Source organism: Pseudomonas sp. NPDC087342, from assembly GCF_044744265.1.
GTDB classification, from domain to species: domain Bacteria; phylum Pseudomonadota; class Gammaproteobacteria; order Pseudomonadales; family Pseudomonadaceae; genus Aquipseudomonas; species Aquipseudomonas nunensis.
On sequence record NZ_JBIUXZ010000001.1, the window covers coordinates 289,284 to 344,900 of the forward strand.

The 55,617-nt window shown below is 58.1% G+C and carries 57 protein-coding genes (2 of these 57 running past the window's edge); 25 read left to right on the plus strand and 32 right to left on the minus strand.

Features of this window, described 5'->3' with window-relative positions; translation table 11 throughout:
• The 3 genes in view from ACIOYV_RS01350 to ACIOYV_RS01360 are tightly spaced (at most 36 nt apart) and all read right to left on the minus strand, a layout consistent with a single transcriptional unit that may run on beyond the window.
• Positions 1–823, minus strand: partial view of an acetyl-CoA C-acetyltransferase gene (locus ACIOYV_RS01350; protein WP_401320171.1) — the 5' portion only. 359 nt of this gene lie to the left of the window's left edge; the window shows 823 of its 1,182 coding nt (coding positions 1–823); the start codon lies at positions 821–823; its stop codon lies beyond the left edge, outside the window.
• Positions 824–834: 11 nt separating this feature from the next.
• Positions 835–1,500, minus strand: coding sequence for a CoA transferase subunit B (locus ACIOYV_RS01355; RefSeq protein ID WP_054051104.1), 666 nt, complete (start codon positions 1,498–1,500; stop codon positions 835–837).
• 36 nt (positions 1,501–1,536) lie between these two features.
• Entirely contained in the window at positions 1,537–2,235 is a 699-nt protein-coding gene (locus tag ACIOYV_RS01360) for a CoA transferase subunit A (protein WP_054051106.1), read from the minus strand.
• Positions 2,236–2,515: 280 nt separating this feature from the next.
• Here ACIOYV_RS01360 and ACIOYV_RS01365 point away from each other — a divergent pair, with 280 nt between their 5' ends.
• A complete protein-coding gene (locus ACIOYV_RS01365; RefSeq protein ID WP_401320175.1) occupies positions 2,516–3,454 on the plus strand; it encodes a LysR substrate-binding domain-containing protein in 939 nt (312 codons plus the stop codon).
• 150 nt (positions 3,455–3,604) lie between these two features.
• Here ACIOYV_RS01365 and ACIOYV_RS01370 read toward each other — a convergent pair whose 3' ends face one another.
• Both ACIOYV_RS01370 and ACIOYV_RS01375 read right to left on the minus strand, forming a co-directional pair.
• Positions 3,605–4,447, minus strand: coding sequence for an NAD-dependent protein deacetylase (locus tag ACIOYV_RS01370; protein ID WP_401320178.1), 843 nt, complete (start codon positions 4,445–4,447; stop codon positions 3,605–3,607).
• A gap of 374 nt (positions 4,448–4,821) precedes the next feature.
• Complete coding sequence (locus ACIOYV_RS01375; RefSeq protein ID WP_401320179.1) at positions 4,822–5,868, minus strand: class I SAM-dependent methyltransferase; 1,047 nt, start codon at positions 5,866–5,868, stop codon at positions 4,822–4,824.
• A 333-nt stretch (positions 5,869–6,201) separates the two neighbouring features.
• On the opposite strand from ACIOYV_RS01375, the gene ACIOYV_RS01380 reads away from it, so the two are divergent.
• A complete protein-coding gene (locus ACIOYV_RS01380; RefSeq protein WP_239512083.1) occupies positions 6,202–6,444 on the plus strand; it encodes a hypothetical protein in 243 nt (80 codons plus the stop codon).
• 6 nt (positions 6,445–6,450) lie between these two features.
• On the opposite strand, the gene ACIOYV_RS01385 is transcribed toward ACIOYV_RS01380, so the two are convergent.
• On the minus strand, positions 6,451–6,711 hold the full coding sequence (locus ACIOYV_RS01385; protein WP_054051117.1) for a hypothetical protein: 261 nt from the start codon (positions 6,709–6,711) through the stop codon (positions 6,451–6,453).
• Positions 6,712–7,100: 389 nt separating this feature from the next.
• Between ACIOYV_RS01385 and ACIOYV_RS01390 the strand changes: the two genes are divergently transcribed.
• Positions 7,101–8,168, plus strand: coding sequence for a hypothetical protein (locus ACIOYV_RS01390; RefSeq protein ID WP_265039194.1), 1,068 nt, complete (start codon positions 7,101–7,103; stop codon positions 8,166–8,168).
• Positions 8,169–8,397: 229 nt separating this feature from the next.
• Positions 8,398–8,751, plus strand: coding sequence for a DUF1428 domain-containing protein (locus ACIOYV_RS01395; RefSeq protein WP_054051119.1), 354 nt, complete (start codon positions 8,398–8,400; stop codon positions 8,749–8,751).
• 15 nt (positions 8,752–8,766) lie between these two features.
• On the opposite strand, the gene ACIOYV_RS01400 is transcribed toward ACIOYV_RS01395, so the two are convergent.
• Positions 8,767–8,961: a hypothetical protein gene (locus tag ACIOYV_RS01400; RefSeq protein WP_054614291.1), complete on the minus strand. Its 195-nt coding sequence runs from the start codon at positions 8,959–8,961 to the stop codon at positions 8,767–8,769.
• A 60-nt stretch (positions 8,962–9,021) separates the two neighbouring features.
• Here ACIOYV_RS01400 and thpR point away from each other — a divergent pair, with 60 nt between their 5' ends.
• Positions 9,022–9,558, plus strand: coding sequence for an RNA 2',3'-cyclic phosphodiesterase (gene thpR / locus ACIOYV_RS01405; RefSeq protein WP_401320183.1), 537 nt, complete (start codon positions 9,022–9,024; stop codon positions 9,556–9,558).
• A 301-nt stretch (positions 9,559–9,859) separates the two neighbouring features.
• On the opposite strand, the gene ACIOYV_RS01410 is transcribed toward thpR, so the two are convergent.
• From ACIOYV_RS01410 to ACIOYV_RS01430, 5 genes are all read right to left on the minus strand, one after another.
• Entirely contained in the window at positions 9,860–10,957 is a 1,098-nt protein-coding gene (locus ACIOYV_RS01410; protein WP_265039190.1) for a polyamine ABC transporter substrate-binding protein, read from the minus strand.
• A gap of 217 nt (positions 10,958–11,174) precedes the next feature.
• A complete protein-coding gene (locus tag ACIOYV_RS01415; protein WP_401320186.1) occupies positions 11,175–12,059 on the minus strand; it encodes an ABC transporter permease subunit in 885 nt (294 codons plus the stop codon).
• Positions 12,056–12,970, minus strand: coding sequence for an ABC transporter permease subunit (locus tag ACIOYV_RS01420; RefSeq protein ID WP_054051129.1), 915 nt, complete (start codon positions 12,968–12,970; stop codon positions 12,056–12,058). Before ACIOYV_RS01420 ends, ACIOYV_RS01415 begins: the two co-directional genes overlap by 4 nt.
• Positions 12,967–14,109: an ABC transporter ATP-binding protein gene (locus ACIOYV_RS01425; RefSeq protein WP_054051131.1), complete on the minus strand. Its 1,143-nt coding sequence runs from the start codon at positions 14,107–14,109 to the stop codon at positions 12,967–12,969. Before ACIOYV_RS01425 ends, ACIOYV_RS01420 begins: the two co-directional genes overlap by 4 nt.
• A gap of 351 nt (positions 14,110–14,460) precedes the next feature.
• Positions 14,461–15,222, minus strand: coding sequence for a gamma-glutamyl-gamma-aminobutyrate hydrolase family protein (locus ACIOYV_RS01430; protein WP_401320189.1), 762 nt, complete (start codon positions 15,220–15,222; stop codon positions 14,461–14,463).
• Positions 15,223–15,502: 280 nt separating this feature from the next.
• Here ACIOYV_RS01430 and ACIOYV_RS01435 point away from each other — a divergent pair, with 280 nt between their 5' ends.
• From ACIOYV_RS01435 to ACIOYV_RS01470, 8 genes are all read left to right on the plus strand, one after another.
• A complete protein-coding gene (locus tag ACIOYV_RS01435) occupies positions 15,503–16,879 on the plus strand; it encodes a glutamine synthetase family protein (protein ID WP_401320191.1) in 1,377 nt (458 codons plus the stop codon).
• A gap of 193 nt (positions 16,880–17,072) precedes the next feature.
• A complete protein-coding gene (locus ACIOYV_RS01440) occupies positions 17,073–18,563 on the plus strand; it encodes an aldehyde dehydrogenase (RefSeq protein ID WP_401320194.1) in 1,491 nt (496 codons plus the stop codon).
• Between the two features lie 50 nt (positions 18,564–18,613).
• The gene (locus ACIOYV_RS01445) at positions 18,614–19,900 is read left to right on the plus strand and encodes an FAD-binding oxidoreductase (RefSeq protein ID WP_054051140.1); all 1,287 of its coding nucleotides are present in this window, start codon (positions 18,614–18,616) and stop codon (positions 19,898–19,900) included.
• 386 nt (positions 19,901–20,286) lie between these two features.
• A complete protein-coding gene (locus ACIOYV_RS01450; protein WP_028623608.1) occupies positions 20,287–20,835 on the plus strand; it encodes a cupin domain-containing protein in 549 nt (182 codons plus the stop codon).
• Between the two features lie 77 nt (positions 20,836–20,912).
• Positions 20,913–21,359, plus strand: a complete 447-nt coding sequence (locus ACIOYV_RS01455) for an NUDIX hydrolase (protein WP_401320196.1) — start codon at positions 20,913–20,915, stop codon at positions 21,357–21,359.
• Between the two features lie 240 nt (positions 21,360–21,599).
• A complete protein-coding gene (locus tag ACIOYV_RS01460) occupies positions 21,600–22,070 on the plus strand; it encodes a GNAT family N-acetyltransferase (RefSeq protein ID WP_401320199.1) in 471 nt (156 codons plus the stop codon).
• A gap of 450 nt (positions 22,071–22,520) precedes the next feature.
• Entirely contained in the window at positions 22,521–23,474 is a 954-nt protein-coding gene (locus ACIOYV_RS01465) for a beta-ribofuranosylaminobenzene 5'-phosphate synthase family protein (protein WP_401320201.1), read from the plus strand.
• Positions 23,474–24,736, plus strand: coding sequence for a caspase family protein (locus ACIOYV_RS01470; RefSeq protein WP_401320204.1), 1,263 nt, complete (start codon positions 23,474–23,476; stop codon positions 24,734–24,736). Before ACIOYV_RS01465 ends, ACIOYV_RS01470 begins: the two co-directional genes overlap by 1 nt.
• Before the next feature lie 179 nt (positions 24,737–24,915).
• On the opposite strand, the gene ACIOYV_RS01475 is transcribed toward ACIOYV_RS01470, so the two are convergent.
• The 4 genes from ACIOYV_RS01475 to ACIOYV_RS01490 all read right to left on the minus strand — a co-directional run bounded on the left by ACIOYV_RS01475 (position 24,916) and on the right by ACIOYV_RS01490 (position 27,825).
• Complete coding sequence (locus tag ACIOYV_RS01475) at positions 24,916–25,206, minus strand: fructose-bisphosphate aldolase (protein WP_401320205.1); 291 nt, start codon at positions 25,204–25,206, stop codon at positions 24,916–24,918.
• Positions 25,207–25,783: 577 nt separating this feature from the next.
• Positions 25,784–25,984 (minus strand): PLD nuclease N-terminal domain-containing protein, encoded by a 201-nt coding sequence (locus ACIOYV_RS01480; RefSeq protein WP_054051149.1) that lies wholly within the window; start codon positions 25,982–25,984, stop codon positions 25,784–25,786.
• Positions 25,985–26,085: 101 nt separating this feature from the next.
• Positions 26,086–26,955 (minus strand): alpha/beta fold hydrolase, encoded by an 870-nt coding sequence (locus ACIOYV_RS01485; protein WP_401320208.1) that lies wholly within the window; start codon positions 26,953–26,955, stop codon positions 26,086–26,088.
• Positions 26,956–27,195: 240 nt separating this feature from the next.
• Positions 27,196–27,825, minus strand: coding sequence for a CGNR zinc finger domain-containing protein (locus ACIOYV_RS01490; RefSeq protein ID WP_401320210.1), 630 nt, complete (start codon positions 27,823–27,825; stop codon positions 27,196–27,198).
• A 162-nt stretch (positions 27,826–27,987) separates the two neighbouring features.
• On the opposite strand from ACIOYV_RS01490, the gene ACIOYV_RS01495 reads away from it, so the two are divergent.
• On the plus strand, positions 27,988–28,956 hold the full coding sequence (locus ACIOYV_RS01495; RefSeq protein WP_401320212.1) for a zinc-binding alcohol dehydrogenase family protein: 969 nt from the start codon (positions 27,988–27,990) through the stop codon (positions 28,954–28,956).
• 20 nt (positions 28,957–28,976) lie between these two features.
• Positions 28,977–29,747 (plus strand): SDR family oxidoreductase, encoded by a 771-nt coding sequence (locus tag ACIOYV_RS01500; protein ID WP_401320213.1) that lies wholly within the window; start codon positions 28,977–28,979, stop codon positions 29,745–29,747.
• Positions 29,748–29,916: 169 nt separating this feature from the next.
• Here ACIOYV_RS01500 and ACIOYV_RS01505 read toward each other — a convergent pair whose 3' ends face one another.
• The 3 genes from ACIOYV_RS01505 to ACIOYV_RS01515 all read right to left on the minus strand — a co-directional run bounded on the left by ACIOYV_RS01505 (position 29,917) and on the right by ACIOYV_RS01515 (position 33,442).
• Positions 29,917–31,626 (minus strand): amidase, encoded by a 1,710-nt coding sequence (locus ACIOYV_RS01505; RefSeq protein WP_401320216.1) that lies wholly within the window; start codon positions 31,624–31,626, stop codon positions 29,917–29,919.
• A gap of 105 nt (positions 31,627–31,731) precedes the next feature.
• On the minus strand, positions 31,732–32,226 hold the full coding sequence (locus ACIOYV_RS01510; protein WP_401320218.1) for a PaaI family thioesterase: 495 nt from the start codon (positions 32,224–32,226) through the stop codon (positions 31,732–31,734).
• A 64-nt stretch (positions 32,227–32,290) separates the two neighbouring features.
• Positions 32,291–33,442: a GGDEF domain-containing protein gene (locus tag ACIOYV_RS01515; RefSeq protein ID WP_401320219.1), complete on the minus strand. Its 1,152-nt coding sequence runs from the start codon at positions 33,440–33,442 to the stop codon at positions 32,291–32,293.
• A gap of 134 nt (positions 33,443–33,576) precedes the next feature.
• Between ACIOYV_RS01515 and ACIOYV_RS01520 the strand changes: the two genes are divergently transcribed.
• The gene (locus ACIOYV_RS01520; protein WP_401320221.1) at positions 33,577–34,011 is read left to right on the plus strand and encodes a GNAT family N-acetyltransferase; all 435 of its coding nucleotides are present in this window, start codon (positions 33,577–33,579) and stop codon (positions 34,009–34,011) included.
• 8 nt (positions 34,012–34,019) lie between these two features.
• Here ACIOYV_RS01520 and dapF read toward each other — a convergent pair whose 3' ends face one another.
• From dapF to ACIOYV_RS01535, 3 genes are read right to left on the minus strand one after another with little or no spacing between them, the layout of a single operon-like run.
• Positions 34,020–34,838, minus strand: a complete 819-nt coding sequence (gene dapF / locus ACIOYV_RS01525; RefSeq protein ID WP_401320224.1) for a diaminopimelate epimerase — start codon at positions 34,836–34,838, stop codon at positions 34,020–34,022.
• Between the two features lie 38 nt (positions 34,839–34,876).
• Entirely contained in the window at positions 34,877–35,362 is a 486-nt protein-coding gene (locus ACIOYV_RS01530) for a GNAT family N-acetyltransferase (RefSeq protein WP_401320227.1), read from the minus strand.
• A 37-nt stretch (positions 35,363–35,399) separates the two neighbouring features.
• The gene (locus tag ACIOYV_RS01535; protein WP_401320229.1) at positions 35,400–35,780 is read right to left on the minus strand and encodes a hypothetical protein; all 381 of its coding nucleotides are present in this window, start codon (positions 35,778–35,780) and stop codon (positions 35,400–35,402) included.
• Between the two features lie 197 nt (positions 35,781–35,977).
• On the opposite strand from ACIOYV_RS01535, the gene ACIOYV_RS01540 reads away from it, so the two are divergent.
• Complete coding sequence (locus ACIOYV_RS01540) at positions 35,978–36,337, plus strand: hypothetical protein (protein WP_401320232.1); 360 nt, start codon at positions 35,978–35,980, stop codon at positions 36,335–36,337.
• Here ACIOYV_RS01540 and ACIOYV_RS01545 read toward each other — a convergent pair.
• Positions 36,332–37,267 carry a DMT family transporter gene (locus ACIOYV_RS01545; protein WP_401320233.1) on the minus strand — a complete coding sequence of 312 codons (936 nt, stop codon included), beginning with the start codon at positions 37,265–37,267 and terminating at the stop codon, positions 36,332–36,334. The two genes, ACIOYV_RS01540 and ACIOYV_RS01545, sit on opposite strands and share 6 nt — an antisense overlap.
• Before the next feature lie 74 nt (positions 37,268–37,341).
• Between ACIOYV_RS01545 and ACIOYV_RS01550 the strand changes: the two genes are divergently transcribed.
• Together ACIOYV_RS01550 and ACIOYV_RS01555 are read left to right on the plus strand one after the other, a co-directional pair.
• Entirely contained in the window at positions 37,342–38,190 is an 849-nt protein-coding gene (locus ACIOYV_RS01550; protein WP_401320235.1) for a LysR family transcriptional regulator, read from the plus strand.
• 140 nt (positions 38,191–38,330) lie between these two features.
• Complete coding sequence (locus tag ACIOYV_RS01555; protein WP_401320237.1) at positions 38,331–40,250, plus strand: tyrosine-protein phosphatase; 1,920 nt, start codon at positions 38,331–38,333, stop codon at positions 40,248–40,250.
• A gap of 557 nt (positions 40,251–40,807) precedes the next feature.
• Here ACIOYV_RS01555 and ACIOYV_RS01560 read toward each other — a convergent pair.
• Positions 40,808–41,782, minus strand: a complete 975-nt coding sequence (locus ACIOYV_RS01560) for a helix-turn-helix domain-containing protein (RefSeq protein ID WP_401320240.1) — start codon at positions 41,780–41,782, stop codon at positions 40,808–40,810.
• A gap of 94 nt (positions 41,783–41,876) precedes the next feature.
• Entirely contained in the window at positions 41,877–43,322 is a 1,446-nt protein-coding gene (locus ACIOYV_RS01565; RefSeq protein WP_401322549.1) for a transporter, read from the minus strand.
• Positions 43,323–43,453: 131 nt separating this feature from the next.
• Here ACIOYV_RS01565 and ACIOYV_RS01570 point away from each other — a divergent pair, with 131 nt between their 5' ends.
• Complete coding sequence (locus ACIOYV_RS01570) at positions 43,454–43,933, plus strand: Lrp/AsnC family transcriptional regulator (protein ID WP_054614317.1); 480 nt, start codon at positions 43,454–43,456, stop codon at positions 43,931–43,933.
• Here the strand turns inward: ACIOYV_RS01570 and ACIOYV_RS01575 are convergent.
• Both ACIOYV_RS01575 and ACIOYV_RS01580 read right to left on the minus strand, forming a co-directional pair.
• The gene (locus ACIOYV_RS01575) at positions 43,930–44,841 is read right to left on the minus strand and encodes a hypothetical protein (protein WP_401320241.1); all 912 of its coding nucleotides are present in this window, start codon (positions 44,839–44,841) and stop codon (positions 43,930–43,932) included. The two genes, ACIOYV_RS01570 and ACIOYV_RS01575, sit on opposite strands and share 4 nt — an antisense overlap.
• A 3-nt stretch (positions 44,842–44,844) precedes the next feature.
• Positions 44,845–45,006, minus strand: coding sequence for a DUF2986 domain-containing protein (locus tag ACIOYV_RS01580; protein WP_082356710.1), 162 nt, complete (start codon positions 45,004–45,006; stop codon positions 44,845–44,847).
• Between the two features lie 127 nt (positions 45,007–45,133).
• On the opposite strand from ACIOYV_RS01580, the gene ACIOYV_RS01585 reads away from it, so the two are divergent.
• On the plus strand, positions 45,134–45,520 hold the full coding sequence (locus ACIOYV_RS01585) for a hypothetical protein (protein ID WP_401320244.1): 387 nt from the start codon (positions 45,134–45,136) through the stop codon (positions 45,518–45,520).
• 339 nt (positions 45,521–45,859) lie between these two features.
• Here the strand turns inward: ACIOYV_RS01585 and ACIOYV_RS01590 are convergent, their stop codons facing one another.
• Positions 45,860–46,228, minus strand: a complete 369-nt coding sequence (locus tag ACIOYV_RS01590) for a DUF6124 family protein (RefSeq protein WP_401320247.1) — start codon at positions 46,226–46,228, stop codon at positions 45,860–45,862.
• Positions 46,229–46,834: 606 nt separating this feature from the next.
• Here ACIOYV_RS01590 and ACIOYV_RS01595 point away from each other — a divergent pair.
• The 4 genes from ACIOYV_RS01595 to ACIOYV_RS01610 all read left to right on the plus strand — a co-directional run bounded on the left by ACIOYV_RS01595 (position 46,835) and on the right by ACIOYV_RS01610 (position 48,955).
• Positions 46,835–47,272 (plus strand): DUF6130 family protein, encoded by a 438-nt coding sequence (locus ACIOYV_RS01595; RefSeq protein WP_401322551.1) that lies wholly within the window; start codon positions 46,835–46,837, stop codon positions 47,270–47,272.
• An 85-nt stretch (positions 47,273–47,357) separates the two neighbouring features.
• Positions 47,358–47,585, plus strand: a complete 228-nt coding sequence (locus tag ACIOYV_RS01600; protein ID WP_054051192.1) for a hypothetical protein — start codon at positions 47,358–47,360, stop codon at positions 47,583–47,585.
• 341 nt (positions 47,586–47,926) lie between these two features.
• Positions 47,927–48,289, plus strand: coding sequence for a DUF6463 family protein (locus ACIOYV_RS01605; RefSeq protein ID WP_401320249.1), 363 nt, complete (start codon positions 47,927–47,929; stop codon positions 48,287–48,289).
• Positions 48,290–48,472: 183 nt separating this feature from the next.
• Positions 48,473–48,955 carry a GNAT family N-acetyltransferase gene (locus tag ACIOYV_RS01610; RefSeq protein WP_401320250.1) on the plus strand — a complete coding sequence of 161 codons (483 nt, stop codon included), beginning with the start codon at positions 48,473–48,475 and terminating at the stop codon, positions 48,953–48,955.
• A gap of 849 nt (positions 48,956–49,804) precedes the next feature.
• Here the strand turns inward: ACIOYV_RS01610 and ACIOYV_RS01615 are convergent.
• The 4 genes in view from ACIOYV_RS01615 to tssI are tightly spaced (each overlapping or abutting the next) and all read right to left on the minus strand, a layout consistent with a single transcriptional unit that may run on beyond the window.
• Positions 49,805–52,126, minus strand: a complete 2,322-nt coding sequence (locus ACIOYV_RS01615) for a lipase family protein (RefSeq protein ID WP_401320251.1) — start codon at positions 52,124–52,126, stop codon at positions 49,805–49,807.
• Positions 52,123–52,917 carry a hypothetical protein gene (locus tag ACIOYV_RS01620; protein WP_401320253.1) on the minus strand — a complete coding sequence of 265 codons (795 nt, stop codon included), beginning with the start codon at positions 52,915–52,917 and terminating at the stop codon, positions 52,123–52,125. Before ACIOYV_RS01620 ends, ACIOYV_RS01615 begins: the two co-directional genes overlap by 4 nt.
• Complete coding sequence (locus tag ACIOYV_RS01625; protein ID WP_401320256.1) at positions 52,914–53,762, minus strand: DUF4123 domain-containing protein; 849 nt, start codon at positions 53,760–53,762, stop codon at positions 52,914–52,916. The genes ACIOYV_RS01620 and ACIOYV_RS01625 overlap by 4 nt, the downstream gene beginning before the upstream one ends.
• A protein-coding gene (tssI, locus tag ACIOYV_RS01630) for a type VI secretion system tip protein TssI/VgrG (RefSeq protein WP_401320258.1) crosses the window boundary here: on the minus strand, positions 53,759–55,617 show its 3' portion. 169 nt of this gene lie beyond the right edge of the window; 1,859 of the gene's 2,028 nt are visible here — the last part of the coding sequence; its start codon lies beyond the right edge, outside the window; the stop codon is at positions 53,759–53,761. The genes ACIOYV_RS01625 and tssI overlap by 4 nt, the downstream gene beginning before the upstream one ends.

Sequence of the window (55,617 nt, forward strand, 5' to 3'; positions counted from 1 at the left end):
TCGCCAGGACCGGCAGGCCCAGGGCTTTGGCTTTGTCGGCGCTCATCAGGATCACGGCGGCTGCACCGTCGTTCAAGGACGACGCGTTACCGGCGGTCACCGAACCGTCCTTCTTGAAGGCCGGTTTCAGTTTGCCCAAGGCTTCGGCGGTGGTGCCGGCCCGTGGTTGTTCGTCGGTGGCGAAGGACAGCGGATCGCCCTTGCGCTGCGGAATCAGGATCGGCGTGATCTCATCGACAAAACGCCCGGCTTCAATCGCTGCCGAAGCTTTTTGCTGGGAGGCTGCGGCGAAGGCGTCCTGTTGTTCGCGGGTCAGGCTGTACTTCTCCGCCAGGTTCTCGGCGGTAATGCCCATGTGGTAGTCGTTGAACGCATCCCACAGACCGTCGCTGATCATGGTGTCGACGATTTGCGCGTGACCCATGCGCAGACCGGTGCGCGCGCCCGGCATCACATAGTTGGACAGGCTCATGTTTTCCTGGCCGCCGGCAATGATCACGTCGGCATCGCCACAGCGAATCGCCTGGGTCGCCAGGTGCAGGGCTTTCAAGCCCGAACCGCAGACCTTGTTCAAAGTCATCGCCGGCACGCTGAACGGCAGGCCAGCCTTGATCGCCGACTGGCGCGCAGGGTTCTGCCCGGCGCCAGCGGTGAGCACCTGGCCCATGATCACTTCATCGACTTGCGCCGGGTCGAGCCCGGTTTGCGCCAGCAACTGACGGATCACCGCAGCGCCCAGGTCAACGGCGGACACACCGGCCAACGCACCCTGGAAACTGCCGATGGCGGTACGGGTGGCGGCAACAATAACGACGTCTTGCATGGAATGATTCCTCACTGAGCAGCGAATTGCATTTCCGGAACATGATCCGGCACGATCAGTTTACCGGCGGTCTTAGCGACGATCTCTTCAACACTGACACCCGGCGCGCGTTCCTTGAGAATGAACGCGCCGTTTTCGATTTCCAGGTAAGCCAGGTCGGTCAGCACACGCTTGATGCACCCGGCGCCGGTCAGCGGCAGGCTGCATTTGGACAGGAGCTTGGACTCACCGTCCTTGGACGCGTGGGTCATGATCACAATGATGTTGTCTGCGCCAGCCACCAGGTCCATCGCGCCGCCCATGCCCTTGACCAGTTTGCCCGGGATCATCCACGAAGCGATGTTGCCTTCAACGTCGACTTCGAAGGCGCCCAGCACGGTCAGGTCGACGTGGCCACCGCGAATCATCGCGAAGGACTCGGCCGAGGAAAAGATCGACGCGCCGATACGCGCGGTCACGGTTTGTTTGCCGGCGTTGATCATGTCGGCATCGATGGTTTCTTCAGTAGGAAAAGGACCCATGCCGAGCAGGCCGTTTTCCGACTGCAGCATGACTTCCATGCCTTCGGGAATGTAGTTGGCGACCAGGGTCGGGATGCCGATGCCCAGGTTCACGTAGAAGCCGTCCTGCATTTCGCGGGCGACGCGTTGAGCCATTTGTTCGCGGGAAAGTGCCATTGTTGTTATTCCTTCATTCGGTCCGGGGGCAGGGGATCACTTACGCACGGTGCGCTGTTCGATGCGCTTCTCGAACGTGCCGCAAATGACCCGGTCGACGTAGATCCCAGGGGTGTGGATCTGCGCCGGGTCCAGCTCGCCGGGCTCGACGATTTCTTCGACTTCGACCACGGTGATCTTGCCGGCAGTGGCGGCCAGCGGATTGAAGTTCTGGGCGGTGTGGCGATAGATGACGTTGCCGAAATGGTCGGCTTTCCAGCCTTTGACGATGGCGAAGTCACCGGTGATGGATTCTTCCATCAAGTACTTGCGACCGTGGAATTCACGCACTTCCTTGCCTTCGGCCACCGGGGTGCCGACGCCAGTCGCCGTGAAGAACGCCGGGATGCCGGCGCCGCCCGCGCGCATTTTTTCGGCGAGGGTGCCTTGAGGGGTCAAAACGACTTCGATTTCGCCTTTCAGCAGTTGGTCTTCGAACAGTTTGTTCTCGCCGACATAGGAGGCCACCACTTTGCGAATCTGCCGGTCTACCAGCAGCACGCCGAGGCCGAAACCGTCGACGCCGCAATTGTTGGAAACCACCGTGAGGTCGCGGGTGCCTTTGCGCTTGATCTCGGCGATGAGGTTTTCCGGGATCCCGCACAGGCCGAAGCCGCCGGCTATCACGGTCATGCCGTCTTCAAGACCTGCAAGGGCTTCCTCGTAGGAACTCACGCGCTTGTCGAAACCTGCCATATGCACCTCTTTTATTCTTTATGGGCGGCTGGCTAGCCGTAGTGGAAGTGAGTGTCGCGCTGGCGTATTCATTTGTTAAGTTGATTTTTAAGGTTGATTGATAGATAAAACTCACCAATCAATCTTGTGGGGACGGGCCTGCTCGCGAAGGCGAACTAAAGGGCTCACCCATCGCTCTGTAGGAGCAAAGCTTGCTCGCAATAGCGATTTCAAGGACGCCTTCGCGGGCAAGCCTCGCTCCTACAGATAGCACATACGCCAATTACAGGAGCCATTCGCCATGACCGTCAAGCAGATCCGCGCCTTCCTGGCCGTGGCCCAGAGCCTGAGTTTCGCGGTGGCCTGCGAGCGCTTGCACCTGTCGCAATCGGCGTTGAGCCTGACCATCAAGGCACTGGAAGAAGGCCTCGGCGGGCGTCTGTTCAGCCGCAACACGCGCAACGTCGCGCTGACCCCGGAGGGCGAATCCCTGGTGCCGCTGGCCCGTCGCCTGATCGCCGATTGGGACAATGCCGAAGACGAACTGCGCCAGCGCTTCACCTTGCAGCGTGGCCGCGTGACGGTGGCGGCGATGCCGTCGTTTGCCGGCAACCTGCTGCCGCCGATCCTCAAGACTTTCCGCGCGCGTTACCCAAAGGTCAACGTCACGGTGAACGACGTGATCAACGAGCAGGTGCTGGAAATGGTCCGCGACCGCCAGGTTGAACTCGGCGTGTCGTTCGAACCGGCCCACAGCACCTCGCTGGAGTTTACGCCGTTGTACATCGACCGCTTTGTCGCGGTGGTGCCGCATGATTCGGCGCTGGCGGCACTCGACGATATCGAATGGCAGACGTTATTGAAGGAACCGTTTATCACCTTGCAGCGACCCTCCACGGTACGGGTGATGCTCGAAGAACACTTGCAGGCCCGGGGTATGAAACTGCCGGTGGAGTTTGAAAGCCATCAACTGGCGACGGTCGGGCGCATGGTCGCCAGCGGGCTGGGCGTGAGCGCGGTGCCGGCGTTGTGTGTGCGGCAAATGCAGGAGCTGGGCGCGCACTGCATCACCTTGCGAGATCCGGTGGTGGAACGGGCGATTGGTGTGTTGACCAAACCTGGGCATGAACTGTCGGCGGCGGCGCAGGCGTTGTTTGATATTTTCAGGGAGGAGGATTTGGGGCGGCAGTTGGAACCACCCCTCACCCTAACCCTCTCCCCAGAGGGGCGAGGGGACTGACCGAGGGGTTCTTGGAGCTACATCGACCTGAAAAACCGAGTCGAACTCAGGTTTGAACAGCATGAAGATCTGCTCCCTTTCCCCCTCTCCCCACTGGGGAGAGGGCTGGGGTGAGGGGTGGATTTTGAGCCTGACACCATGCTGGTGGCATCAACGATTAAGGCGTTGTGTCAGCAGGGGCAATAATTGCTCGCAAGAACCCTCAATCTTCATATCCAGAATCTCATCCGCTCGGGTCTTGCCCAGATTGATCGCAATCAACGGTTTGCCCTGATCCACCACCGCCCGGCACAACCGAAATGCCGAATACGCCATCAACGACGACCCCACCACCAGCAATCCCGCCGCTTTCTCAACCGTCGCCATGGCCTTGGCCGCCGTCACCTGCGCGACGTTCTCGCCAAAAAACACCACGTCCGGCTTCATCCGTTGCTCGCCGCAATGGGGACAGTGCGGGACTTGAAAGCGCGCTTCAAACGCCGGATCGAGCAGGGTATCGCCATCCGGCGCCTGCACCGCATCGACTCCGGCCAGGTACGGGTTTTGCGCTTCCATCAGTTGCTGGATCGCATCGCGTTCGCTGCGCTGGCCGCAGTCCAGGCACAGCACCCGGTGCAGGCTGCCGTGGAGTTCGATCACGTCATGGCTGCCGGCCTGGTCGTGCAAGGTGTCGACGTTCTGGGTGATCAGCCCGCCGATCTGCTGCGAACTCTGCAAGCTGGCCAGCGCCTCATGGGCCGCGTTCGGACTGGCCAGGCGCACCCGCGGCCAACCCAGCATCGCCCGCGCCCAATAACGGCGTCGCGATTCGGGCGCGGCGAGGAATTCCTGATACATCATCGGTTGCCGGCCACGGCGTACGCCCTGGTTGTCGCGGTAGTCCGGAATGCCCGACGGTGTGCTGATCCCGGCGCCAGTCAGCACTGCGAACGGCTGATCGGCCATTAACTGCTGAAGTCGGTCGAGTTGTTCGCGGATGGGGCTGTCGAGCATGTTCAACACTCCGGGAGACCTTGAGTGTTTGCAGGGTAGCATTTGCCGATCACAACGCGGCTCTCACAAATAACGCAACCTGTAGCAGCTGGCGAAGCCTGCGTTCGGCTGCGCAGCAGTCGTAAAACCTGAGCATGCGGTCTTTCTGATAAACCGCGTCAGCTGATTTCACGACTGCTGCGCAGCCGAACGCAGGCTTCGCCAGCTGCTACAAAGGCTGTGTTCACCTTATTTACGCGCTTCAAGACGCAGTCGTAAAACCTGAGCATGCGGTCCTTCTGATAAACCGCGTCAGCTGATTTCACGACTGCTGCGCAGCCGAACGCAGGCTTCGCCAGCTGCTACAAGGGCTGTGTTCACCTCGTTACAGACCCTTATTTACGCGCTTCAAGAATCAGGTTGAACGGCGTTTCCGTGGCCCGGCGGAAATGCTTGAACCCGGCTTCGGTAAATACCTTGCGCAACCGCGCCTCGCCCGCTTGGGCACCGAGCCCGAGGCCGACCTCCTGGGACAGCGAGTTCGGCGTGCAGATGAACGTCGAAGCCGCGTAGAACAACCGTCCCACCGGGGTGATGTTGTCGTCGAGGGAGTCGTTGGCATAAGGCTCCACTAACAGCACCGAGCCGTCCGGTTTCAGTGAGTCGTAGGCGTGCCGCGCAGCGCCGACCGGGTCGCCCATGTCGTGAAGGCAATCGAAGTAGCAGACCAGGTCATAGTCGGTGCCCGGATAACTTTTCGCCGTACCCTGAAAGAACCGCGCACGGCCAGACACACCACCGGCTTCGGCGCGCTGGGTGGCGACGGTGACCGAGGGCGCGTGGTAGTCGAAGCCGACGAACCGCGAATCCGGAAACGCCTGCGCCATGATCACGGTCGAGGCGCCATGCCCACAGCCGATGTCCGCGACTTTGGCCCCGGCCTCGAGTTTGGCGACCACGCCTTCCAGGGCTGGCAGCCATTCGGCGATCAGGTGCGCCTTGTAGCCAGGGCGGAAAAACCGTTCGGTGCCACTGAACATGCATGGATGGTGCTCGCCCCAGGGCAGGGCGCCGTCGCCGCGAAAGGCTTTCACCAGTTTGTCCTTGTCATGGAAAAACGACGCGACCACGCCGATACCGCCGGCGATGTACACCGGCGAATCCTCGATCGCCAAGGCCAGGGCTTGTTCTTCGGGCAAACGGAACTGGCCGTCCTGATGTTCCATGTAACCGGACGCGGCATGGGCGCTGAGCCATTCGCGCACCAGGCGAGGGTGGCAACCGGTCTTGTCGGCGAGTGCTTCGGGAGTGACTGACTGGCTGTCGGCCATGGCCCGGTACAAGCCGAGTTCTTCGCCGAGAATGACATTGGCCAGCATCGCCGCGCCGCCCATGTCGTTGACCAGTTTGCCCATGAAATCGATAAGTCTGGCCTCGTCCATCACGTGTGCTCCTATTGCAGGATCACGGTCCAGAGGCCTTGTTTGTCGAGGCGTGCGCCCCTGGGCGGTGGTCGTGGGAATGATCAGGACGAGGACCCCGTCCTGCGTGCATTAAGTTTAGTCCGGGGGATAGGGGCTGCCGCGCGGAGCGACGAAAGCAACTCTCACTAACCCGTACAAATCCCCCTGTGGGAGCGGGCTTGCTCGCGAAGGCGTCGTCAGCCTTAAGAAAATGGCTCCATAAAATGCCCTGTAAGTGGCTCTTCTAGTAGAACCAATCAGGTCATAGCATTGGTTTTCCTCAATCGGAAACCAATAATCATGAAATCAAAAATGAGCTATCCGGCCGCCTGGAAATTGGCCGCCACGGTAATGTCTGCCGCACTGTTATCCGCCTGCGAACCACCGACCCGCGCGGACTTCATCAAGTACCCGTCGCTGCGACAAAAGTGGTCGATGACCTGCGACGCTCGCAGTCACCTGGCCGAAGTCAACGTGAAGGGCTGCGAGAACTTGCATCAGTGGCAAAGCGCCAATGAACAGCCCGGTTTGATGAATCAAAACCTGGGCAAGTGACGCCTGTCAGAAGGTGAATTGACGGGATGACGGCTGGGCCATTTCGGCATCGAGCAGATGCTCGACCAGCACATCATTCAGAAAGCGGAACTGGTCATTGATCCCGACCACTTCGTTGCTGAAGTGATTGGCGGCGGCGGGCATCAGCAGCGCTTCGAAGTTCTTGTCGAATACCAGCGCGATCTCTTTGCGCGAGACCACATGCTGCGAATAGTAGTTGGTGCCGAACACCGGGAAACTGACGGCCAAAGTGACGATGCGGATCATGATGGGTGCTCCTCGGTGTGGCCGATGTCCAGGAAGAAACGCGAAAACAGGGTCAGGGTGACGGCGGTCAGGGCCAGGCAAGTCAGGAGATGGATCAACATGATGTGCCCCTCCGATACGGGGTTTGCAGTGGGTATGGGCTGATCGTGCACCGGACGGTTTTTATGCGGAAGGCATTCGTTACGATGGTGGATATCGACGGGAATGATGGTGAAGGTTTTTTCATCGTTCTATCGCCGATCTTGTAGGAGCGAGGCTTGCCCGCGAAGGCTGCCTCAAGATCACATCACTCTCCAGACGAACGGCCAAAACCCTGAACCTATACTCAACTCAATAGCTTTATGAGCACCGGGCATTTCGCTCGGGAGCGACTCCAGGACACCGCGATCTTGAACCTGCGTTCGCTGATCGTCGCCGTGATAGTGGTGTTGGCCGGTTGCGCCACGTCTGCGCGTGCCCCGGCGCCAGCACCGGTCGTGGTGGTGGCGCCGAGCACCTGGCAGCAGGTCGACCGGGAGATTGTCGCCGCGTCGCAATCGGCCACTGAGCAGACCAAAATCTACGCGCGCGGGGCCATGGATTACTGGCGCACGCGGGTTTATCAACTGACCGAAGAGAACTTCATTCCCTGGTTCAGCAGTTACTGGACCCAGGAATGGCTGTCGATGAAGGTCAGTTGGTACACGATCAGCGCCACGGGCGAGCAGGATGCCTCGGCCAAGCGCCTGGCGGCTTATCTGCTCGATCAATACCAGAAGCGCGTGCTGGCGCCGGTCGCGGTGGAGATCGATCCCGATGCGATTCTCGGTCTGGCCACAGCGTTCTACGTGGACATTCTCCAGGAAGAACTGCAGAAAATTTCCCAGCGCCATGGCGTGCCGATGGCGCAGCTCAATGGGCGGATCCAGAAAATTCCGGCGATTGCTTTGGGGCCACCGCCGGCCCGGGATGCTTCGCTGTATCAAGTGGTGCATACCGAACCGCTGAATACGCTGCCGGCCTACGCCGCGCTGATCGACAAGATCCACAAGGCCGGTGGCGACAGAGGCGTGGATTCGACGGAAACCGCCATGGCGCCAGTGGCCAAGCGCGCCAGCCAACGGATGGAGGCCGAGATGCCCACCCGTGGCGCCGCCAGTGCTGTGGCGGCGGCGGCGGGCAAACTGGCCGGCGGCTTGATCACGGTGGGCGTGGCGGGGATCCGCGCGATCATCCAGGCCAACGACCGGCCGGACAGCGAAGCGCTGATCCGCAGCAGCCTGGGCAACACTTTCGACAAGGCCTGGGCGAAGCTACTGCAAAACCCGACCACCGGCGTCATGGCGGGCACGCTGTATTTGGCCGCGCAAATCGAGGGGAATCTGGCGGGGAGTGCTGAAGTACCGTCGGTCAGTTCGGGTAACGGTGCTGTCGATTGGAGCCCGGCGGAATCGACTACTCAGCAGATCGACCCCTGACCGATGCCGCTCAGGATGAACCCAGTCCTGTGGCGAGGGAGCTTGCTGTGGCGAGGGGGCTTGCCCCCGTTGGGCTGCGAAGCGGCCCTTTAGCCTTCCGCTGAGGTGTGTCAGACACGCCGACTTCGCGGATTTTACGACTGCTTCGCAGCCGAACGGCGGCAAGCCCCCTCGCCACAGGTTTTGTGTTCGCTTGGTATTGGTCTTTTACTCATGAAGGAGAACCACCATGTCTTACGTCGATGGCTTTATCGCTGCAGTCCCCACCGCGAATCGGGAAAAATTCAAGAAACACGCGGAGGACGCTGCGGTGATCTTCAAGGAGAACGGTGCTCTGAGCGTCGTCGAATGTTGGGGCGATGACGTGCCCGACGGCAAGGTGACCTCGTTCCCGATGGCGGTGAAGCTCAAGGAGGACGAAACGGTGATCTTTTCGTGGATCATCTGGCCGGACAAGGCCACCCGCGATGCCGGGATGCAGAAACTGATGGACGATCCGCGCATGCAACCGGACGCCAACCCGATGCCGTTCGATGGCCAGCGCCTGATCTTTGGTGGGTTCAACATTATCGTGCAGGCGTAAAAAACCAGCGCAGGATCACTCCGGCGACGGGGTAATCCTGCAACTCTTGCGATTGCGGATCTCGTTGTCCGTCGGCCGTTCCCGGACGAACTCGAAACGCGGCTCACCTTCGCTATAGTGAACCAGCCAGCCCCACTCCAGTTCGGACTCATTCTGGCCGGGTTGCGGCGGCATCGCCCACCATGGCTCTTTGCTGATGATCTCTCGCATGGCGCCCTCCGGTTGATTCGGTTGGTTCAACTATAACGTGCATGTCAGGAGGTGCCAGGCGTGAGCGACGAATCCCATGAACCGTTCAAGCGGCTGTTTTTTGCGTTGAGCTGCGCGCCGGAGCAGCGGCGGGCGATTGCTCAGTGGCGCAGCGCTTTGCAGCTACGCAGCGGACGGCCGGTGCCGGCGGAGAATTTTCACCTGACGTTGAAGTTTCTGGGCGCGGTGGGTGTGGCGCAGATTGCTGATATCTGCACAGCGGCGGCGAAGGTTCGGGTGCCGGGTGTGGCGTTGCGGGTGGTGCTGGATCGAGTGGATGTGTGGCGCAAGCATGGGGTTTTGGTGCTGGCGTCGGAGCAGGCACCGCCGGAGTTGTTGCGGCTGGTGTATGCGCTGGAACAAGCGATGTTGCCGTTTGGATTTGAGGATTCGCCGAAGGAATTTCGACCGCATTTGACCTTGATGCGGGATTACCGATTGCCGGTGCCTGAGTCCGAGACACCGCCCGAATTTATCCTGCGCGCCGAGCACTTCACGCTGTTCGAATCCCATAAGGGCCGCTATCGGGCGCTGGCCGAATGGCCGCTGATGCCCTAGGACAAAAAAAGGCGCCCGAGGGCGCCTGAAGTTCACCTTAACCGAGGAGCCAGGTGAGGCCGTTCGCAGGAAGTGCAGCGGTGGTAAGGCGCTGCGTGAACGGAAGAGGGGACATCACACACTTTCCTGTGGGAGCGAGCTTGCTCGCGATGAGGCCATCACATTCAACGCTGATGGTGACTGGTCCACCGCCATCGCGAGCAAGCTCGCTCCCACAGTGTTTTGTGATGTTCAGAGATTTTGTATCCAACACATCACCCCTGTGGGAGCGAGCCTGCTCGCGAAGGCGTCTTCAAGCGAATTACTTCCCGAGTTTTACGCGGGTCCAGCCTCGGGTCATCACACGTTGAACACCAATCGGCATATCCGGGATCGCATACAGCGTCGCCATCACAGCCTGCGACGGGTACGAGCCGGGATCATCACGAATCGCTTCATCCACCAACGGTGTCGCCGCGGCGTTGGCGTTGCTGTAGCCGATGTTGTTGGTGATCTCGGCGATGATGTCCGGGCGCATCAGGAAGTTCATGAACAGGTAGGCGTTATCGACGTTCGCCGCGTCCCGGGGAATGGCGACCATGTCGTAGAAACTGCCGGCGCCTTCTTTCGGGATGCTGTAGTCGATCTTCACCGTGTCGCCGGCTTCCTTGGCGCGGGCCTTGGCCTGCAACACATCGCCGGAGTAACCGACCGCTACGCAGATGTTGCCGTTGGCCAGGTCAGAGATGTACTTCGAGGAGTGGAAGTACGCCACCGACGGCCGAATCTTCATAAACAACGCTTCAGCTTCGGCAATCTGCGCCTTGTCCTGGGAGTTCACCGGGTAACCCAGATAGTGCAGGGCGGCCGGGAGCATCTCGGTGGGCGAATCAAGGAAACTGATGCCGCAGGCTTTGAGTTTTTCCGCGTTTTCCGGTTTGAACAACAAGTCCCAGGAATTGGTCGGCGCATTGGCCCCGAGCACTTCCTTGACCTTGGCCGGGTTGAAACCGATGCCGATCGAGCCCCACATGTACGGGAAGGCGTGAGCGTTATCCGGGTCGCTGGCCGAAGCGTTTTTCAGCAGCACCGGGTTGAGGTTTTTCCAGTTCGGCAGCTTCGATTTGTCCAGCGTCTGATACACGCCAGCCTTGATCTGCTTGGCCAGGAAGCTGTTGGACGGCACCACGATGTCGTAGCCGGATTTACCCGCGAGCAGGCGAGCCTCAAGGGTTTCATTGCTGTCGAAAACATCGTAGGTCACGCGGATCCCGGTCTCGTCTTCGAACTTCTTGACCGTGTCCGGGGCGATGTAATCCGACCAGTTATAAACGCGCAGAACCTTGTCGTTGGCCTGGGCAACCGTCGCCAGGGCGCCCACTAAGGACAGTGTCAGCAGAGTCCTGCCAAACATTTTCATCGGTACAACTCCATTTCTTTTTTATTCAAATACGCAAAACAATGCAGTGCTGGCGCACCCCTTGTAGCAGTTGGCGAAGCCTGCGTTCGGCTGCGAAGCAGTCGTAAAACCTGCGAATTCAATCTTCCTGAAAGAACCGCAGTGACTGAATTCACGACTGCTGCGCAGCCGAACGCAGGCTTCGCCAGCTGCTACAAAGTGTGCGTGTTGCAGGCCATTAGGCCGTCGCTTCGACTCGTTGGTTTTTCGGTTGTGTCCAGGACTCACTGGCCGTCTGGTCCATCGCTTCCTGGATCGCGCGTTTACGGGTGGCTTCGGCGCGGCGGCTGAAGTACCAGACCATGAACGTCACGATCGAAACCGCGAGCAGAATCAGGCTAGCCACCGCGTTGATCTCAGGTTTCACCCCCAGACGCACCGCCGAGAACACTTCCATCGGCAGCGTGGTGGAACCCGGCCCGGACACGAAACTCGCCAACACCAAATCATCCAGCGACAAGGCAAACGACATCATCCCGCCCGCCGCCAACGACGGCGCAATCATCGGAATGGTGATCAGGAAGAACACCTTCAACGGCCGCGCACCCAGGTCCATGGCCGCTTCTTCGATGGACAGATCCAGCTCGCGCAAACGCGCCGAGACCACCACCGCCACATACGCCGCACAGAACGTGGTGTGAGCAATCCAGATCGTCACCAGACCACGTTCTTGCGGCCAGCCGATCAACTGCGCCATCGCCACGAACAGCAGCAGCAACGACAGACCGGTGATCACTTCCGGCATCACCAACGGCGCCGTCACCAAACCACCGAACAACGTGCGGCCCTTGAAGCGGGTCACGCGAGTCAGCACGAACGCCGCCAAGGTTCCCAGCGCCACTGCCGCAATCGCGGTGTAGCAGGCGATTTCCAGCGAGCGCACCACCGAGCCCATCAGTTGCGTGTTGTCGAGCAAACCGACGTACCACTTCACCGACCAGCCGCCCCACACCGTCACCAGTTTCGAGGCGTTGAAGGAGTAGATCACCAGGATCAGCATCGGCAGGTAGATAAACGACAGGCCGAAAATCAGCATGAACTTTGAAAATCCGAAGCGTTTCATCCCCGTGCCTCCATCTCTTTGGCCTGGCTGCGGTTGAACAGCAGAATCGGCACAATCAGGATCAACAGCATCACCACCGCCAGGGCAGATGCCACCGGCCAGTCGCGGTTGTTGAAGAACTCTTGCCACAGCACGCGGCCGATCATCAGCGTCTCAGGGCCGCCCAGCAGTTCCGGAATCACGAACTCACCGACCACCGGAATGAACACCAGCATGCAACCGGCGATGATGCCGTTCTTGGCCAGCGGCACGGTGATTTTCCAGAAGTTGTTGAAGTTGCTCGAACCCAGGTCCGACGCGGCTTCCAGTAGGCTGCCGTCGTGTTTCACCAGGTTGGCGTACAGCGGCAACACCATGAATGGCAGATACGCATAGACCACGCCGATATAGACGGCCGTGTTGGTGTTGAGGATCTCGATCGGGTGATCGGTGATCCCGGTCCACATCAGGAATGCGTTGAGCAAACCGTTGTTGCTGAGGATGCCCATCCACGCATACACGCGGATCAGGATCGCGGTCCAGGTCGGCATCATGATCAACAACATCAGGACGTTTTGCGTTTCCTTTTTCGCCTTGGTGATCGCGTAGGCCATCGGGAAACCGATCACCAGGCACATCAGCGTGCTGAAAAACGCGACCTTCAACGAACCGAGGTACGCCGAGATGTACAGCTCATCCTGAGTCAGCAACGAGTAGTTGCCGAGGTTCAGCAGCAGCTGGAATTTCTGCTCGGCGAAGGTGTAAATCTCCGAGTACGGCGGAATCGCCAGCGCCGCTTCCGAGAAGCTGATTTTCATGACCAGAAAGAACGGCAGCATGAAGAACAGGAACAGCCAGATGAACGGAATGCCGATCACCAGTTTGCGCCCGCTGGGGACCAGTCTTAGAAATTGCTGATTGAAGGTTTTCATGAGCGCAGTACCACGCCGCTGTCGTCTTCCCACCACACGTAGACCTTGTCGTCCCAGGTCGGACGTGCGCCCCGGCGTTCGGCGTTGGCCATGAACGACTGCACGACTTTGCCGCCAGGCAATTCGACGTAGAACACCGAGTGTCCGCCGAGGTAGGCGATGTCATGCACCTTGCCTTGGGACCAGTTGTAACGCTGCTCCGGCTTGATAGTGCTGACCAGCATTTTTTCCGGGCGGATGGCGTAGGTGATCGACTTGTCCTGCACCGAAGTGCTGACGCCGTGGCCGACGTAAATCTTCTGTTCCAGGTCCGGGCTGTGGATGATCGCGTGACCTTCCAGGTCCTCGACAACGGTGCCGTCAAAGGCGTTCACGTTGCCGATGAATTCGCAGACCATGCGGCTGACCGGTGCTTCGTAAATGTCCACCGGGCTGCCGATCTGGGCGATCCAGCCGAGGTGCATGATCGCGATGCGTTCAGCCATGGTCATGGCTTCTTCCTGGTCGTGGGTCACCATCACGCAGGTCACGCCGACCCGCTCGATGATCTGCACCAGTTCCAGTTGCATCTGCGAACGCAGCTTTTTATCCAGCGCGCCCATGGGTTCGTCGAGCAACAGCAGCTTCGGACGCTTGGCCAGGGAGCGGGCGAGGGCGACGCGCTGACGCTGGCCGCCGGACAACTGATGGGGTTTGCGTTTGGCGTACTGGGTCATGTGCACCAGGCGCAGCATCTCTTCGACGCGGGCGTCGATTTCGCTGGCGGACAGCCGATCCTGCTTCAGGCCGAAGGCGATGTTCTGCGCCACCGTCATGTGCGGGAACAGCGCGTAGGACTGGAACATCATGTTGATCGGCCGCTCGTAGGGCGGCATGTCGGTGATGTCGACACCGTCGAGCAAGATCCGCCCTTCGGTCGGACGTTCGAAGCCGGCGAGCATGCGCAGCAGGGTCGATTTGCCCGAGCCGGAGCCACCGAGCAGGGCGAAGATTTCGCCTTGATGGATCTCCAGGGACACATCGTCCACGGCGGTGGTTTCGTCGAACTTCTTGGTCACGCGATCGATTTTCACCAAGACCTTTTTCGGGGCCTGGTGACCTTCAAGAGCCTTCCTGTAAGTGCTGGAGGCATTTGCCATGTGAAACTCCCAACAGGTTTCAGTCGTCGGGCCAACGCGGCCTGACTTAATAGTTGATTGCAAGCCCGGGATGCCGGTCGGCGCTGGCCCTTGTAGGAGCGAGGCTTGCCCGCGAAGACGGTGTGTCAGTCGACATAATCGTTGCCTGATACACCGCCTTCGCGAGCAAGCTTCGCTCCTACAGGAGATTGCGCTTGCTGACCGCTCGGGCTTATTCGGCGCCGCCGTCCTGGCTGCCTGGTGGTGCTTGTTGTTGTCTTGTTTCGTTTTTTACGCGTGAAGAAGCAGCGCGCGTCGGCGCAGCCGCCCGTTCACGAGGGCAGTTAAATCGTTGGATGAGGGTTTAAGTCGTCAGCGTTTTTTACGTAGCGCCGCCCGTTGCCGGCATGCGTCGCCAAACGCCTGGAAAATACTCAAATACTGAGGATTCGATAGCATCTGCCATTCCGGGTGCCATTGCACACCGACCGCAAAAGCCGGACTGTGGTCCACCGAGATCGCCTCGATCAAACCGTCCGGCGCAATCGCTTCGCAACGCAGCCCCGGCGCCAGTCGATCGATGCCCTGGCTGTGAATCGAATTGACCATGAACTCGGCAGGCAACTCCAGCGCTTCAAACACGCCGCCCGGTTGCACGGTGACCGCATGGGCCGGCGCGTACTGCACCGCCAACTCCGGACTGTCCGCTTCACGGTGATCGAGCATGCCGGGCAGCTCGTGGACCTTTTGATGCAGGCTGCCGCCGAACGCCACGTTCATTTCCTGGAAGCCACGGCAGATACCGAGCACCGGCACGCCGGCGGCAATCGCTGCACGCAATAAAGGAAGAGTCGTGGCGTCCCGCGCCGGATCGTGATCCGTGCCGGGAGCACTGGCCGGGCCTTGATAGTGGAAGGGCTCCACATTCGATGGCGAGCCGGTCAGCAACAGACCGTCGAGCTGCGCGAGCAGGTCCTCGATTTCGGTCAGTTCGCCCAGGGAAGGAATGACCACGGGCAGCCCCAGAGCCGCGACGCTGACAGCACGCAAGTACTTGTCGCCGCTGACGTGGTAGGGGTGCAGGCCAATCTGTTTGACGCACGCTGTAACGCCGATCAATGGCTTGAATGCCATTTTTATCACCTCGAAGTTTCACACTTGAACGAGCTTTTCCGGAGCTTAGCCTTGTTGATTTTAATTAACAACTCTCATGTAAAAAATTCTAAACGCCGATCGTCTAATCCCGAGGATTTACGCGGTGCGCGGGACGTATCTGGCACTCTCGTGCCCATAAAAGGCCCGAAAATAAAGGTTGAAAGGCCAAGTGTTCGCTATTGACTTCACTTTGCCTTTCGGATTGACTGGGCTCGCAACAAGGTAGTGAACATAATAATTAACAGCTAATAGGTGCATCATGTCGGTCCCTCTGCGTACCGTTCAACTCAACGAAGCAAACGCATTCCTTAAGAAATATCCTGAGGTTTTGTACGTCGACCTTCTGATTGCGGATATGAACGGTGTGGTGCGCGGCAAGCGCATCGAACGCACCAGTCTTCATAAGGTTTACGAAAAAGGCATCAACCTCCCGGCGTCTCTGTTTGCCCTCGACATCAACGGTTCTACGGTGGAAAGCACTGGCCTGGGTCTGGACATCGGCGACTCGGATCGAATCTGCTACCCCATCCCTGACACCCTGAGCATTGAGCCGTGGCAGAAACGCCCAACCGCGCAATTGCTGATGACCATGCACGAACTCGAAGGCCAGCCGTTCTTCGCCGACCCTCGGGAAGTGCTGGCGAATGTGGTGCGCAAATTCGACGAACTCGGCCTGACCATCTGCGCGGCGTTCGAGCTGGAGTTCTACCTGATCGATCAGGACAACGTGAACGGCCGTCCGCAGTCGCCGCGTTCGCCGGTATCGGGCAAGCGTCCGGTGTCGACTCAGGTGTACTTGATCGATGACCTCGACGAATACGTCGATTGCCTGCAAGACATCCTCGAAGGCGCGAAAGAGCAGGGCATTCCTGCGGACGCTATCGTCAAGGAAAGCGCCCCGGCGCAGTTCGAAGTCAACCTGCATCACGTCAACGACCCGATCAAGGCCTGCGACTACGCGGTGTTGCTCAAGCGTCTGGTGAAGAACATCGCCTACGACCACGAGATGGACACCACGTTTATGGCCAAGCCGTATCCGGGCCAGGCAGGCAATGGTTTGCACGTGCACATTTCGATTCTCGACAAAGAAGGCAACAACATCTTTGCCAGCGAGGATCCCGAGCAGAACGCCGCGCTGCGACACGCGATCGGCGGTGTGCTCGAGACCCTGCCGGCGCAGATGGCCTTCCTGTGCCCGAACGTCAACTCGTACCGCCGCTTCGGCGCGCAGTTCTACGTACCGAACTCGCCGAGCTGGGGCATCGATAACCGTACCGTTGCGGTGCGTGTGCCAACCGGTTCGCCGGACTCGGTGCGCATCGAGCATCGTGTTGCTGGCGCTGATGCCAACCCGTACCTGTTGATGGCCTCGGTTTTGGCCGGTATTCACCACGGCCTGACCAACGAAATCGAGCCGGGCCCACCGGTTGAAGGCAACAGCTACGAGCAAAACGAACAAAGCCTGCCGAACAACCTGCGCGACGCACTGCGCGAGCTGGACGACAGCGAAGTCATGGCCAAATACATCGACCCGCTCTACATCGACGTGTTCGTGGCGTGCAAGGAAAGCGAACTGGCCGAGTTCGAAAACTCCATCTCGGACCTTGAGTACAACTGGTATTTGCACACCGTTTAACGGGATGTGCGTGGGGCAATTGCTTTCGATGTGAATGTGATGGCCTCTTCGCGGGCAAGCCTCGCTCCTACAGGGATGCACGAAACCTGTAGGAGCGAGGCTTGCCCGCGAAGGCGGCCGCACAATCAACACTGCATTTGCCTGACACGCCACCGTTCAACGATCACTTATTCCTCTGCGTCGAGTCACAACAATGACAAACACTCGCAGCGACTGGGAACAACGCTTCCAGTCCTTATCCATCGAAGGCCGCGCATTCATCGACGGTCAATATCGCGCAGCACTCAGCGGCGATACCTTCGAATGCATCAGCCCGGTTGACGGCCGTTTCCTGGCCAACGTCGCCAGCACCGACGAAGCCGATGCCAACGCGGCAGTCGCCGTCGCGCGCCAGACCTTCGAGTCCGGCATCTGGGCCAAACAGGCGCCCGCCGAGCGCAAACGCATCCTCATCCGTTTCGCGGATCTGATCCTGGCGAACCAGGAAGAATTGGCCCTGCTCGAAACCCTCGACATGGGCAAGCCGATCAGCGATTCCATGAGCATCGACATCCCGGCGACCGCCAACGCGATCCGCTGGAGCGCCGAAGCCATTGACAAGATCTACGACGAAGTCGCCGCCACGCCCCACGATCAACTCGGCCTCATCACCCGTGAACCAACGGGCGTGGTCGCCGCCATCGTGCCGTGGAACTTCCCGTTGATCATGGCCAGCTGGAAGTTCGCCCCGGCCCTGGCTGCCGGCAACTCGTTCATCCTCAAGCCTTCGGAAAAATCGCCACTGACCGCGATCCGCATCGCGCAACTGGCGTTGGAGGCGGGCATCCCGAAAGGAGTGTTCAACGTGCTGCCGGGCTACGGTCACACCGTCGGCAAGGCGCTGGCGTTGCACATGGACGTCGACGTGCTGGCCTTCACCGGCTCCACCGCGATTGCCAAGCAACTGCTGATCTACGCCGGGCAAAGCAACATGAAACGCGTTTGGCTCGAAGCTGGGGGGAAGAGTCCAAACGTGGTGTTCGCCGACGCGCCGGATTTGCGCGCGGCAGCACAAGCGGCGGCGGGGGCGATTGCCTTCAATCAGGGCGAAGTCTGCACCGCCGGTTCGCGGTTGCTGGTGGAGCGCTCGATTCGCGAGCAGTTCATTCCGCTGCTGGTGGAAGCGCTGCACGCCTGGAAACCGGGGCACGCCCTCGATCCGGACACCACCGTCGGCGCGGTCGTCGATCAGCGTCAACTGGACAACGTGTTGCGCTATATCCAGGTCGGCAAAGACCAGGGCGCGCAATTGATCGCGGGCGGCAGCCGCACCCTCGAAAGCACCGGTGGCCTGTACGTGGAGCCAGCGGTTTTCGACGGCGTGACCAACGCCATGACCATCGCCCAGGAAGAAATCTTCGGCCCGGTGCTGTCGCTGATCACCTTCGACACTGAGGAAGAAGCGCTGGCCATCGCCAACGACAGCATCTTCGGCCTGGCCGCTGGCGTGTGGACCAGCAACCTGAGCAAGGCCCATACCTTCGCCCGTGGCTTGCGCGCCGGCAGCGTCTGGGTCAACCAGTACGACGGCGGCGACATGACCGCGCCGTTCGGCGGGTTCAAGCAGTCGGGTAATGGTCGGGACAAATCGCTGCATGCGTTCGACAAATACACCGAACTCAAAGCGACCTGGATCAAGCTCTAAGACCTTTACAGCGGCGGTCGCAGGCCAGCCTGCGGCCATCGGAGAAACCTATGAAACCAACAACACATGTAAACAGCTACTACGCCGCCACCCGCAATTTCACCGGCGAATTCCCGGTGCTGGAACAAGCGGTGGACTGCGACGTCTGCGTCATCGGCGCCGGCTACACCGGTTTGTCCTCGGCGTTGTTCCTCTGCGAAGCGGGCTACAGCGTGACCGTGCTCGAAGCTGCCAAAGTCGGGTTCGGCGCCAGCGGTCGCAACGGCGGCCAACTGGTCAACTCCTACAGCCGCGACGTCGATGTCATCGAAGAACGCTACGGCGACAAAACCGCTGAAGTCCTCGGCAGCATGATCTTCGAAGGCGCCGACATCATCCGTTCGCGCATCCAGCACTACGACATCCAGTGCGACTACAAGCCCGGCGGCATCTTCGCTGCGCTGAACAAAAAGCAACTCAAAGGCCTGGCCGAGCAGAAAAGCAGCTGGGAACGCTACGGCAACAAAAACCTGAAAATGCTCGACGCGGCGGACATCCGGCGCGAAGTCGGTTGCGACAACTACGTCGGCGGCCTGCTGGACATGCAGGGCGGCCACATCCACCCGCTGAACCTGGCTCTCGGCGAAGCCTCGGCGATCATCGGCCTGGGCGGCAAAATCTACGAACAATCGGCGGCGGTGGAAATCACCTACGGCGAACCGATCACCGTGCGCACCGCCAAAGGCGTGGTCCGCGCCAAATACCTGCTGATCGCCGGCAACGCCTACCTGCCGCAAGACCTCGACAACCGTGTTACGCGCAAAAGCATGCCCTGCGGCTCGCAAATCGTCGTCACCGAACCGTTGTCCGAACAGGTCGCGCGCAGCCTGATCAAAAACAACTACTGCGTCGAAGACTGCAACTACCTGCTCGACTACTACCGCCTCACTGCCGATAACCGCTTGCTGTACGGCGGCGGCGTGGTCTACGGCGCCCGTGAGCCGGACGACATCGAGCAACTGATCAAGCCGAAAATCCTCAAGACCTTCCCGCAACTGAAGGACGTGAAAATCGACTACCGCTGGACCGGCAACTTCCTGCTGACCATGTCCCGCATGCCGCAATTCGGCCGCATCGAGAAAAACGCCTACTACATGCAAGGCTACAGCGGCCACGGCGTCACCTGCTCACACCTGGCCGGCAAACTCATCTCCGAAATGATCCGCGGCGACGCCGAACGCTTCGACGCCTTCGCCTCGCTGCCGCACATGCCCATGCTCGGCGGCCGCACCTTCTCGGCGCCACTCACCGCCATGGGCGCCGCGTACTACTCGTTGCGCGACCGGTTCGGTATCTAAATCCCTGTGTGAACGGGCACCTGTGGCGAGGGGCTCGCCCCCGTTGGGCCGCGAAGCGACCCAAACCCGACCACCGCGGTGTAACAGTTACACCGGGGGCAATGGTTTACGACCGCTTCGCAGCCGAACGGGGGCAAGCCCCCTCGCCACAGCATCAAAACCAACACCATCCTTGTGGCGAGGGAGCTTGCTCCCGCAGGGTCGCGAAGCGTCCTCGTTTTGGGCTTTTTACCCACCACCCATCGAACCTGCTGAGCAACACGAACAAACGTGATTTAATACCCGCCTTTCACGTTTCTGGGACAGGGAAGCGGTGTTCCTCGCGGCCAAAAGTCGCCCGCCATCCACCCCCATAACCCCTTAAGTAGTTCACACATAAGGCTGTCATGGACACGGGCTCACGACTCAAATTAGTACGCGAAAGCTACAAACTGTCCCAGCGCGAGCTGGCCCGGCGTAGCGGCGTCACCAATGCCACCATCTCCCTGATCGAACAAAATCGCGTCAGCCCCTCCGTCAGCTCCCTCAAAAAACTGCTCGAAGGCATCCCCATGTCCCTGGCGGACTTCTTCACCTTCGACCAGCCACCGCGTGAGCATCAATACGTATTCCGCGCCAACGAACAGCCAGACCTCGGCCGTCATGGCCTGCGATTGCTGCTGATCGGCGCTTCCGTGCCGAGCCGGCAAATGCGCTTGCTGCGCGAGCAATACGCGCCTGGGGCGAGTTCGGGTGAAGAGCCTATCGTGCACTCGGAAGGCGAGGAGTGTGGGTTGGTGACGCGTGGGACGGTTGAACTCACCGTTGATGGGCAGATTAGTGTGCTGAACGCCGGGGATGGGTACTACTTCCCGACGACACTGCCGCATCGGTTTCGGAATATTGGCCAGGATGAGGCAGAAATCATCAGCGCCAACACCCCGGCTAACTTCTGATATCAAAAATGCACACTGACCTGTAGCAACGGTCGTTCGTTGCTGCAGGCATCCTTCAAAGTAAATGGATTTACCGCATGACTACCCAACGAATCCGCGCACTAGCGCTCTGTGTCTTTCATCACGATGGAAAGATCCTGGTCAACGAATTCACCGACCCCGTCACCCAACAAACCTTCTTCCGGCCGATCGGCGGAGGAATCGACTTTGGCGAAACCAGCGCCGAGGCCGTTGTGCGAGAGGTCCAGGAAGAACTCGGATTGCCGATCACCGATGTGCGTTTGATTGGTACGCTTGAAAGCCTCTTTACGTATGCCGGTAAGCCTGGGCACGAGATTGTGCGGGTTTACGATGCGAGGTTTGTGGATTCAGCGGTTTATGAATTGCCGTACTTGAATGCTCAAGAGAGCAATGGTGCTGCGTTTACTGCTGCGTGGCATTCGTCAGCGAGCTTTACGAACGAATCGCCGTTGGTGCCTGAAGGTCTTTACGATTTATTGAAGAAAATTGCATTGCTGGACTGAAGCTCATTAGGGAAAGGGAGCGCATTTATTTCGCCCCCAAAATTGACAACCCGGATCATCCCCAACACTATCGACCCATGACTTACACACGCCAAATGAACATGATGTGCTCCTCCATGACCGCTACCGGCGGGCCATGAGGTCACGCGTTCATAAGATTTGACGCAGTTACCCAAAGCCCCGCCAGAAATGGACGGGGCTTTTTAGTTCTTCGTCTATGGATGGTTTACGGAGAAAGAAATGTTTGAGATTAGACGTGCTAAACCGAGCGATGCCCAAACCGCGTTCGAGATACGCCTTCAAGCGATACGGCATCAATGCATTGGTGCCTATACCAAGGAGCAAATGCTCGCCTGGACGGCAGGGGCTGCTAAGGATGGGTATGACGTCCTGATGGAGAAGTACTTTTATCTGGGCTGTATTGAAGGTGAGCCGGTGGCTACGGGGATGCTGGATCTGGAGAACAGTGAAATTGGTGCGATCTTTGTGCTGCCGGGTTTCATGCAACGAGGTATCGGTTTGAAAATCGTCACTCACCTAGAAGGTCTGGCGAGGGGCTTGGGGCTGAAGGAAGTCAATCTGGACGCTACGTTGAACGCGTCTGACTTTTACCGGCGGTGCGGTTATGTCGGCGAGGAACCTGCTATTTACCATTCACCTTCCGGGCTTCAGTTGGCTTGTGTACCGATGGTGAAAGGGCTTTTGATTTGAAAAGTGGGAAAGGGAAGTACATCAATCCTATCTGCTAGTTCACAGAGTCATCGCTGCTGGTTCAACATATTTGGCGCTCCAATGACCCAAGCGACTGCTGCCATCCGGCGATCACATTTACCAATGCAGACCCAGACATTTACTCGCTTCAAAATGGAGGATGGATGCATTCTCGATAACGGGTGAAGCTCTGTTGGGTCCTGAGACCGCCGAGTGAAAGATCGGTCAACAATGATGGCATTTTGGGTTTGGATCAGCTTATGCTGTTCGAAATCACCTCATCAGGGACGAGATATGGGGAAAAACAACGCTGGGATCTATTCGAATAAATAATCTTCTGGCTTGTTTGTCTTTGGTTGCTCTAGCAAGTGTCGCAACTGACGAATAGCAGGGTGGTTTGTCTATGTCATAACATTTGCTTGTTTTATTTTGTTTTGGGGGGGGGACTTTATGAATAATATTACAATACAAACAAGGGCTAGAATTCATATAGCTTTGCTCAACGAAAGTGGTTACTTAGGGCGAATAGATGGCAGCATTGGTTTTGCTATTGACTCTCCAGGCTGGAAGGTTTGCGTATATAGGGAGTTATTAGAGAATTCGTCAGATAACCTCGAGCCGGAAATGTCATGTGCGCTTGAATCACTATATTTCCAGATGAAAAAAGCATTCGACTTGCCAGATTTTTTTTATAGTATTTCAGGGCGAATAGAAAACCACATTGGCCTCGGATCTAAGACGTCACTGTTAATGGGGTTTGGAAGTGCTGTAAATCAGCTTTTTGGATTGAACTTATCTTCTTGGGAAGTGGCGCAATTATCGGGTCGCGGTAGTACATCTGGAGTTGGTTACTGGGCGTCACAAAAAGGAGGATTTTTATGGGATGCTGGCCGGAAATATCCTGAACAAAAGGCTTCGTTTGCTCCATCTTCTTCCTCTAATGCGGTCCCTCCTGATTTGGTTTTAACTATCGATCTGCCACGGTTTTATGTTTGTCATTTTCGGTTTGAAGAAAAGGGGATTTATGGTAGTGAGGAAATTTCGTTATTTAATAAATATTGCCCTACCTCTCACGATGATACAAAAAAGTTGCTGGCAGTGGTCTCTGGGTTACTAGTCCCATCACTGATATCTAGTGATGAAGATGGTGTGCAAGTCGCTTTAAGAAGCATCCAGTCGCTTGGGTTGAAAGCAATTGAATGGGATCATCAGGGCGCTAAGACATTACACTTCAAAAAGTTTTGGGATTCCCGACAATTAGCAACTGCGCTCTGCTTAAGCAGTATGGGATCAACTATGTTTTGTTTGACGCAGAATCCTGACTTGGTGATGAAGATTATAGGTGAATACTCATTTGAACCTATGCACTGCCGCGTCTCAAAAATATTGGGAGATATAAAATAATGAAAAAAGTACATGTGCTGTCGATTGGTATAAATGAATATGATAATTTTCGAACTCTTGGAGGGTGCGTAAATGATTCCAAAAATATAAAGCAGTCGTTTTCTGCAAGATACTCTGGCATGACTGGCGTTCTAGTTAATGACGAAAATACCACTCCTACGGCATGGTTGATAAATAATGAGCTGACTAAAATTAAGGCTCTCGGTTATGACAGGGACGATGTTGTCATTTTCTTTTTTGCCGGGCATGGTTTTTCTTTAGATGGAAAAGATTATATAACTGCGAAAGATACCAATCTCGATAAGTTAGATACAGCAATTAGTACCGATAATATTATTGATTGCTTTAAGAAGTCTGGTGCGGGCAACGTAGTGCTGATTATTGATGCATGCCGTACAGATATTCACCGTGGAGTTGATATTTTCGGTGAGAGAACTGCTGAAATTTCCAGGCGCCACGGAGTAGTAACTTACTTTAGCTGTAGTCCTGGTGAAACAGCTAAAGAGCTTGCGATTCTTAATGGTGGAATTTTCACAACCGCGTTTTCTGAGCTTTTAAATAAAAAAGACGTTCCGTTTACCCCGTTTTCATTTAACAGGCTTTTAATACAAGCGTTGAGCGTTGTATGCGGGCAGCACAAACTTGGTAAGCAGACGCCTTATACTGCGGTTGCGCCACTGGAGAAGGCGATTTATGACGTGTTCTCAGGACTAAATCATGATGTAGATATTCAAAAAAAGGAGATGATACTTGTATTGGGGCCTAGTAACGCGGGCAAAACAACAATAGGTCAATTTCTTGCAAAAGAGCATGGTTATATTCATGCAGAGATGAGTTCTTACGCATGGAAAAGATTTAATGAGCATAAAGATTACAGGGGATCAATGCTTGACTTTATGGAGCATGAGGTTTGGAGCGGTGGGAATGAAGACGCCATTGCTAAAGATTTAATTCAGTCGAATATCGTTGGTGGGAAAATAGTTGTATGCGGCGCGCGTAGGGTCGAGGAAGTTAAGACTCTCATGGCGCAGGGGTGGGATGTCATTCCCATCTTTATTTTTGCAAATGCCGGAGTGAGATATAAAAGGATTCAACACTCCTCTGGGCGATATGGTCCAAATTACGAGGAGTTTATCAAGAAGGATTTGAAGGAGTTTTCTTGGGGGATCGCGGATATGGTTCAGCTGAAAAATATAGAGTTAATTATCAATGAGGGTGATATAGAGGCATGTTTCTCTAAGGTGCGAGCTCTGATCAAATAGATGTCTGAATATTTCATTCGCGCCGGAATAGAAAAAATTATGTTTTTGATGAAAACTAATTTTCGCTATTGAAGTTTAGCAACCGCTTACTGCCAGTCGCATTCACTTTTAAAGCTAGTTATGAACAAGTAGTAAAAGCCCGTACGAATACGGGCTTTTTTACAAGTAAAATTTTGTCACTATCCCTTAGGCGTATCAAACCCCCGCTGCTCAATTACCCGAAAAACATCATGCACATCCCGGATCAGGATCAAGGCGATGTTGGTGACGGTGTTGATGTCGTTTTCGGCGTAGTCCGGCAGGCTGGTGCAGGCCATGAGGTTGAGGTATTTGAGGACGGCGTTGAGGCGTTCGCTGACGCAGTTGTGGAGTTCGCGGATGGGGGCGTCGTTGTCGATGAGGAGGACGGGGTAGTCGGTGGCGAATTGGGACATGGGGGTGAAGCGGCGTGGCGGGTTTTGAGTAGTCATGGTGTAAATCCTAATAAAAGAAGATTTACCACCTCTTTGCTGCGAAACAAATGGGTGGCAGTTGTGCGTGGGTTCGCAGACCGGAGGATTTACACCAAGACCCGGCAGACCCGAAGGTCTCCCACGCACAACCGCCATGAAACATGACGCGGCCAGAGCCGGCTGCATCATGCCTGACGGTACTTTGGTGTCAACTTTAAGGGCTGCGAAACCCTATCGCCAATTGCTGTGGCGACGGGTCGAATATAGGTGTCGACTTTGGTGCTCGCAACCGGGGTGTAGGACGGCTTTTAGGTCATTGAGGCGAAGGGGATTTGCTACGTTCAGCCACGAAACCCTTACGGGCCGGGCCTTCGGAAATGTCTTAGGAAATAGGTGGCAGCAGATTAGGGCTGCTTCGCATCCCAGCGGGAGCAAGCTCCCTCGCCACAAAGGGTGTTTTCCTACGTGGTTTTCAGACCGGGAACGTCGAGTCTTTTGGGGTTTTTTGGGGCTGCTTCGCAGCCCAACGGGGGCAAGCCCCCTCGCCACAGGAAGCCCCCTCGCCACAGAAGTCGAGTTCGCTTTGGCCCGTTGGCTATTGCGCGCTATGGGTGCTGTGTTTCGGCCCGGCCAGTGCCCAGGCGATGAGGCCGATCAGCGGCACGAAGACGATGACGACGATCCACACGCCTTTGTTGTCGATCTTGCTGCCGCTCTTGATCACTTTGTTGATCGCCCACAATTCAATCACCACCAGTACTGCCGCGAGTGCGATCCAGACGTATTCGATTTGCATTAGCCACCTCCTGAAAGTCATTTCATTAGGCGGGCGGTGTTGGTGAGGGTTCATTTCTTTTTGTCAGGCGGATACAGCCTTGCATCCGCCTGCTGTCGTCATTACACGGCGCTGCGGATCACTTCAATGATTCGCTGGGCGATGTATTCCACGTGGGTTTCCATCGCGAAGTGCCCGGTATCCAACAATTCCACCACTGCATTCGGATTGTCACGCTTGAACGCTTCTGCGCCTGGCGGGATGAAGAATGGGTCGTGTTTGCCCCAGATCGCGAGGGTCGGCAGTTGGGTTTCGCGGAAGAAGCGTTGGAAGTCGGGGTAGCGTTTGAGGTTGTTGGCGTAGTCGAGGAACAGGTCGAGTTGGATGTCTTTGTTGCCGGGCCGTTCCAGCAGCAGGGCGTCGAGGGTGTAGGACTCGGGGGCGATGAGTTCAGGGTGGCTGACGCCATGTTCGTACTGCCAGCGGGTGCCTTCCAGGTGCAGGACGGCGTCGGCGATGGCTTGGCGGTTGGTGGCGTTCGGGTCGGCCCAGTAGGTTTTGATCGGGGCCCAGGCGTCGCCGAGGCCTTCGAGGTAGGCGTTGCCGTTTTGTGAGATGAGGGCGGTCATGCGTTCCGGGTGTTTGACCGCGAGGCGCAGACCGGTGGGGGCGCCGTAGTCGAAGACGAACATGGCGTAGCGTTTTAGGCCCAGGGTGTCGACGAAGTGTTCGAGGGTTTGGGCGAGGGCGTCGAAGCTGTAGACGTATTCGCGCGCGGCGGGCACTTCGGTAAAGCCGAAGCCGGGCAGGTCGGGGGCGATGATGTGGAAGTGTTGCGACAGCAGCGGGATGAGTTGACGGAACTGGTGGGATGAACTGGGGAAGCCGTGGAGCAGGAGCAGGGTTGGCTGGGTAGGGTCGCCGGCTTCACGGTAGAAGACGTTGATGCCGTCGGCGTTGGCGAATTGGTAGGTGATGGTTGGGATGTTCATGATGACGGACCTCGTAACCTGTTGGATGGGGTTTAGGCGGTTTCGAGAAAGACTGTTGCATGGGTTGTGTAACCTGTCAAAGTAATTTTTGCAGGTTACTGTTTTTTGTGGCGGGCACAAAAAACCTGTGGGAGCGAGCTTGCTCGCGATGAGGGCGTGTCAGGCGACATGGGTGTCGCCTGATATACCGCTATCGCGAGCAAGCTCGCTCCCACAGGGTTCTGTATAGGATCTTGAGATTTAGGCGTTCAGGTTTTTCTGGCGTTCGCGGTGGGCGGCGGCTTTGGCTCGGTTGCCGCACACGGCCATGCTGCACCAGCGGCGTTTTCGGCCTCGGGTGTGGTCGACGAACATCAGGGTGCAGGCGTGGCCTTCGCAGCATTTCACGTTGGAAAAATCTTCGGTGCTGACGAATTGCGCGAGCACGTCGCCCAGCGGCAGCAGCAGGGAATCCGGGCTGCGCCAGCGGCGTTGCAGTTGCGCGGCGAGGGTCGGTGTGTCGCCGGTTTGCAGGGTGATTTGCGTGTATTTCTCGTCGCGTTCGAGCAGGCGATTCAGGGCGTCCAGCTCGGTCAGCACCGAGGCGTCCAGCGGTTTGCCTTTGTATTTCAGGACGAAGCCGCGAAACCATTCCCGCAGCGAGCGTGCCTGGGCCGCGACGTTTTCCAGTTCGCCGGGCATCGCCTGGGCCTGGAGGCGTTCCAGCACGGCGTCTTCGACCCAGCCAGATTGTTTCAGCCAGTCCAGCCAACCCGCGCCATCGTCGATCCAGTCGACCGGTTCATCGATGGGTGTCGCGATCGAGTTCAGGAAGTCCAGGGCGGGGGCGTCGGCGACGAAGATGGCCGGACCGCGAGGTGTGCTGCTCATGAGGTGTCCACCAAAGCCGTGATTGATGTGGGTCAGCGTAACCACTCAAAATGTGTTTGACAAGTTACTGATCGCTACGTAACCTCTTAATCATCTTCAGTGCGGTTATGTAGATGCGCCGCCGAAGCGACCCCAAAAACAATCAACCCTGGGATAGACGTCATGAAAGCGATCGTTCTTGAGAAATTCGGCGGCCTCGACAGTTTGGTTTACAGAGACATTCCTGAGCCCGAAGCGATGCCGGGTCATGTGGTGATTGAGATCAAGGCCTTCGGCATCAACCACGCGGAGATGCACATGCGTCGTGGCGAGTGGGCCGAGGCGGCGCCGGTGTCGGGCATTGAGTGCGTGGGGCTGGTGAAGTCGTGCCCCGGTGGCGAGTTTGCGGTGGGGGCCAAAGTCGCGGCGCTGATGGGCGGGTTGGGCCGGACCATCAATGGCAGCTACGCGCAGTTCACCCGGGCGCCGGTGTCGAATGTGGCGCTGATCGAGGCGGATTTGCCTTGGGCTGAACTTGCGGCGATTCCGGAAACCTATGCCACGGCGTGGACTTGTCTGTTTCGCAATCTTGAGCTGGTCAAAGGGCAACGGTTGTTGATTCGCGGGGCTACGTCTTCGTTTGGTCAGGCTGCGGTGAAACTGGCGGTGAACGCCGGTGCGCAAGTTGTCGCGACATCTAGAAGCACCGAACGCTTCGCCATGCTTGAGGCACTGGGTGTTGCCGGTGTCGAGCAGGAAGGACCGGAGCTGTCCAAGCGAATCACCGGGCAATTCGACGCCGTGCTCGATCTGGTCGGCAACAGCACCATCCTGGATTCGCTGTCGATGGTGCGCCGGGGCGGCAAGGTCTGCCTGGCGGGTTGGTTGGGCGGACTCGCTCCTATCCCTGAGTTCAATCCCTTGCTGCAAATGGCCAGCGGCGTTTACCTGACTTTCTTCGGCAGTTTTGTGTTCGGGACGCCGGGTTTCCCACTGTCGGACGTGCCGTTGCAGGCCATCGCCGAAGACGTGGCGGCGGGGCGATTGGATGTCACGCCGTCGCGGATCTTCAGGTTTGACGAAATCCACGAAGCCCATCGCGTGATGGAAGCCAACGAGGCAGGCGGAAAAATGGTTGTGGTGCACGCATGAATCAGGCCCGGGAGAATACGATGATCAACTCAGTAGCGATTGTGACCGGTGCCAGCCAGGGCATCGGCCGCTCGACGGCGATTCGTCTGGCGCGGGATTTTGATGCGCTGGTGCTTGTCGCCAGAAATCGGCCGAACCTTGAAGCGACGGCGCAAGCAGTCCGTGAGGCTGGCGCGCAATGCCTGATCGTTGAAGGCGACGTCGCCGACCCTAAGATCCCCGCGCAAGTGGTGGATCAGACGCTGGCGGCGTTTGGCCGGATTGATGCCTTGCTCAATATTGCCGGCGCGGTGCCGCAGATCGATTTGTTCGACATGACCGACCAGCAATGGCATGACGGCACCGAGCTGAAATTGCACGGCGCGCGGCGGATGACGCTGGCGGCGTGGCCGGCGTTGAAGGCGACTAAGGGCGCGGTGGTGTTGATGTCCGGCAATTCGGCGGTGACGCCCAAGGCACCGTATGCGGCGGTGGCCACGATCAATTCAGCGATTGTGGCGCTGGCGAAGGCGTTCGCGGATCGTGGTACGCAGGATGAGGTGCAGGTGAACAGCGTGTTGCCGGGGCCGGTGATGACCGGGCGGCGGCGTTCGTATCTGGAGAAGTGGGCGCCAGCGCATGGGTTGTCGGTGGAGGAGGCTATGTTGAAATTTCCGCAAGAGGCGGGGATTGGCCGGTTTGGTGAGCCGGAGGAGATTGCCGAGTTGATGGCGTTTTTGGTGTCGCCGGGGGCGAGGTGGATGACGGGGTCGGCGTTGCGGATGGATGGTGGGGAGGTGAAAGCGGTTTAACTGCAATCTCCTCCATGAACACAAACCTGTGGCGAGGGGGCTTGCCCCCGTTCGGCTGCGAAGCAGTCGCAAAACTGAAACACCGCGGTTGCAGTTTTTGGGGCCGCTGCGCGACCCAACGGGGGCAAGCCCCCTCGCCACAAGGTGTCTGTGTTGCTTGAGATTTGCGTTAGCGGCTTGACAGTGCTGGCGTGCGCGGCGGAATAAGCCGTTTGCTGCCGGTCGCTTCAAACGCCGAAGCCAACCGCAGCAACGTCGAATCGTCATACGCGCGCCCGGCAAATGTCAGCCCGACTGGCATGCCAATATCTGCCATCACACCCATCGGCACCGTCACGGTCGGCACACCCAAATGTCGGATCGCGAGGTTGCCATTCGCCACCCAAATCCCGTTGCTCCACGCGATATCCGCCGACGCAGGATTCACATCCGCATCCGCCGGCCCAACATCCGCAACCGTCGGGAACAGCACCGCGTCCAGCCCGAGCCGATCCATCCAGTCTTCCAGATCGAGCTTGCGCGTCTGCTCAAGTCCGCGCAGTCCGTCCGGCACGGTCGAGATCTGATCCCACGGCGTAATCCCGCGCTCGGCCATCCGCACATATTCATCCATGCCGGCAGCCAGATCGCCCTCACGATTGGGCAACGTTCCCGGATCGTGGGGGAAGATCAGCGGCCCATCGACATCCACCAGACGATTCAATTTCGGATCGCCATTCGCCCGCAGGAAATCATCAAACGCCCACGCTGTGAGGTCCCATAACTCATGGTGCAGGAACTCTTTGGAAACGATCCCGCGATTGAACACCGTCGGCGCGCCAGGGCGATCGCCTTCGCAATTCGAAACCAGAGGGAAATCAACTTCGATCACTTCGGCACCGGCCGCTTCGAGCGCTTGGCGTGCCTGTTTCCAAAGCTCGATTACCGAATCACGCGTGTTGATGCGCTGCCCGGTCGGGCCACCAATCCCCGGCGCTTCCGACGTGCCCGCCTCAGGATCAGCATTGAAGTACATACGCGGAATGCCAAGACGTTTGCCAGCCAGTGCATCAGGCTGCGCAGCAAGTTCGGCATAGGATTCAGGACGCACCGAAGCCACACTCGGAATCGGCACCCACGGTTGCAAACGCCACAGATCGCCGCGCGTGTCGGTGTCTTCCGCGACCACTACATCAAGCACTTCGAGCAAGTCAGCCATGGTTCGGGCAAACGGCACCACCACGTCCATGGTCGGGGTCAGCGGCCAGTTGCCGCGCACCGAGATTACTCCGCGCGATGGCGTGTAGGCGCACAAGCCGTTGTTCGATGCCGGGCCGCGACCGCTGGACCAGGTTTCTTCCGCCAGACCGAACGCCGCGAAACTGGAAGCGGTGGCCGTGCCGGCGCCGTTCGACGAGCCGGAGGCGAATGGCGCGGTGAGGTAGTCAGCGTTGTACGGGCTCTCGGCCCGGCCATACACCCCGCGCTGCATCCCGCCGTTAGCCATCGGCGGCATGTTGGTCTTGCCCAGGCAAATCGCCCCGGCGCCGCGCAGGCGTTCGATGGTGAAGGCGTCGCGATACGCGATCAGGTTGGCAAACGCGGGACTGCCGGACGCGGCGGTCAGGCCTTTCACCAGGTAGCTGTCTTTGGCGGTGTAGGGAATGCCATCCAGCGGACCCAGCGTCTGGCGTTTGGCGCGGCGGGCATCGGACGCTTGCGCTTCGTTCAGCGCTTCGGGGTTGCGCACCACCACGGCGTTGAGGGCGGTAGGCGTGTCGGGGCCGTCGTAGGCGTCGATGCGCGCGAGGTAGGCCTGGACCAGCTCAACCGCGGTGGTCTGGCCCGATTCGAGCGCAGCACGCAGCTCGGCAATGGAAACCTCGGTGACCTCGATCATGCTGTTCTCTCAAAATGGCTGTTCATGATTGTTCTCGTTTTACGGTGTTGCGCGAATGGGCGCTATTTAACACCAAGCGGCGAGCCGAGGCATGGGTGAAATGCTTCACCGGCCGTGCGCCGCGTCCGCCAATTGCCCGGTGTCCACGCGCACGAAAGTCGAGTCGCCAATCGCGGTGAGCACTTCGCCGGCGAAGACCTCGCAGACCACCCGGGTTTTGCGTCCGACTTCGCCCTCGACTTTCGCCCGCAGGGTCAGCGTCACGCCCATGGGTGTCGGTTTGATGAACTTGATTCCGAGGTTGCCGGTGACGCAGTCGATGCGCGGCAGGCTGCCCGGCTCACGCTGTTCCGCCCGGTAGTGATAGGCCATCGCTGTCCAGTTGGAGTGGCAATCGACCAGCATCGCAATCAGGCCGCCGTAGACCAGGTCCGACCAGCCGCAGTATTTGGCCTCCGGGATGTGCTCGGCGATGACATGCACGCCGTCCTCGTGCCACACACTCTTGACGTGCAGCCCATGGGGATTGCGGCCGCCGCAGCCGTAGCACACGCCTTCGGGGGCGGCGAGGTCTTGCAGGGACGTTTCGATAGGGGACATGACGATCATCCTGAACAATGTAAGCCTGACGTTGGCGGATTCTAACGCTGAATCCGCTCGGGAATTAAAGCGTCCGATCAACCAGCCGAATGCTGTTGCGGCCGCCACGCTTGGAAGCGTAGAGCGCGGCGTCGCCTTGTTCGATCAGCGCCGCAAGGCTGGCGGGCGGCTGATCGAACAGGTCGGCACCGATGCTCAGCGTTACCGGTTCGGGTGTGGCGAAGGTCTGTGTGGCAGTTTGCTGAAACTGTTCGCGCAGTGTGTTGCCCAGGCTGACGACTTGTTCGTTCGAGGTGTTACCCAGCAGGATGACGAACTCGTCACCGCCAAGCCGCGCCGCCAGCGACGCTTCGGGCAGCACCGCGCGAATCATCTCGCTCAGCGCAATGAGCAGCCGGTCGCCAGCGATATGGCCGTACAAGTCGTTGACCAGTTTGAAGTTATCGATGTCGATCAGCAGTAAGGCGCCGGGGCGAGTCGACGAGACGTCTTCCAGCAGACGCGGCGCCCGCACTTCGAGGGCGCGGCGGTTGTACAGGGCGGTCAACGGGTCGCGGGCAGCCAGGTGCGCGATCTGTTTCTCCCGCCGATAACGCTCGGTGCCGGTCATCGACAAGGCGATCAACATGATCGCCATCACGCCTTCGACCAGGGAAATCTGAATGATCGCGCCACGCAGCGCGGCCAGGTCGATCAGCGTGCCCGGAATCACCGCCGTAAGTGCCTTGGCCACATAGAACACCCCGTGGGCCAGCAGCACATAACGCAGCTGCACCGCACCGACACTCAACGACTTGCCGTGGGGGCGCAAAAGGAAACTGGCCCTGAGCGTCGACAGCGCCACCAGCAACGAATTGACCAGCAGCATGACTTTCGACCAGATCGGCCCGTCTGGCACCAGCAGCATGGCCAGCCACGCGATAAAGATCAGCGCCCAGCCACGCGACAGACGCGTCTGCGTAAAGCGCGCGACACCGAGCAAAAACAGGAAATGCGCGGTCACCAGCAGGCCGTTGGCGAACCAGATACCGATCAGCAGAAAACCGCTGCTGCGCAACAGAGCGAGGGTCGAGCCCACGGTGATCGTGGCAAAACCCGCGCTCCAGAACAGCAACGAGGGCTCGCGAATGCTGCGCCATTCGATCGCCAGGTACAGCGCAGCGGCCGCCGCAAGGGCGACCGAGATTGTCAACATCGTGAGCGGGTCGAGCGGCATTTCCTTGGCGGGCCTGTGTTTTTGCGCTGTGGGACGGCGATTGTAAGCGTTTGGGGCTGTTTTTCGCAGAGGGCTTGTCGGCAAGCTTCTGCTAGTCTGCCAGACCCGCCGCCGACCAAAGCAAGGCTCGATCTATGTTCACTCTCCGCGTCATGACCCTGGACGATTACGAGGCCGTGATCGACCTGATGAAACGCACGCCGGGCGTCTCCTTCCGGGACGCCGATTCTCGAGAATCGACCGCGAAGTATCTGGAGCGCAATCCCGGGCTGAGCTTCGTTGCGGAAGTGGAGGGCGTTATCGGCGCTTGCGTCATGTGCGGGCACGATGGCCGCCGAGGGTATTTGCAGCATCTGGTTGTCCTGCCGCAGCATCGGCGGCAAGGCATCGCCAATGCTTTGGTGGCGCGCTGTCTATCGAGTCTTGAAGCGCTCGGAATCCTTAAATGTCATCTTGATGTTTTCAAGACCAACGAAGCAGCGGCCAAGTATTGGCATAGCCAGGGCTGGCAGCTCAGGACCGATATCGATCGGTATTCGTTTACCCGGTTGGGCGATGAAAACGCATGACCGGGTTGTTAAAAAGACCGCAACTGGCTGTCCGGAATGACGCCCGAAAAACTCGCCTCTACCGGTCCTGTGAGAATGACGGGGCCTGCACCATCCCATTGAACCGTTACGATTCCGCCGTCACATTCAACCGCAACAGTACTGTCCAGCAAACCACGACGAATGCCGTTCACTGCGGCGCCACAACAGCAAGAACCTGAGCCGAGGGGGATGCCACCTCCGCGTTCCCAGATGCGCAAGCGGATGTGCTTTCGATCAATGACCTGGACGAAATGCACGTTCGTTGCGAGGGGAAACAGAGGGTTGGTTTCAAGGGTGGGGCCGATGGTCGCGATGTCTAGGATTGTCAGGTCATCCACAAAATAAGTGCAGTGCGGATTACCCATGCTGCAGGCTGCCGGGTCACCGGCAAGTGGCAAAACAGCGGTATCCATTTCCCGCGCCAGGGGAATGTCCGGCCAGTCGAAAAGCGGCGCTCCCATGTTGACGGAAATGGTGCCGGCCGACGTTCGTTCGCATGTGAGCAAGCCACGATGGGTGCGCAACACGATTGAAGTCACACGGGACTCACGCATCAGCCGGTCGGCGGCGCCCCGGGTGGCGCTGCCACACGCGTCCAGCGCGGAGCCATCGGCATTCCAGAAGATCAGGCGCGCGTCCGCATCATCGCAATCGAGTATCACCGCCAGTTGATTGAAGCCGATGCCCCGGTTTCGGTCGCCCATTCGCCGAGCCAGGCTACTGGTGACTGGATTGGACGCGTTGCGCGCGTCGACGATAACGAAGTCATCGCCATTGGCGTGCATTTTGTGAAAGCTCAACGGCATTGATAAACCCTCGTGACGAGACCTGGGGTGAATAGAAGTCAGTCCGGCACAACCCAAAACATTGTCTGGACACTGATGTGCGGATGACTTTCCAGAGGTTCCCATTCATCCATGAACGTGAAGCCATGCCTCAGATAGAAGTTCGCGGCCCTGGCATTGTCGGGAGAAACGTCCAGGAAAACCCGATCATACCCTCTGCTCATCGCGCGGGTTTTCACCGCGTCCACCAGTCGATTGGCCACGGAGGAGCCCCGGGCGGCGGGTTCAACCCACATGCCGATCAGGTTATAGCGATTCGCCTGGCTGACTGCGGCACCGATCATGCCTACCGGTTTATTGTCTTCGAATGCCAACCAGAACTGCGTTCCGCTGCCTGACGAGGCGCGTTCTTTCCATTGTTCGTCAGTGTAATGGGCGGCGGTTTGGTAGCTCACACCAAACGCTGTTGGCGTGTCCAAAAGCGCGGCGAGGCGGACTTGCTTTAACAGCTTCCAGTCTTTTTCTTCCGTGAGTCGAATGTCCATGATTTTCCTGAGAGAGCCTGTTTACTGCGATAAGTAGTTAGCGACCAACCAACGGGTAATGCTTGATACGACACGCGTAATCATTGCCATCGCCTTTACAGATGCCATCCAGATAACGGTAATCAATGCGCACCGACTGGCCTTTTTTGGGCCACTGTCGGCGTGGCAATGTGGCTTGGTAGTCGGTCGTTTCCGGGGTGAAGGTGATCGTCGTCCCGACCTCCGGGCATTCGACCGAGGCCGAAGCGGGGGTGGCTTTGAGGATCTGCGCCTGTAGTTGTGGATACGGGCGTTTCACTACCTCGGTGACACGAACTTCCATCCTGCAGATTTGCCACGTGGATGCCTGTGCTGGTTCGCACAACACGGCGAGCGGCAAAACGAATAGCACGTAGCGTGTTGCGCCAATCTTCATCATTGCGCTGGCCTGGGGTACGGATGTCGAAGGCATGAATCGCCGTTCACTGTTTATGTTGGGCGGACGAGGTGTCAGGAGATTCTGGCAGCAACTTTGGAGTAAGTGCTTTTATTTTGTGCCCTGATGACCGTGCGCTCGGTCTCAACGTGGTTCGACAAGGTCTGTCGATTGTCATTGCCCAACGATTGGATTTACGGATGAACCCAACCAAGCGACTCCCGTTCCATGCAAAGAAAATCTTCGCTGTCGCCGTCACGTCTCTGTTGCTTAATGGTTGTGTCGGGGTAGTGGTTTCTTTACCCGACGAAGAGCAAAGAAGTCACGTTCCCTTGACCGAGCAGAAAACCGACAGCGACCTGACCACTCGGGCGTGGTGTGGTGTCACGCTTTGGGCGGTGGTTGTGCCGATTCCCTTGAAGTTGCCGGTGTGCCAGCTTCATGCGGGGCAGTCGTTGACCTCACCTTTTTATGCTTGCGGTCCGTTTATGTTCCTGGGAGGGATGTCTAACGGTTATGAGGGGCATTTCCTGTGCGGAAAGTTTCCCAAGGTGTCATGACGGGTTCTGCCGAGCCTCCGCCCGTACCACCAGCCAGATCCCGACCCCGGACACCAACATCCCGCACACCATCTGCCACGACAACGGTTCGTTGAACATCGCCCACGCCCAAACCATCGTCACCGGCGGGCTCAGGTACAAAACGCTGGCAACTCGGGTGGCGGTCGCGCGGCGCAGGCAGATCCAGTAAAGCCCATATCCGCCCACGGTCGACAATCCCACCGTCCACAGCACGCTCAGTGCAAACCCCGTGCTGGGGATCGGCGCCAGGCTGCCTTGGGTTCCCTCGACGATGGCGAATGCGATGCTCGACACGAAACATTGCAGCCACAGGTTGGGCAGCAAATCCAACGACTCCGAGGCGGGCAGATGCTTCTGCCAGAGTGTCGCGACAGCGAGGGACAGCATGCCGAGCAGCGGCAGGCCATACGCCCACAAAGGCGCGTTGCCCCAGGCCAGAGCGCCATGGGTCACCACGACCACGCCGACCAGGCCGATGACCAGTCCGGCCCAGACTTGCCAGGCCAATCGTTGCCCCAGTACCAGCGCGGCCAGCAGCGCCATGCCCATCGGCAACAGGTCGGCGAATAGCGCGGCCAGACCCGCCGGCACGCCGAGGGCGATGCCTTGTATGACGCCGGCCAAATAGCCCGCCATCGCCAGCAGGCCGATGCCGGCGTTTTTCAGCAGGACGGGCAGGGAGGTTTGCCGCAACGACTTGGCGACAAAGGGCAGCAGGATCAGCGTGACCACCACGCAGCGCCAAAACACCACCAACAGGGCAGGCGCGTAATCAATCGAGAATCGCGCACCGACGAACCCGGAACTCCAGGTGAGAATCAGCGCCGCCTCGAGTAACGGCAACGGGATCGCCTGGCGCCAGGTTGGCGTGGCTTGCGGATGAGCGGTAAGCGGAGTGTGCTGGTTCATCACCACAGGCTACGAAACCGGCGTAGTCTAATAAATCAAAATAAAGTGCAGAAGTCATTCACGAAGGCTGAACCATGACAGCGATCCTTGATATCGAGTTGGTCCGTACGTTTCACGCCGTGGCGCGGATCGGCAAATTCAGTGCGGCGGCCGAGCAGCTGCATAAAAGTCCGGCGGCGGTGAGCGTGCATATCCAGCGGCTTGAAGCGGTGGCCGGCGGGCGTTTGCTGAACCGCGATAATCAGTCCGTTTCCCTGACCGCACTGGGCAAGCGGCTGCTGCTGTCTACCACCGAACTGCTGAGCACCCATGACCGGGTGCTTGCCGACCTGCACGGCACTCATTTGGCGGGACGTATTACGCTGGGCGTCCCCGATGAATACGCGGTCCATGTGATCCGCGACATCCTGCCGACCTTCGCGGCGGCGTGGCCCAATGTGGTGCTTGAGTTGAAGACCGCGCCAAGCTTTGCGCTGCGTGACCTGGTTCAGCGCGGCAAGCTTCAGGCTGCGGTGATTGCCCAGCCCAAGGGCCAACCGAGTGCGCAAATGCTGGTCCTGACCACACCGGTCTGGGTCGGGCCGACTCACACCACGGTGGCCTCGATGGACCCGTTGCCACTGGCCGTGCATGCGGCGCAATGTCCTTATCGACAAGCCATGATCGAGTCGCTCAAGCACAGCGGCAGACGCTTGCGGGTGGTGCTGGAAAGTCCCTCCAATCAGGCGATCAAGGCGTGTGTGGAGGCGGGGCTGGCGATCAGTCTGATCGACCGCGCCATGGTCACGGACAACATGCAGATCCTCGACGGATTGCCCGTCATACCGGAGCATGAAATCGTGTTTGTACGATCGCCATCCTCACACGACGATGAAGCCGTGAACCTGCTCGCCCAAGCCGTGCAACAACACTTTCGGCTCTGACATCCCTCGGCGCTACGGACAGAAAACGCACCCGGTGGACCAATCGCGCACGGATTTTCATCCCACGGCAATTTGTCATATTCAGTCTTTTTTCATTGCAGATAGTGGGCAGCCCAACGCGATTTGAATGAGGCTGCACCGTGTTTCAACGTCTTCTGTGTTCGCTGTCCGTTTTGAGCCTGTCCATCGCCGCTGCCCAGGCCGCCGAAACCACCACCCTCGATACGCCGCACCTGCGCAGCATCGACAACTTCCGTGACCTCGCCGGCACCACCACCGCGTATTCCACCGCCAATGACGGCACGATGCGCACCGGCGTGTTCTACCGCTCCAATGCGCTGACGCCGTCGGCGGCGGATCTGGCGACGTTGAACGGCTTGGGGATCAAGGCTGTTTATGACCTTCGCACACCGACCGAAATTGCCGGCACCCCCGACACCATGCTCACGGGGGTGACCTACGAGAACATCGACATCATTGGCAGCACCACCTCCGGCGCGAACATCACCACGGTCTCGTTCAAGAGCGCCGCCGATGCCATCGCGATGATGCAGCAAACCAACCGCGCGTTCGTCAGCGACGCGGGGATGCGCGGCCAGTTCACCCGGCTGTTCAATGAACTCGCCAGTGTCGATGGCGCCGCGTTGTTCCATTGCACCGCCGGCAAGGACCGCACCGGCTGGACCGCCGCCGTGCTGCTGAGTATTGCCGGGGTCGACAACGCCACGATCATGAGCAACTACCTGGCGACCAACGATTACACCGCCGCGCGCATGAAAGCGACGCTGGCGGCGATGCCGGCGAGCATGGCCGCGATCTATGCACCGTTGCTCGGCGTCGAGGCCAGTTACTTGCAAGCGGGTCTGGATCAGGTCACCGCGCAGTACGGCAGCATGGACAACTACCTAAAGAAAGGGCTGGGTTTGTCCCAGGAAACCCTCTACGTGCTGCGCGGCAAAATGGTCGAGTACAACAGCCTGCCGGGCCAGGCAGGCCTGATCGGCAACGCCGCCGCTGGTGCGCAACTGTTGCAGCAATTGCAGAACAGCAATCTGTCCGGCACTTACAGCGCCTATAACTATTACCTGCAATCGGCCATCGACGCCGGCAGCCTTGGCGGTGTCGAATCCACCGTCGGCGGCCAGGTGCATGCGGACGCCGCGAGTTACTTGCTGCGTCAGGGCGCGATGATCGACCAGGCTGCGGCGCCGTTCAGCAGCGGCACGGACCTCAAAGTCGGCCAATACCGTTTGTGGAGCACTGCGCTGGCGGGGTATCTGGGCACCGACGGTTCGTCCAATGCCGCCAGCAGCAATGAGCACAGCCAAGGCTTGATGATCGGCCTGACCCAGCGCTTCTCCGAACAACTCAGCGCCCATGGCGGATTCGGCTACAGCCGTGGCAACGTTGGCGGGGCGGGTGGCGAGGCGGACACTGACCTGACGTTTTTCTCCGTGGGCGCACGCTACGCGCCGGGCGGTCTGGAGCGCGGGTTGTTTGTCGATGCCGATCTCAACGCCGGTTGGCTCGACTACGACAGCAAGCGCGACCTCGGCGGCGGACTCGGATCGGCCAAGGGCGACAGCCATGGCAACCTCTCCGGCGCGAGCCTGGCGCTGGGCTACCGTTTGCCGCTCAGCGTGATGACCCTCGAACCGAGCCTCGGGGTGCGCGTCAGCCATCTGGATTTGTCGGGTTTCACAGAGAAGGGCAGCGAACTGGCTCTTGATGTCGATGGTATCCAGGCTACCCGCCGCAGTGCCGTGGCGAATCTCAAGGCCTCGTTCGCGCCGATTGGCATGGGCGCGTGGAATCTGGTGCCGGGTGTCGAAGTGGGTTACGAGCATGTGCTGGGCGATCACACGGTCGACAGCGAAGGCCATTTGTTGGGTCTGGACATCGAACAGCGCGCCGCCTTCGACAACCGCGATCAGTTCACGGGCGGCGTCAACCTCATGGCCAATCTCGGTGCCCTGAGCGTGGGGGCTGAAGTCGGCGCCAGTGGCGGCGGCGACAGCCATGGTTTCAGCGGCGGCCTCAAAGCCAGCTACCTGTTCTGATGAGCCCTGCAAACACCACCCCCCTGTAGGAGCGAGGCTTGCCCGCGAAGGCGGACTGTCAGCCAGCATCAATGTCGACTGACACGACGCCTTCGCGAGCAAGCCCGCTCCCACATTGATCTCCAGTGGACGCAGCATTTGTGACCAACCCCAATCCCCTGTGGGAGCGAGCCTGCTCGCGAAGGCGATGGCACAGTCAAAAACAATATTGCCTGACACACCGCTTTCGCGAGCAGCCTCACTCCCACATGGATCTCCAGCGGACGGAGCATTTGTGACCAACCCAAATCCCCTGTAGGAGCGAGGCTTGCCCGCGAAGAGGCCGGCACATTCAAAATGGATGTCGGCTGACCCACCGCCTTCGCGAGCAAGCATCGCTCCTACAGGTATTAAGTGGACATAGTATCTGTGACCAACCCAAATCCCCTGTGGGAGCGAGCTTGCTCGCGATGGCGATGGCACAGCCAAAAACTAAATTGCCTGACACACCGCTTTCGCGAGCAAGCCCGCTCCCACAATGGTTTTGTGGTGTGGCTTGGATTTTGTTAGCGATCCAATCAGCGCCGTCGGCTTTTCACTTCCGCCGGGCTGACACCATAGGCATTCTGAAAGTACTGGCAAAACCTGCCGACATTGCTGAATCCATATCTCAAAGCCACATCAGTCACCGACATTGAGGCACCGCCCACCAACGCATCGTAGGCCCGCTCCAAACGCACCTGCCGCTGATAGTCCACAATCGACATCCCCACAAACCGCCGAAACCCATCCTGCAACGCTCGCTGGCTGACGTTGCTCAGCCGCGCCAACTCCGTGCCGCTGACCAGATTATCCGGATGCTCCTGAATGTACTCGACCGCCAGCCTCACATGCCGTGGCGCGATCTGCGGGGCAGGGCGGCGAAGGGCTTGGGTGAAGTTGTGTGGCCAGGCCTCCAGCACCGCATCCACCAGCATTTCCCGCAGGCGCGAAGGCATCAGCGTGCCGGCGTTGATCAGCAGGTCGAACTCGGTCCCGGTCGCCAGGTCGATCAACGCCTTGATGCCCTGGAAGGCGGCGGCATTCAAATCCACCTCCGGCTCGAAAACCAACTTGCTCAAGATCGGCTTGCCCAGCAGCGTCGACAGCCGCTCGGTAAGCAGCCCTCGCTTGATCGAAATCCCGTGCTGCGCATGATTGTCGATAAAACGCATCGAACGCACATCGGCCTTGTCGATGGCCAGCCCGACATGCGCAACACCCACGGACTCGACCGCGTGATTGAAGACGATCTTGCCGGCGGTAGGAATGACGAAAGTGATTTCATCCACTGGATCGGGAAACGCCACCGTGAAATCACCCCGATAGTGCATGCGCCGAAAGCTCACACCTTCGTGCCGACCGTAGACCCCGCCAATGATGATGTGCCCCGGCGGAGGCGGCGTGTCGGCATAGCGATTGCCGAACATTTTCGAGAACAGCGCACCGAAGTCATCGCAGCGCATGTCGTTGGATCTGAGGATGATTTGCTGGCGGGTCGGGGTTGAGAACACCTTCAGGGGCACCTTGGGTCGGGCAACGGGGCGGGGCGGATCGCGCGAGGAAGATAGCAGGTGGGCGTGACGAGTTTGTGACGCCCCCCGGTTTCTACCCTGCACTCAGCAACACGGCGCCCAAGGCGACCAACACCGTATTGAGACAGACCAGCACGAAGCCAAATCGAACCAGTTCGCTGTCTTCCGTGGCCGTGGTTTTAGCCAGCCCGAGGATCAGCATGACGATCGACAGCGAGCCCAGCGCCGCATGTCCGGCCGAGCTATTCTGCACCGCTGCCAGCAATAATCGAGAGCTCTCGGGGAGCATCGCGATGGCCGGCATGAAGATCGCGTTGCCGCCCACATTCGACCCGGTCATGTAGCCTGACAGCGCGCCGAGCAGGGTGACCAGCGACGTCGCGGCGGTGGGCGAAAGGCCCGTCAGCAACTGCATCAAACCTGCCAGAAAACCGGCCTTCACCATCATCTGCGACATCGCGAGAAAGAAGAAAATGGTCAACAGTGGCCGTTTCGCCCGCGCTGCCAACGCAGCAGGGACGCTGATGCCGGGCTCTGTCTGATGGCGTGCGTTGCGCGTGTGAAACCCCAACCCGATCAGCACCAGAATCAGCGCGATTCCCGGCGAGGCGAGTGGCTTCCAGCTGACCTGGGCACCTTGAACGATCCAGAGATCCGGCCAGGCAGTGATCGTCCACAACGTTTTCAACGCAACAATGCAGACAATCAACACCAGATACGGCCACGCCTGACGCGGCCATTGCACGCAACCGCGTTCACTGCGCCGACGCCACTGCCCGACAGACAGCACCGCAACTGCGGTCACCAGTCCCGCCGCAACCCCGGCTATTTCCGGCCCCAGCCACCGACTTGCGCTGTAGAGCACCGCCACAAACAGCAGCCAGAAAACGCCGAGCCCGCGCCATTCCCGCGACTCACGAACGCCGGCCAGGTACAGCGCCATCGCACTGAGGACCAGAAAAACCGGTGCGCTGATCAGTGCCGAGTTTGAAGCCAGCGCAGTGGCGTCCAGATGAGCCAGCGAGGCACCAATCACCGAGGCCAGACCTAGCGTTCCCCACGGCATGATCGCCATGCCGGTCAGCGCAATTCGCAGCGCGACCCGACGTTCGAACAGGCTCAGCAGCAGGGGCACCGTTGCGATCAACGACACACCGAAACCGGTCATCGCTTCCAGCAACGGCGCCAGTCCTAGGACGATGAATACCAACTGATCACCGCGACTCAGGCCCAGCGAGCGCACCCATTGACTCAGCGCCAGGTTGACGCCCAGGCGCTCGATAAAAATCACGAAGGCCAGACCCGGCACGATCACGAAAGCCGTACTGGCGAACAGCACCGCCGTATCTTGCGCGGCGGCCAACATACTGCCCGGGTGCCACGCATCAGCAGCGCCGGCGAACCAGAGTACAAAGACGAGGAGAGTGCCGGCGATTGCGGCGTGAACGGGCGGCCGGCGCAGCACCACGAGCATGGCTGTGACCAATAAGACCGGGGAAAGATGAAACAACGCGACCATGCCAATAATGTCCTTGTGAGTGCCCGATTCAGGCTGCGTGTGCAGACTGTGGGCAAGATAATATTTCGCATGACTGGATAAAGGGCCTCGGTTTTCTGGTAGTTTTCGAGAAAATTTCTCGCGGCCTACCGATGATAAAAAACGACGCAGCATCAGACTCGCTCGACAAATTCGACCGCGCCATCCTCGACCTCGTGCAGCGCGACAACACCACGCCGCTGCGCCTGATGGCCGAGCAGGTCAATCTCTCCACGGCTGCCGTTCAGCGCCGGATCAAGCGAATGGAAGAGCGGGGCGTCATCACCGGCAATGTCGCTATCGTTGACCCCACGGCGGTAGGACGGCCGATCACGATCATTGTGGAAGTCATGGCCGAGCGCACCAGCATCGAGGCGCTGGAGGCGATGAAGGCACACTTCGCGGTGCCCGAAGTTCAGCAGTGCTACTACGTCACCGGCGAGGTGGATTTCGTCTTGGTGCTGACGGTGGCCAGCATGCAGGAATACCAGGCGTTGGCGCGGCGACTGTTTGCTGAAAACGCCAACGTAACCTGGTTCAAGACCATCGTGGCGCTGGACCGGGTGAAAGTCGGGCTGGCGGTGCCGAGCTAAACCGCCGTCGAAGTTTGACGTTCAGGAAGGGGCCCGACGCTGGCGTGCGCCTTGTCCACCAGCCGTTGCAGCCATCCGGCGTCCTGCTGATTGACCATGGCGTAGCGATCAGGAGGGAAGAAGGTCCAGTGATGGGCGATCTCGACAAGGCGCTTGAGCTCATCGGCAGACAGCCAATAAGGCGTGTTCACCAAAGGCAGCGGCGCACCGCTGAAACGCCGACCGAGAGCGAGGTTGGTGCCGGGAGCGAAGGCGATTGCCAGTTCCTGGGCGGGTTGCAGGTGCTTGTCCGGCGCGGGCATTTCCCCCTCCCGCCCGTAGCTGAAGTTGCCCGGAAATTGTTCCTTCAACACCAGCCATTGGCCGGCAGCAGTCCTGGCCACAACCCATTGCGACACGCCGCTGTCTTGCACGGATTCAAGCTTGCCGTTTTTCCACAGCATGAGGGTGTTGCAGTCCGGGTCGTAATCGGAGGACCACAGGTTGATGCCCGATTCCAGGGTTTGGCGCTCCAGCTCGACCAGCCCTTGATCCGGCATGGACTGCCAGTAGCGCTTGGTCGCGTCGCGGGTATCGCGCAGATAGTTGCGTAACACCCAGGCCGCCATGAACAGCAGCGTCGCGAGTGCAAGCCAGCCGAAAGACGCGCCGATGATCTGGTCGATATCCAGGCGTGGTGCAAACAACGATTGATAGAGCAACAGTCCCAACAGAAACGCGAGACCCGGCAAAACCGGGCCAAAGCACAGCGGCGGCACCAACACCGTGATCCAACTGAAGCGATGCCCGCTAGCGTATACCCGCGTCCAGGCTTGTTCCTGGGCGAGCATCGGCACCTGTTCCCGTGGGGCAATGCCGGGATCGGGCGACTGAAAGCGTATGTACCGCTCGTAGGAATCGTCGCTCATGGATCAGCTTTCAGAGGAACTGATGGCGTCCTGATCGGCTTCTGCCTCCAGCTTCAACCGGTCGGCCTTGCTGATGTACTTATCCTTTTTTTGCGGTGCCAGTTTGGCACTGGCCTTCTTGGCTTTAGCCTTGAACAGCTGCTGTAATTTTTTCTGACGATTCATCTCTTTCTACCGGGCTTGAAAACGCTCGAATGATAGCCGAAATAGGGGCGGATTTATTTAATGGGGCCTTTGCCAGTACTCTGAGGTCGCAGAGGTCATTTGCTGATAATCAAATGGAAGGCCACGGATGAGCACGTTTGTACGATCCCTTACTGTAGAGATTTTCAATTCAAGCGGCGCTGACATAGCTGTCAACTATGCCCAACTGACGGGTAGAGAGTGGGCGATACCGCCGACGCCCGGCACGTTAATCTGTCCCAGCCAACAGCAAGCCTATGTGAACGGTGTGTCCAATACCCTATCGTCACTTGGAGGTCAGATTTCACTGATGCCCGCCTCTGGCGGCAGCATCACCTCTGCATGGAACTGGCCGTCGGGCTCCCCGGTTTCTGGCAGTGTGAACAGCATTGCAACGAATCTCGCCGTTACCCACCAGATTTCAAACACCCAAACCAATAACCCCACGATGCAGATAGTGATCGCTAATGCGAGCAGCATCGCCAAGATCGTGTAACTACGCCAATCAAAATGTGGGAGCGGGCTTGCCCGCGAAAGCGGTGTGTCAGGCGACATCGTCATCGACTGTGCCGACGCCTTCGCGAGCAAGCTTCGCTCCCACAGGGGATCTGTGTCGGCCATAAATTTTGCGAACGACACCCATCAAATGTAGGAGCGAGGCTTGCCCGCGAAGACGGTGTGTCAGCCAACATCAATTCAGCTGATACACCGCCTTCGCGAGCAAGCTTCGCTCCTACGGGGGATTGGGCAGGATTTTGTGTAGGAGCGAGGCTTGCCCGCGAAGAACGATAACGCGGTGTGTCAGGCCTGACGCCTTCGCGAGCAAGCTTCGCTCCTACAAAGGCTTGTGGTTATCCAGTACGCGATTGGCCGCCGCCTCTCCCATCAGGAGCGACCGATGCAACACCAACAATGTATGGCGTCGCGGGCCTTCCTCCAGCTCGACCATATCGTTGACCATCTTGCAGGCGGTTGACAGCGACTCATAGACCTCAACCAGCAACGCTTCGTCATCCACCGCTGCGTCGATGGTGAAAATGGTGCCGGATCTGCGGGGCGGTATCTGCGCTTTCGTCGCCCCGGGGTTGAGGTAGATCTTGAGTGCGCGGTCGGCCGCCGCTTTCATTTTATTGGGGTCAAGATCAAAAGAGGCGTCGTAGGGTACTGGATCAGTATTCGGGGGATTGGGTGTAATTTTGAACATAGATGAAACTCCCATTTTCGAAATTAAAATTGAGGAGCCATCACCTTCGCTACCAAACGAGGGGGTGGCGGCCATACGTGGGTTGGTAGACCGGTCGAAAACGGGAAACCCGGCGCTCACAAGGAGCCCCACGCATGACCACCATATAAATCGGAGTCCCCAAAAGAGACTACATAAGGTGTCGCCATGCGAATGTTTTCAAGCGGGCTACCAAACCCGATCACTGTTTTGCAGTGACCCGGAAACGATATAGCCCACCCCATAGCCGCACAAGCCGGCCGATTCTGGCGTACGCGTAGGCAACGGCGCAAGGCGATGTAGCCGTTTATGACGTAACACCGAGTGTCTTTAAACGCGCATCGTTAAACATGTTTATGTGGATCAAACGCTCCCCGTCGAATGGCTGAACCAAGCGCTGATTAATCAAGACGGGATTATTAACGGCACTTATTCCCTGACGAGCATCCACCACTGCAGCGAGTTGGCATGTGCGTCTTGGCGGTTTTGAATGACTGACTCTGCCTGTCGGTTCAACCGGTCGATGCGGCATAGACAATGGGTCGGTTTGATCTAGCCTTGAATAAGATCACGCTGGAGAAAAACTCCATGTCCCTCGCGCTCAGAAATCTGTTTGTCTTTGCCTTTGGAGGCTTCGTTTGCATAGCTGCATTCGGTCAAGGAGAAGCAGGTACCCATCACCCACCGGCAATACTCCCACTGGAATCCGAGGCGCTGCCAACACTCACTGCCTATCCACCGCTTGCCGAGCCGCTCGCCCGCGGTGTTGTCATCATCCAGTATCGAACAGAGCACGCCAGGATCATGCCGGTATTCGGCAAAGGGGCTGGTGACGTCTCTCCACGTCTCGGCCACCTCCATGTGACTGTCGATGACTGGAAAGGTACATGGGCGCATACCAGTGAAGACCCGATCATCCTGGTTGGGCTGACGCCCGGAACTCACAAAGTTCTTCTAGAAGTCGCCGACCCGACTCACAAAATCCTCACCAGTACGACAGTGAGTTTTATAGTGCCCGAGAAATAGCCACCAAAAGCCGAATAGTTGAACCAAGCGCTGATCAATCAAGTCGGGATGGTTAACGGCACTTCTTTCCTGACGAGAATCAACCATGCGCTACTACACCCTGAAATACCTGTTCGACGGCGAGCCCCGCACCCACGTGTTCGATCTCAAGCAGCCTCAACTGCCCATTCACGAGGCGGCGATGCACCTGCTACAGCTGCATTTCGGGGATGGCGAGAATAGCCTGATCATGCCCAGCGCAGATGCGACGCCGGCGGAGGTTTTAGAACAGGCCGAGCGGGTAGGGCTGACGCGGATTGTGGTGGTTGATTAATAGATCTGATGGCAGGTGCAGAGACCTGGCTTGCACCTTGTCAGCCAAGATTGTGGCGCTCCACGTTCCCACTCACGAAACGATCTATCGCGACTCTTAAGGTGTGCGGCTTTGCGAACGCTTGACGCTATCGTTGACCGTTCGTTACTGGCTGATTGCTGTCGTTCACTTCTGACTGTTTTCGGCCAAAAGTGGACGGTGGACACGATGACGGCAAATGGGTAGCTTCATTCGAGGGCAGCAGTCCTTACCGTCACCCATGTTGCGTTTTTCCCTGAGCAATGTCGCATTTGCCGTGACCACTTCTAAGCCAGACCTCACCGTTACGGAGCATGTAAGACATGTCAAACATCGTCGCATGGACCCTGTTCGCCTTGGGCGTCCTCCATATTCCATTCGGTATTATCAAATTCAAAACAGCATTCGCCGCCGCTGTAGACTCTGGCTTCGTTGACCAATTCAAAGCGCACGAAGATCGGCGTACTGCCCTCTGGTTTACCATGCTGGGGCCGCTTTTTATGCTCGCAGGGCAGACAGCGATTCACGCCGTAGCCGTTGGCGATCTCGCGCTACTTAAAATTGTTGGCATCTATGTGTTTATGATCTCGATCATTTGCATCATTGCTGTTCCAAAATCAGGGTTCTGGGCAACGCTGCTGGTTTCTCCGCTGATCATCGCGGCAGGGTATGGTTTGTACGCCTGACAAACGATTCAAGGCGTTCGCTTCGCTCACTCGCGAGGGCTTCAACGCCCGCTCGGGGTCGATGTCAGCCGGTCGCCACTGGCCAAAATAGTCCAGGAGAAGCGATTGGAATATCCTCTCTGCCATGAGACAAAGACCCGGAGCACTGCGAACCAGCCACACTATCAAGGAGAGTTGCACATCATGGACGAAGCCATTACTTACCGAGCTGCAATGGTAGAAGACGCATTGAGCATTTGTGAGTTGGGACAATTGCTTAACGCCGTGCACCACGCTGCCCGTCCCGATATTTACGCGGATTCCACCCAAGACTTCGCGCGCGACCTTCCTCACTGGTCAGGTCTTTTAGAGAAACCGGGTCAGGTTGTATTCATCGCGAATGTCGGTCACCAAGCCGCAGCCTTCATTACTGCCAGCCTGTCGACAAGCTCTGGGCCACTGTTGCAACCGCTGAATGTTGTTCGCATCGGATCGATATGTGTTGCCGAGAAATTTTGGGGGAAAGGTATTGGACGTAGACTTATTCAGCTCGTTAAAAACTGGGCAATCGAAAATGACGCTCAGGACTTGAGGTTGTCCGTCTGGCCGTTCAATGCACGTGCTGCTCGCATGTACACAGAGTTCGGGTTTGAGACTCGTGCTTTCGAGATGGGAATGCGTCTGTAAAGGCGACTCCCCTTAAATGTGAAAAGAGGTTCGAAGGAATTATGCTGGGAAAAAATCACTCCACAATGTCAATAGCCCGTGGAGAGTCCCGTCACGTACAAAATCACTCACCTCTTTGACTCGGCGACTATGGAGCCAGGTAATCCATTGGGCTAGATCGGTGTGCCCCTGCTGTTCAAGCATCTGCATGAAGCGCACCTGCCAAAGCTTGCACGCCGGCCCGCAAATCCCTGTACGTCGCTGCAAGTCAACCACGCTCTCGCCATTGATCAACCCTTGGGCAAAACCCATAGTGCTCCGGATGACCCAACCGGGACAGCAACGTGCCATGGAGTAAGCTCACCGTACTCCAACAGCTATGGCAGCAAAAATCAGGCCGTCGCTCATCGACACGATGCATTTGAGGCGAACCACACTTCGAACAGACCCCACGCTGAGTCGTCAACAACTGCTCTAACCCACTCAAAAACGCTTGGGCTTGAGCGGCAATATGCGCGGGAGGCTCCAGGTTGGTTCGATCTTGACGCGCAGACCACCAGTGAAACAACGCTGGAAACTCTTTGGCCATCACCGCACGACAAGGCTTAATCCAGCGCCAAGTGGTGCTGGGTGAAATGCCCATGGCGTTGGCTATATTGGGCATAGGCCAACCGGCTATCAGCGCGTTGATTTTTCGTAGCGCAGGCTTAAATTTGCTCTATTGTTCTGGTGGTTACGGCTGTGACCAGCTCCTCCACCCGATCTCGCCGGGTCTAAACCCTATCGGAGCCCGGCGTGTCGGAGGAGTATTGGGGGCGTTTCTTCTAGCCCACAGCAACATGAGAGACGCGCTGTCTGTGGGTATAAGAGCTAGGCAATCGAATCAATATCCAGGTAGCAAGGGGCTCCCACGGTGTGGCCACCCGTTATCGCCGCTATCGCCCGGTCATCGTCGTAGGCTGGTGGGGGGGACATTGCCAGCTGTTCCTGAGTTGTATTCTCCGGATGAGCTTTCCAACGAGGCAAATCGCCCTCAATCAATTCGGGCAGTCCAGCGAATAAACCATACACATGGGACTCGGTGACAGGCTCGCCACGTAAAATGTCCAGTCGCGTCCGCGTTGTGCCTATGTTCTCGATTTCTTGTTGAAGAGCGGCCTTCGCCGCTGCTTGACTATTCACATATCCGTCGGGGCTCGCCGCGAGGCGTCTCTCCAAAGTGAGCAATTGCCGCTGGACGTTCTTTAACGCCCCATCCACCAGTTCAAACTCATTGTCAGTAACTAATGTGCGATTGAATTCTTGAGCTTCCTGCCAGCGGCGTAGGCTGGCCCAGCAGTTTGGAATGTAGCTGAGGACCATTTTGTGGTCTGCATTATCAACAATTTGTCGTAGGAATGAACCGCGATCCGGCAGGCCGTCGGTTGCCTTCAGCGCTTTGGCACAGCCGTGGTCATTGATAGTGCTGCAACCTGGCATCCAGAGGATCGAGGATTTTTTGCCAGCTCCAAAGTTGACCGGCATAAAGTGTCGCAGAGTACCGTGGTGGGTATAAGGCTCACCGGTAATGTTGATCATGCCCAACGCAAACCATGACACCCCGACAGGCGGACTGATCACCGTAACGACACCCTGTGCGATGTACTCCCGCTTGGTGGACGTGTTCATCCATGTCGATGGAACGCTTGGCACCGGATCGTTGTGGTTGACGGTGCGGTGGTGAATCAGGGGCGAAGCCCCCTCAACGAAGACTTTGTCACCGGCCCGTGGGGCACCGTAGGTGTAAAGCACAATGTCAGCTGCATATCGTTTATTACGTCGCACCATTTCAGACACTATCAGGGCAATCGCCCCGCCCAGGCTGTGCCCGGTGATGACCAGCTTTTGCCCGTTGTAAAATTTATCCAGGTAACGGTCTACAAAATCATAAGCCACCTTGGCTGCACCATAAAATCCGCTATGCACTTTGCCAGGCCATTCGCCAAAGGGCACTTGAGTGGCATCCATGTCGCGCAGGGCATCCGCCCCACCGGCGGTGCCCCGGATCGAGATCAAAATCAGCGTATCGTGGTGGGTGATGAAGGCTTGGGTATCGGTGCCATCGTCAAATGAGCTGTCATCAAAGCAGTGAATGCTGGCCGGATTTTCCTGTTTTTCACCCAGGCTTGGGCTATTAACTTCCGAGTACAGCTCTGGGTCGAAGGGCACCATTTCCAGGCGTTTGGAGTACGGCACCTCTTCATACAGAGGGTAATAGGCTTTGCTCCCCGCCTGCGCTGCATCCACCTGCCAAAGCTCGTCAAATTTTGAAAGTGCGTCACCAAACCAGTTGCCAATGCTCGGTTGCAAGGGAAAGCTCACGCTGTCTTTTTCTACCGGGAGTGAGGTGGGTTGCTGTCCAAAGTCGCTGTAACTCAGAGTCGACATCAGCGCCAGTTGGTAGAGGTTGAGTGCGCAGAAATCGTTGCTTGCCGATAGCATTGGGCGCAAGGCGCGTAGCGGACGCACCTCGAGCACGGTGTGCCGGTTCGGCATCAGGGCGACGCCTAGTGGTGTGCGTGCAGGTGGTGCATTCCCCATCTCCGCCATAGCCGAATCATGCGGCGTGACGTCCACGTTCTTTCCACCATCAATGAAGCCAGTTTGCTGGGTCTTGGGGTTTTTGACCTGAGATTTTTGCCGAAACAACGAAAACACATGGGTATTGGGTGGAAAATGGCGCTGCACTTTGGGGGGCAGATGTGCCGAATGATCCACCAGCTCGCGCACTTCAACCTGGTAAAAGGTATTAGCTTCGCCCTGTGCCGGATTGGCTTCTGTGCGGGCGCCCGACTTATTAAAAAAACGGGTTTTTTCGGCACGTACTTGTAGTTCAGTGATAGGCAGCGGGTAGTGTGGTCTTTCTCGCAAAAACGTATAAGCCTTTTCGCTTCCCTGGTATGGCTGATTGAGTTTGAGCACAACCGGGCCGCAATAGTGGTTATCCACCTTGCCGGATCCGGACGCATCCAGTTTGCCGGTGTAGCTGACATTCTCGTAATCGGTGACCTCGTAGGCCAAACCGGCATAGGGTTTGCCGTCACCCAGTTCATCCACCAATTGAAAACTGGTCGAGTGCCCACGTAATGGGCAGGTATGAATACGACCGTCAAAGGACGGTTTGTCACCGTCTTTCAGGGGAACAACGCTCATGGAGTCACCTCCTTGCGTTCGGTGCAGCCGGGATAAATGGTGCAGATTCGTTCATCCACCATTTTAAAAGTGCTGAAGTCTTTGTAATTGCCATAGCAAAATGCATATTGGTCTTCAAAATTGTCGCCCATACATCTCTTCCAGCCACCGGGCACCTTGACCCAGGTGTCGCCGATAGCGGGCTTTTCCTCATCGGCCAGCTTGATCTTCAACTTCACGGTTTTGCCCGGCAACTGATCGAGGGTATACGAGGCAAACGGACGACCTTTGGTGACATTGCCCTGGGCATCGGTGTTTTTGCAGTCAAGAATTTTGGTGATGTAGCGTTTAGGGCCAATCGTGCGGAACAACCACTGGCACTGACCCGAAAACTGGCTTTCTCCGGCTGCGTTGAAGGTGCCCTTGTCGCGGGAGTCGAGGTGATCCTGCACTACGATAAGCCCCGAATCTCCGCCGAAATCACCTCGGTCCTTACCGTAACTCGCGTTAATGTCGAGTTGGATATTGTCCAGCACCAACTCGCAGCCTTTGCGGGTGCGGTGTATTTCGATCTGCGCATCAGGCTTATATTCGGTTCGCCACTCACGGTTGAACTGTGGTTTCAGGTTGTCACGTTTGCCCAAGTCGCAGGTCTGACCGGGGACCGGCACGTAGGTCACGGACGCGACATAAGCAAAGTTTGGTGGCAGGTCAGCGGTAAAAGTAAATGTGTCGGACTTGCCGGTGGCTGAGCAGCCGACGGTCATGGCCATGCAACTGCCAAGGATTAAACTGTGAATGACGCGTTTCATACGGAGGCATCTCCCTGCCAATACAGCGTTTCCTGATAAACCCGGTCAAAGTGCATCGTCGGGGTTTCGTTTGGCTGGGGTAGCCAGCTTTTTGGTGGGGTGTAGTCCGGCGCCTGCAAGCTTTGCGTCAGCAAAAAATGAATGCTGTCCGGTTCCTGCCAACCCCAGGTGTGCGCCAGGTCGAACTGGCCGCGTAGCCAAGTATCAATGTCCTGCTGCTGTGCCAGGCTGAGCAAGTCGTCGGTGTGCTCGCGGACAAGGTAACGCCGCGTGTTATCGAACTGTACGCCTTTGAATGTGGCTTCGGGCATAGGGGTATGACACCAGGCGGGGTCTGTTGGCAGAGGGTACTGACTGGGCGCGGGGTTGTCAGTGATCGTCCATTGCTCAACCTGCCAATAACAGACGCTGGCCATCGATCCCAGATACTCTGGACGCTGTTCAGTTTTCAGGTAGGCCAGCGCACGTGCCAATACGCGGTTATCGTGGAAACGATAGACGGCTTGGTGGGGGCGCTCACCCGTCACCAGACGCTCTCGCCAATGGGCGCTCAGCACATCGAGATCAGTGTTTTCAGCGCTGGCCAGCCAACCCCAGTTGCGCTCTGGCGACGAGAGCAACGTCCGGAGCGCCGGGATATCAAACGAATCGAGCTCAAACAGGTACGGTCCGTTTTTCGCCAGCGACTCAGCTGGAGTACCGATGTACAGGTTGCGGTAGCGCTGAGTTCCCAGCTCGCTGACCAACGTATTGCGTTCATCTTGCTGCCCGAGGGAATCCAGCACCAAGTAAAAGCGCCGCCCTGTCGCGGACTGTTCGTGTATCCATTGCTCCAACGTGCTCATGCGTTGTCTCCAATATTGCACAGGCCATCGCGACAAGCCTCGCATAGTGGGCAGTAGTCAGTCGCTTTTTGTTGGGTCTCTAAAACGAGAGATTGCGGACTGAGGATGATGGTGGGCAGCTCACTGGCCAGCGCCTCTGTTGCTTGTAGTGGCGCTATACCGGGCACCGGCGCACCACCCAACACAATGGGTACGCTGCTGAAGATGCCACCGGCACTGATCACTATATGTTGGCCTCCGGCTGAAAGCGTCAGGGTTGCACCGGCATTGATCACCACGTTGGTGGCGGTGACATGGGCCTGCGAGCCAGCCTTGATCACCAGTGTCCCATCCGCCGTGGTGCTGCTGTTGCCGGTGATGGAGATCAGTTCGTTGCCGCCAATCACGGTGTTGCGTTGACCGTCGGTGGTGTGGGTTTCATCGCCCTTGATCAGGCTGGTGCTGTTGCGCCCGACCTGCTCGGCGCGGTCGTTGTCGATCTGGCTGGTGCTGTCGTTGCGGATCAGTTGTTCGAAGTCACGCTCGGCCCGCAGATAGACTTTTTCCTGACCTGCGCGGTCCTCGATCATCAGCTCGTTAAAACCACCTGAACTGGGCGAGCTGTGGCTGCGCAACACGGTCTTGGTCTTGTTCGCCGGCAAGGGATATGGCGTGGGGGTTACCTTATTCACCACGCACCCGGTAATTAGCGGCAGGTCGGGGTTGCCTTCTAAGTAGGTCACCACCACTTCCATACCGATCCGCGGGATAGTCACCGCACCAAAGTTTTCTCCCGCCCAACTGGACGACACTCGCAGCCAGCAACTGCTCTTGTCGCTGTTGAGTTCAGCGCGGTCCCAGGGCAGCTCGACGCGGACTCGCCCAAAATCATCGCAGAAGATTTCTTCGCCCACAGGTCCCGTTACACGAGCAGTCTGGCTCACCAACACTGTCTTACGCGTGACAAGCGGCGGACGGTAAAACACATCCCAGGGAATCGCGCTGAAGCTGTTGCGGTAACCTTGGGTAAACCCGTCTTCGGGCTTAACGTCGCTGGTGATTGATTCCTCCAGAGACTGAGGTTGCTTGCCCGAATGCGTCACGCTGAGCAACAGCCACAACTCGTTACACGCTTTGCGTGGGTGCTCGGTCAGAGTAAAGAAGTGGCCACTGCGCAGGATCGGCTGGTCGCTTTTACCCTCGGCCAACTGGTAGTCGCTACGGTGTCGCTCCAGGGCTTGCCGGGCCAGCTGTTTGCCGAGCTTTTCATTTTCGATCAGCAACGGATAGCGATAGTCTTCCAGCGCAGGAGTGGCCTCGACCGCCATTCGACTTTCCAGCAGCAGGCTTGGACGTTGGAAGTCATAGTCTCGGCGCGTGGCGGTGCTGGTGCGGGTGCTGAAGCGCATGGAGAACTGGCTGACGACCGGATGATCCGCCGCCAGGCCAGCGCCTTGCTGATAGGGCGTGTCCCCCAGCTTGGGGTAATAGGTCTGATCGTCGGTGAATACGAGCAGGTGGCCATCCTGGCTGTGTTGGTGGTGCCACGAAACACCATCTTCACTGCATAACCTCTGGATGAACTCGAAATCGTTTTCACCGTATTGAGTGCAGTATTCGCGCTCTGGGCTGGTGCTGACATGAAAGGCGTACGCATCAGCCTGAAGACCATGCCCCTGGAACACCTGGGCCACGATCTGCGGCACCGTCAGGTGCTGGAAAATCCGCTGGTTGTGGCTGAACTGCAAGTAATGCAGCGCCGGCACCAAAGTCAGGTGATAACGGGTCAGGCGTTTACCCGCTTCCCCCACGAAAACATCTTCGATACGCCCATGTATACCTTCGCCATCCAGGCCAAACTGGAGAAAAGCCGATT

Bases quoted from the DNA above. Each gene is read 5' to 3' on its own strand.
- ACIOYV_RS01355 (WP_054051104.1), bottom strand. From the start codon at position 1,500: ATGGCACTTTCCCGCGAACAAATGGCTCAACGCGTCGCCCGCGAAATG.
- ACIOYV_RS01360 (WP_054051106.1), bottom strand. From the start codon at position 2,235: ATGGCAGGTTTCGACAAGCGCGTGAGTTCCTACGAGGAAGCCCTTGCA.
- ACIOYV_RS01365 (WP_401320175.1), top strand. From the start codon at position 2,516: ATGACCGTCAAGCAGATCCGCGCCTTCCTGGCCGTGGCCCAGAGCCTG.
- ACIOYV_RS01370 (WP_401320178.1), bottom strand. From the start codon at position 4,447: ATGCTCGACAGCCCCATCCGCGAACAACTCGACCGACTTCAGCAGTTA.
- ACIOYV_RS01375 (WP_401320179.1), bottom strand. From the start codon at position 5,868: ATGGACGAGGCCAGACTTATCGATTTCATGGGCAAACTGGTCAACGAC.
- ACIOYV_RS01380 (WP_239512083.1), top strand. From the start codon at position 6,202: ATGAGCTATCCGGCCGCCTGGAAATTGGCCGCCACGGTAATGTCTGCC.
- ACIOYV_RS01385 (WP_054051117.1), bottom strand. From the start codon at position 6,711: ATGATCCGCATCGTCACTTTGGCCGTCAGTTTCCCGGTGTTCGGCACC.
- ACIOYV_RS01395 (WP_054051119.1), top strand. From the start codon at position 8,398: ATGTCTTACGTCGATGGCTTTATCGCTGCAGTCCCCACCGCGAATCGG.
- ACIOYV_RS01400 (WP_054614291.1), bottom strand. From the start codon at position 8,961: ATGCGAGAGATCATCAGCAAAGAGCCATGGTGGGCGATGCCGCCGCAA.
- ACIOYV_RS01410 (WP_265039190.1), bottom strand. From the start codon at position 10,957: ATGAAAATGTTTGGCAGGACTCTGCTGACACTGTCCTTAGTGGGCGCC.
- ACIOYV_RS01415 (WP_401320186.1), bottom strand. From the start codon at position 12,059: ATGAAACGCTTCGGATTTTCAAAGTTCATGCTGATTTTCGGCCTGTCG.
- ACIOYV_RS01420 (WP_054051129.1), bottom strand. From the start codon at position 12,970: ATGAAAACCTTCAATCAGCAATTTCTAAGACTGGTCCCCAGCGGGCGC.
- ACIOYV_RS01425 (WP_054051131.1), bottom strand. From the start codon at position 14,109: ATGGCAAATGCCTCCAGCACTTACAGGAAGGCTCTTGAAGGTCACCAG.
- ACIOYV_RS01430 (WP_401320189.1), bottom strand. From the start codon at position 15,222: ATGGCATTCAAGCCATTGATCGGCGTTACAGCGTGCGTCAAACAGATT.
- ACIOYV_RS01435 (WP_401320191.1), top strand. From the start codon at position 15,503: ATGTCGGTCCCTCTGCGTACCGTTCAACTCAACGAAGCAAACGCATTC.
- ACIOYV_RS01440 (WP_401320194.1), top strand. From the start codon at position 17,073: ATGACAAACACTCGCAGCGACTGGGAACAACGCTTCCAGTCCTTATCC.
- ACIOYV_RS01445 (WP_054051140.1), top strand. From the start codon at position 18,614: ATGAAACCAACAACACATGTAAACAGCTACTACGCCGCCACCCGCAAT.
- ACIOYV_RS01450 (WP_028623608.1), top strand. From the start codon at position 20,287: ATGGACACGGGCTCACGACTCAAATTAGTACGCGAAAGCTACAAACTG.
- ACIOYV_RS01455 (WP_401320196.1), top strand. From the start codon at position 20,913: ATGACTACCCAACGAATCCGCGCACTAGCGCTCTGTGTCTTTCATCAC.
- ACIOYV_RS01460 (WP_401320199.1), top strand. From the start codon at position 21,600: ATGTTTGAGATTAGACGTGCTAAACCGAGCGATGCCCAAACCGCGTTC.
- ACIOYV_RS01465 (WP_401320201.1), top strand. From the start codon at position 22,521: ATGAATAATATTACAATACAAACAAGGGCTAGAATTCATATAGCTTTG.
- ACIOYV_RS01470 (WP_401320204.1), top strand. From the start codon at position 23,474: ATGAAAAAAGTACATGTGCTGTCGATTGGTATAAATGAATATGATAAT.
- ACIOYV_RS01475 (WP_401320205.1), bottom strand. From the start codon at position 25,206: ATGACTACTCAAAACCCGCCACGCCGCTTCACCCCCATGTCCCAATTC.
- ACIOYV_RS01480 (WP_054051149.1), bottom strand. From the start codon at position 25,984: ATGCAAATCGAATACGTCTGGATCGCACTCGCGGCAGTACTGGTGGTG.
- ACIOYV_RS01485 (WP_401320208.1), bottom strand. From the start codon at position 26,955: ATGAACATCCCAACCATCACCTACCAATTCGCCAACGCCGACGGCATC.
- ACIOYV_RS01490 (WP_401320210.1), bottom strand. From the start codon at position 27,825: ATGAGCAGCACACCTCGCGGTCCGGCCATCTTCGTCGCCGACGCCCCC.
- ACIOYV_RS01495 (WP_401320212.1), top strand. From the start codon at position 27,988: ATGAAAGCGATCGTTCTTGAGAAATTCGGCGGCCTCGACAGTTTGGTT.
- ACIOYV_RS01500 (WP_401320213.1), top strand. From the start codon at position 28,977: ATGATCAACTCAGTAGCGATTGTGACCGGTGCCAGCCAGGGCATCGGC.
- ACIOYV_RS01505 (WP_401320216.1), bottom strand. From the start codon at position 31,626: ATGATCGAGGTCACCGAGGTTTCCATTGCCGAGCTGCGTGCTGCGCTC.
- ACIOYV_RS01510 (WP_401320218.1), bottom strand. From the start codon at position 32,226: ATGTCCCCTATCGAAACGTCCCTGCAAGACCTCGCCGCCCCCGAAGGC.
- ACIOYV_RS01515 (WP_401320219.1), bottom strand. From the start codon at position 33,442: ATGCCGCTCGACCCGCTCACGATGTTGACAATCTCGGTCGCCCTTGCG.
- ACIOYV_RS01520 (WP_401320221.1), top strand. From the start codon at position 33,577: ATGTTCACTCTCCGCGTCATGACCCTGGACGATTACGAGGCCGTGATC.
- dapF (WP_401320224.1), bottom strand. From the start codon at position 34,838: ATGCCGTTGAGCTTTCACAAAATGCACGCCAATGGCGATGACTTCGTT.
- ACIOYV_RS01530 (WP_401320227.1), bottom strand. From the start codon at position 35,362: ATGGACATTCGACTCACGGAAGAAAAAGACTGGAAGCTGTTAAAGCAA.
- ACIOYV_RS01535 (WP_401320229.1), bottom strand. From the start codon at position 35,780: ATGATGAAGATTGGCGCAACACGCTACGTGCTATTCGTTTTGCCGCTC.
- ACIOYV_RS01540 (WP_401320232.1), top strand. From the start codon at position 35,978: ATGAACCCAACCAAGCGACTCCCGTTCCATGCAAAGAAAATCTTCGCT.
- ACIOYV_RS01545 (WP_401320233.1), bottom strand. From the start codon at position 37,267: ATGAACCAGCACACTCCGCTTACCGCTCATCCGCAAGCCACGCCAACC.
- ACIOYV_RS01550 (WP_401320235.1), top strand. From the start codon at position 37,342: ATGACAGCGATCCTTGATATCGAGTTGGTCCGTACGTTTCACGCCGTG.
- ACIOYV_RS01565 (WP_401322549.1), bottom strand. From the start codon at position 43,322: ATGGTCGCGTTGTTTCATCTTTCCCCGGTCTTATTGGTCACAGCCATG.
- ACIOYV_RS01570 (WP_054614317.1), top strand. From the start codon at position 43,454: ATGATAAAAAACGACGCAGCATCAGACTCGCTCGACAAATTCGACCGC.
- ACIOYV_RS01575 (WP_401320241.1), bottom strand. From the start codon at position 44,841: ATGAGCGACGATTCCTACGAGCGGTACATACGCTTTCAGTCGCCCGAT.
- ACIOYV_RS01580 (WP_082356710.1), bottom strand. From the start codon at position 45,006: ATGAATCGTCAGAAAAAATTACAGCAGCTGTTCAAGGCTAAAGCCAAG.
- ACIOYV_RS01585 (WP_401320244.1), top strand. From the start codon at position 45,134: ATGAGCACGTTTGTACGATCCCTTACTGTAGAGATTTTCAATTCAAGC.
- ACIOYV_RS01590 (WP_401320247.1), bottom strand. From the start codon at position 46,228: ATGTTCAAAATTACACCCAATCCCCCGAATACTGATCCAGTACCCTAC.
- ACIOYV_RS01595 (WP_401322551.1), top strand. From the start codon at position 46,835: ATGTCCCTCGCGCTCAGAAATCTGTTTGTCTTTGCCTTTGGAGGCTTC.
- ACIOYV_RS01600 (WP_054051192.1), top strand. From the start codon at position 47,358: ATGCGCTACTACACCCTGAAATACCTGTTCGACGGCGAGCCCCGCACC.
- ACIOYV_RS01605 (WP_401320249.1), top strand. From the start codon at position 47,927: ATGTCAAACATCGTCGCATGGACCCTGTTCGCCTTGGGCGTCCTCCAT.
- ACIOYV_RS01610 (WP_401320250.1), top strand. From the start codon at position 48,473: ATGGACGAAGCCATTACTTACCGAGCTGCAATGGTAGAAGACGCATTG.
- ACIOYV_RS01615 (WP_401320251.1), bottom strand. From the start codon at position 52,126: ATGAGCGTTGTTCCCCTGAAAGACGGTGACAAACCGTCCTTTGACGGT.
- ACIOYV_RS01620 (WP_401320253.1), bottom strand. From the start codon at position 52,917: ATGAAACGCGTCATTCACAGTTTAATCCTTGGCAGTTGCATGGCCATG.
- ACIOYV_RS01625 (WP_401320256.1), bottom strand. From the start codon at position 53,762: ATGAGCACGTTGGAGCAATGGATACACGAACAGTCCGCGACAGGGCGG.